The 57,671-nt window shown below is 45.8% G+C and carries 57 protein-coding genes (2 of these 57 cut by a window edge); 36 read left to right on the top strand and 21 right to left on the bottom strand.

All coding sequences use genetic code 11. The features are described from left to right. Together CSH93_RS06390 and CSH93_RS06395 are read right to left on the bottom strand one after the other, a co-directional pair. Positions 1-296: the 5' portion of a hypothetical protein gene (locus tag CSH93_RS06390; protein ID WP_100642414.1), read on the bottom strand. It extends 778 nt beyond the left edge of the window; the window shows 296 of its 1,074 coding nt (coding positions 1-296); it begins with the start codon at positions 294-296; its stop codon lies off the left edge, out of view. Next, complete coding sequence (locus CSH93_RS06395; protein WP_124748946.1) at positions 286-1,428, bottom strand: hypothetical protein; 1,143 nt, start codon at positions 1,426-1,428, stop codon at positions 286-288. Before CSH93_RS06395 ends, CSH93_RS06390 begins: the two co-directional genes overlap by 11 nt. 153 nt (positions 1,429-1,581) lie before the next feature. Here CSH93_RS06395 and CSH93_RS06400 point away from each other — a divergent pair, with 153 nt between their 5' ends. The 11 genes from CSH93_RS06400 to CSH93_RS06450 all read left to right on the top strand — a co-directional run bounded on the left by CSH93_RS06400 (position 1,582) and on the right by CSH93_RS06450 (position 16,347). Beyond that, positions 1,582-2,886 carry a C1 family peptidase gene (locus CSH93_RS06400; protein ID WP_164078309.1) on the top strand — a complete coding sequence of 435 codons (1,305 nt, stop codon included), beginning with the start codon at positions 1,582-1,584 and terminating at the stop codon, positions 2,884-2,886. Beyond that, positions 2,876-3,649: a hypothetical protein gene (locus CSH93_RS06405; RefSeq protein WP_100642417.1), complete on the top strand. Its 774-nt coding sequence runs from the start codon at positions 2,876-2,878 to the stop codon at positions 3,647-3,649. The genes CSH93_RS06400 and CSH93_RS06405 overlap by 11 nt, the downstream gene beginning before the upstream one ends. Before the next feature lie 15 nt (positions 3,650-3,664). After that, positions 3,665-5,842, top strand: coding sequence for an adenylate/guanylate cyclase domain-containing protein (locus tag CSH93_RS06410; RefSeq protein WP_100642418.1), 2,178 nt, complete (start codon positions 3,665-3,667; stop codon positions 5,840-5,842). Between the two features lie 323 nt (positions 5,843-6,165). Continuing rightward, positions 6,166-7,380: a TolC family protein gene (locus CSH93_RS06415; RefSeq protein ID WP_100642419.1), complete on the top strand. Its 1,215-nt coding sequence runs from the start codon at positions 6,166-6,168 to the stop codon at positions 7,378-7,380. Beyond that, positions 7,377-8,393, top strand: coding sequence for an efflux RND transporter periplasmic adaptor subunit (locus CSH93_RS06420; RefSeq protein ID WP_100642420.1), 1,017 nt, complete (start codon positions 7,377-7,379; stop codon positions 8,391-8,393). The genes CSH93_RS06415 and CSH93_RS06420 overlap by 4 nt, the downstream gene beginning before the upstream one ends. A 1-nt stretch (position 8,394) precedes the next feature. Then, entirely contained in the window at positions 8,395-11,463 is a 3,069-nt protein-coding gene (locus CSH93_RS06425) for an efflux RND transporter permease subunit (RefSeq protein ID WP_100642421.1), read from the top strand. Then, positions 11,456-11,761: a DUF3240 family protein gene (locus CSH93_RS06430; RefSeq protein ID WP_100642422.1), complete on the top strand. Its 306-nt coding sequence runs from the start codon at positions 11,456-11,458 to the stop codon at positions 11,759-11,761. The genes CSH93_RS06425 and CSH93_RS06430 overlap by 8 nt, the downstream gene beginning before the upstream one ends. A gap of 299 nt (positions 11,762-12,060) precedes the next feature. Continuing rightward, positions 12,061-13,218 carry a cytochrome c oxidase subunit II gene (gene coxB / locus CSH93_RS06435; RefSeq protein ID WP_100642423.1) on the top strand — a complete coding sequence of 386 codons (1,158 nt, stop codon included), beginning with the start codon at positions 12,061-12,063 and terminating at the stop codon, positions 13,216-13,218. Positions 13,219-13,227: 9 nt separating this feature from the next. After that, the gene (gene ctaD, locus CSH93_RS06440; protein ID WP_100642424.1) at positions 13,228-14,835 is read left to right on the top strand and encodes a cytochrome c oxidase subunit I; all 1,608 of its coding nucleotides are present in this window, start codon (positions 13,228-13,230) and stop codon (positions 14,833-14,835) included. 6 nt (positions 14,836-14,841) lie between these two features. Then, positions 14,842-15,441, top strand: coding sequence for a cytochrome c oxidase assembly protein (locus CSH93_RS06445; protein WP_100642425.1), 600 nt, complete (start codon positions 14,842-14,844; stop codon positions 15,439-15,441). 12 nt (positions 15,442-15,453) lie between these two features. Beyond that, on the top strand, positions 15,454-16,347 hold the full coding sequence (locus tag CSH93_RS06450; RefSeq protein ID WP_100642426.1) for a cytochrome c oxidase subunit 3: 894 nt from the start codon (positions 15,454-15,456) through the stop codon (positions 16,345-16,347). Between the two features lie 62 nt (positions 16,348-16,409). Here CSH93_RS06450 and CSH93_RS06455 read toward each other — a convergent pair whose 3' ends face one another. Further along, positions 16,410-16,619 carry a DUF2909 domain-containing protein gene (locus tag CSH93_RS06455; protein WP_100642427.1) on the bottom strand — a complete coding sequence of 70 codons (210 nt, stop codon included), beginning with the start codon at positions 16,617-16,619 and terminating at the stop codon, positions 16,410-16,412. A gap of 19 nt (positions 16,620-16,638) precedes the next feature. On the opposite strand from CSH93_RS06455, the gene CSH93_RS06460 reads away from it, so the two are divergent. The 7 genes from CSH93_RS06460 to CSH93_RS06490 all read left to right on the top strand — a co-directional run bounded on the left by CSH93_RS06460 (position 16,639) and on the right by CSH93_RS06490 (position 22,319). After that, positions 16,639-17,352, top strand: coding sequence for an SURF1 family protein (locus CSH93_RS06460; RefSeq protein ID WP_100642428.1), 714 nt, complete (start codon positions 16,639-16,641; stop codon positions 17,350-17,352). Continuing rightward, entirely contained in the window at positions 17,336-17,899 is a 564-nt protein-coding gene (locus tag CSH93_RS06465) for a hypothetical protein (RefSeq protein WP_100642429.1), read from the top strand. The genes CSH93_RS06460 and CSH93_RS06465 overlap by 17 nt, the downstream gene beginning before the upstream one ends. 11 nt (positions 17,900-17,910) lie before the next feature. Beyond that, the gene (locus tag CSH93_RS06470) at positions 17,911-18,888 is read left to right on the top strand and encodes a COX15/CtaA family protein (RefSeq protein ID WP_100642430.1); all 978 of its coding nucleotides are present in this window, start codon (positions 17,911-17,913) and stop codon (positions 18,886-18,888) included. Between the two features lie 18 nt (positions 18,889-18,906). Then, entirely contained in the window at positions 18,907-19,833 is a 927-nt protein-coding gene (gene cyoE, locus CSH93_RS06475; RefSeq protein ID WP_100642431.1) for a heme o synthase, read from the top strand. Continuing rightward, on the top strand, positions 19,830-20,510 hold the full coding sequence (locus tag CSH93_RS06480) for an SCO family protein (RefSeq protein ID WP_100642432.1): 681 nt from the start codon (positions 19,830-19,832) through the stop codon (positions 20,508-20,510). Before cyoE ends, CSH93_RS06480 begins: the two co-directional genes overlap by 4 nt. Before the next feature lies 1 nt (position 20,511). Then, positions 20,512-21,120 carry a GNAT family N-acetyltransferase gene (locus CSH93_RS06485; protein WP_100642433.1) on the top strand — a complete coding sequence of 203 codons (609 nt, stop codon included), beginning with the start codon at positions 20,512-20,514 and terminating at the stop codon, positions 21,118-21,120. Between the two features lie 65 nt (positions 21,121-21,185). After that, positions 21,186-22,319 carry a TonB family protein gene (locus tag CSH93_RS06490; RefSeq protein WP_100642434.1) on the top strand — a complete coding sequence of 378 codons (1,134 nt, stop codon included), beginning with the start codon at positions 21,186-21,188 and terminating at the stop codon, positions 22,317-22,319. On the opposite strand, the gene CSH93_RS06495 is transcribed toward CSH93_RS06490, so the two are convergent. Beyond that, a complete protein-coding gene (locus CSH93_RS06495; RefSeq protein WP_100642435.1) occupies positions 22,316-23,389 on the bottom strand; it encodes a polysaccharide deacetylase family protein in 1,074 nt (357 codons plus the stop codon). The two genes, CSH93_RS06490 and CSH93_RS06495, sit on opposite strands and share 4 nt — an antisense overlap. Positions 23,390-23,537: 148 nt before the next feature. Between CSH93_RS06495 and CSH93_RS06500 the strand changes: the two genes are divergently transcribed. Continuing rightward, positions 23,538-24,815 (top strand): MATE family efflux transporter, encoded by a 1,278-nt coding sequence (locus tag CSH93_RS06500; RefSeq protein WP_100642795.1) that lies wholly within the window; start codon positions 23,538-23,540, stop codon positions 24,813-24,815. Here CSH93_RS06500 and CSH93_RS17825 read toward each other — a convergent pair. Together CSH93_RS17825 and nfuA are read right to left on the bottom strand one after the other, a co-directional pair. Next, a complete protein-coding gene (locus tag CSH93_RS17825) occupies positions 24,760-25,059 on the bottom strand; it encodes a hypothetical protein (RefSeq protein ID WP_124748947.1) in 300 nt (99 codons plus the stop codon). The two genes, CSH93_RS06500 and CSH93_RS17825, sit on opposite strands and share 56 nt — an antisense overlap. Before the next feature lie 15 nt (positions 25,060-25,074). Next, on the bottom strand, positions 25,075-25,653 hold the full coding sequence (gene nfuA, locus CSH93_RS06505; RefSeq protein WP_100642436.1) for a Fe-S biogenesis protein NfuA: 579 nt from the start codon (positions 25,651-25,653) through the stop codon (positions 25,075-25,077). Positions 25,654-25,824: 171 nt separating this feature from the next. Here nfuA and CSH93_RS06510 point away from each other — a divergent pair, with 171 nt between their 5' ends. Next, positions 25,825-28,422, top strand: a complete 2,598-nt coding sequence (locus CSH93_RS06510; protein WP_100642437.1) for a M14 metallopeptidase family protein — start codon at positions 25,825-25,827, stop codon at positions 28,420-28,422. Here CSH93_RS06510 and CSH93_RS06515 read toward each other — a convergent pair. Continuing rightward, positions 28,405-29,112 carry a ComF family protein gene (locus CSH93_RS06515; protein ID WP_100642438.1) on the bottom strand — a complete coding sequence of 236 codons (708 nt, stop codon included), beginning with the start codon at positions 29,110-29,112 and terminating at the stop codon, positions 28,405-28,407. The genes CSH93_RS06510 and CSH93_RS06515 overlap by 18 nt on opposite strands. A 17-nt stretch (positions 29,113-29,129) precedes the next feature. On the opposite strand from CSH93_RS06515, the gene bioH reads away from it, so the two are divergent. The 5 genes from bioH (at position 29,130) to CSH93_RS06540 (ending at position 32,263) form a co-directional block, all read left to right on the top strand. Continuing rightward, entirely contained in the window at positions 29,130-29,951 is an 822-nt protein-coding gene (gene bioH, locus CSH93_RS06520) for a pimeloyl-ACP methyl ester esterase BioH (protein ID WP_240615515.1), read from the top strand. 109 nt (positions 29,952-30,060) lie between these two features. Further along, complete coding sequence (locus CSH93_RS06525) at positions 30,061-30,396, top strand: hypothetical protein (RefSeq protein ID WP_100642439.1); 336 nt, start codon at positions 30,061-30,063, stop codon at positions 30,394-30,396. A gap of 11 nt (positions 30,397-30,407) precedes the next feature. Continuing rightward, on the top strand, positions 30,408-31,355 hold the full coding sequence (locus CSH93_RS06530; protein WP_100642440.1) for a putative metalloprotease CJM1_0395 family protein: 948 nt from the start codon (positions 30,408-30,410) through the stop codon (positions 31,353-31,355). Between the two features lie 74 nt (positions 31,356-31,429). Then, positions 31,430-31,729 carry a hypothetical protein gene (locus CSH93_RS06535; protein ID WP_100642441.1) on the top strand — a complete coding sequence of 100 codons (300 nt, stop codon included), beginning with the start codon at positions 31,430-31,432 and terminating at the stop codon, positions 31,727-31,729. A gap of 6 nt (positions 31,730-31,735) precedes the next feature. After that, a complete protein-coding gene (locus CSH93_RS06540; RefSeq protein WP_164078310.1) occupies positions 31,736-32,263 on the top strand; it encodes an RNA methyltransferase in 528 nt (175 codons plus the stop codon). On the opposite strand, the gene CSH93_RS06545 is transcribed toward CSH93_RS06540, so the two are convergent. Further along, on the bottom strand, positions 32,260-32,466 hold the full coding sequence (locus CSH93_RS06545) for a YheV family putative zinc ribbon protein (RefSeq protein WP_100642442.1): 207 nt from the start codon (positions 32,464-32,466) through the stop codon (positions 32,260-32,262). The two genes, CSH93_RS06540 and CSH93_RS06545, sit on opposite strands and share 4 nt — an antisense overlap. A gap of 128 nt (positions 32,467-32,594) precedes the next feature. On the opposite strand from CSH93_RS06545, the gene CSH93_RS06550 reads away from it, so the two are divergent. The 5 genes from CSH93_RS06550 (at position 32,595) to CSH93_RS06570 (ending at position 38,263) form a co-directional block, all read left to right on the top strand. Next, complete coding sequence (locus CSH93_RS06550) at positions 32,595-34,523, top strand: ATP-binding cassette domain-containing protein (RefSeq protein WP_100642443.1); 1,929 nt, start codon at positions 32,595-32,597, stop codon at positions 34,521-34,523. Then, positions 34,524-35,042, top strand: coding sequence for a TIGR02444 family protein (locus CSH93_RS06555; protein ID WP_100642444.1), 519 nt, complete (start codon positions 34,524-34,526; stop codon positions 35,040-35,042). Continuing rightward, positions 35,035-36,069, top strand: coding sequence for a hydrolase (locus tag CSH93_RS06560; protein ID WP_100642445.1), 1,035 nt, complete (start codon positions 35,035-35,037; stop codon positions 36,067-36,069). The genes CSH93_RS06555 and CSH93_RS06560 overlap by 8 nt, the downstream gene beginning before the upstream one ends. After that, positions 36,066-36,272: a YheU family protein gene (locus CSH93_RS06565; protein ID WP_100642446.1), complete on the top strand. Its 207-nt coding sequence runs from the start codon at positions 36,066-36,068 to the stop codon at positions 36,270-36,272. Before CSH93_RS06560 ends, CSH93_RS06565 begins: the two co-directional genes overlap by 4 nt. 107 nt (positions 36,273-36,379) lie before the next feature. Further along, positions 36,380-38,263, top strand: coding sequence for a tetratricopeptide repeat-containing diguanylate cyclase (locus CSH93_RS06570; RefSeq protein WP_100642447.1), 1,884 nt, complete (start codon positions 36,380-36,382; stop codon positions 38,261-38,263). A gap of 31 nt (positions 38,264-38,294) precedes the next feature. Here CSH93_RS06570 and CSH93_RS06575 read toward each other — a convergent pair whose 3' ends face one another. The 4 genes from CSH93_RS06575 to CSH93_RS06590 all read right to left on the bottom strand — a co-directional run bounded on the left by CSH93_RS06575 (position 38,295) and on the right by CSH93_RS06590 (position 44,307). Then, positions 38,295-38,921: a lysoplasmalogenase gene (locus CSH93_RS06575; RefSeq protein WP_164078311.1), complete on the bottom strand. Its 627-nt coding sequence runs from the start codon at positions 38,919-38,921 to the stop codon at positions 38,295-38,297. 19 nt (positions 38,922-38,940) lie between these two features. Continuing rightward, positions 38,941-40,749, bottom strand: a complete 1,809-nt coding sequence (locus tag CSH93_RS06580) for a DUF885 domain-containing protein (protein ID WP_100642449.1) — start codon at positions 40,747-40,749, stop codon at positions 38,941-38,943. Positions 40,750-40,837: 88 nt separating this feature from the next. Beyond that, the gene (locus CSH93_RS06585; protein WP_100642450.1) at positions 40,838-42,004 is read right to left on the bottom strand and encodes a hydroxymethylglutaryl-CoA reductase; all 1,167 of its coding nucleotides are present in this window, start codon (positions 42,002-42,004) and stop codon (positions 40,838-40,840) included. A gap of 98 nt (positions 42,005-42,102) precedes the next feature. Beyond that, a complete protein-coding gene (locus CSH93_RS06590; RefSeq protein ID WP_164078312.1) occupies positions 42,103-44,307 on the bottom strand; it encodes an ATP-binding protein in 2,205 nt (734 codons plus the stop codon). A 185-nt stretch (positions 44,308-44,492) separates the two neighbouring features. On the opposite strand from CSH93_RS06590, the gene CSH93_RS06595 reads away from it, so the two are divergent. Beyond that, a complete protein-coding gene (locus CSH93_RS06595) occupies positions 44,493-45,488 on the top strand; it encodes a WD40 repeat domain-containing protein (RefSeq protein ID WP_100642452.1) in 996 nt (331 codons plus the stop codon). On the opposite strand, the gene CSH93_RS06600 is transcribed toward CSH93_RS06595, so the two are convergent. From CSH93_RS06600 to nudE, 4 genes are all read right to left on the bottom strand, one after another. Continuing rightward, positions 45,489-46,307, bottom strand: a complete 819-nt coding sequence (locus CSH93_RS06600; protein WP_124748949.1) for a substrate-binding periplasmic protein — start codon at positions 46,305-46,307, stop codon at positions 45,489-45,491. A gap of 151 nt (positions 46,308-46,458) precedes the next feature. Next, entirely contained in the window at positions 46,459-47,028 is a 570-nt protein-coding gene (locus CSH93_RS06605; protein WP_100642454.1) for a YceI family protein, read from the bottom strand. Between the two features lie 18 nt (positions 47,029-47,046). Further along, positions 47,047-47,868: a 3'(2'),5'-bisphosphate nucleotidase CysQ gene (gene cysQ / locus CSH93_RS06610; RefSeq protein ID WP_100642455.1), complete on the bottom strand. Its 822-nt coding sequence runs from the start codon at positions 47,866-47,868 to the stop codon at positions 47,047-47,049. Between the two features lie 2 nt (positions 47,869-47,870). Then, positions 47,871-48,434, bottom strand: coding sequence for an ADP compounds hydrolase NudE (gene nudE / locus CSH93_RS06615; protein ID WP_100642456.1), 564 nt, complete (start codon positions 48,432-48,434; stop codon positions 47,871-47,873). 114 nt (positions 48,435-48,548) lie between these two features. On the opposite strand from nudE, the gene yrfG reads away from it, so the two are divergent. Then, the gene (yrfG, locus tag CSH93_RS06620; RefSeq protein ID WP_100642798.1) at positions 48,549-49,235 is read left to right on the top strand and encodes a GMP/IMP nucleotidase; all 687 of its coding nucleotides are present in this window, start codon (positions 48,549-48,551) and stop codon (positions 49,233-49,235) included. Positions 49,236-49,264: 29 nt separating this feature from the next. Next, complete coding sequence (yjjX, locus tag CSH93_RS06625) at positions 49,265-49,789, top strand: inosine/xanthosine triphosphatase (protein ID WP_100642457.1); 525 nt, start codon at positions 49,265-49,267, stop codon at positions 49,787-49,789. A gap of 123 nt (positions 49,790-49,912) precedes the next feature. On the opposite strand, the gene CSH93_RS06630 is transcribed toward yjjX, so the two are convergent. Then, complete coding sequence (locus tag CSH93_RS06630) at positions 49,913-50,494, bottom strand: hypothetical protein (RefSeq protein WP_100642458.1); 582 nt, start codon at positions 50,492-50,494, stop codon at positions 49,913-49,915. Positions 50,495-50,812: 318 nt separating this feature from the next. Between CSH93_RS06630 and CSH93_RS06635 the strand changes: the two genes are divergently transcribed. The 3 genes from CSH93_RS06635 to CSH93_RS06645 all read left to right on the top strand — a co-directional run bounded on the left by CSH93_RS06635 (position 50,813) and on the right by CSH93_RS06645 (position 55,178). Beyond that, the gene (locus CSH93_RS06635; RefSeq protein WP_164078313.1) at positions 50,813-52,198 is read left to right on the top strand and encodes a sensor histidine kinase; all 1,386 of its coding nucleotides are present in this window, start codon (positions 50,813-50,815) and stop codon (positions 52,196-52,198) included. Next, the gene (locus tag CSH93_RS06640) at positions 52,191-53,540 is read left to right on the top strand and encodes a sigma-54-dependent transcriptional regulator (RefSeq protein ID WP_100642460.1); all 1,350 of its coding nucleotides are present in this window, start codon (positions 52,191-52,193) and stop codon (positions 53,538-53,540) included. Before CSH93_RS06635 ends, CSH93_RS06640 begins: the two co-directional genes overlap by 8 nt. 69 nt (positions 53,541-53,609) lie before the next feature. Then, positions 53,610-55,178: a ShlB/FhaC/HecB family hemolysin secretion/activation protein gene (locus CSH93_RS06645; RefSeq protein WP_100642461.1), complete on the top strand. Its 1,569-nt coding sequence runs from the start codon at positions 53,610-53,612 to the stop codon at positions 55,176-55,178. Here the strand turns inward: CSH93_RS06645 and CSH93_RS06650 are convergent. From CSH93_RS06650 to gspL, 4 genes are all read right to left on the bottom strand, one after another. After that, a complete protein-coding gene (locus tag CSH93_RS06650; protein WP_100642462.1) occupies positions 55,175-55,657 on the bottom strand; it encodes a hypothetical protein in 483 nt (160 codons plus the stop codon). The genes CSH93_RS06645 and CSH93_RS06650 overlap by 4 nt on opposite strands. Before the next feature lie 61 nt (positions 55,658-55,718). Continuing rightward, complete coding sequence (locus CSH93_RS06655; RefSeq protein WP_100642463.1) at positions 55,719-56,471, bottom strand: type II secretion system protein N; 753 nt, start codon at positions 56,469-56,471, stop codon at positions 55,719-55,721. Then, the gene (gene gspM / locus CSH93_RS06660; RefSeq protein WP_100642464.1) at positions 56,468-56,947 is read right to left on the bottom strand and encodes a type II secretion system protein GspM; all 480 of its coding nucleotides are present in this window, start codon (positions 56,945-56,947) and stop codon (positions 56,468-56,470) included. Before gspM ends, CSH93_RS06655 begins: the two co-directional genes overlap by 4 nt. Positions 56,948-56,950: 3 nt before the next feature. Then, positions 56,951-57,671 carry the 3' portion of a type II secretion system protein GspL gene (gene gspL / locus CSH93_RS06665; RefSeq protein ID WP_100642465.1) on the bottom strand. 473 nt of this gene lie beyond the right edge of the window, so only the last 721 of its 1,194 coding nucleotides appear in the window; its start codon lies off the right edge, out of view; it ends in the stop codon at positions 56,951-56,953.

Consider the following 57,671-nt stretch of genomic DNA (forward strand, 5'->3'; position numbering starts at 1 on the left):
TCTTGATTATCATCGGTAATGACAAAATCCAAGATATAAGCCTCAATATCGGCATCAATTTGAGCTTTTACCTGCTGATAGTTTTTATAATGCGCCGGCTGCTGTTGTGAGATGTAGCTTTCGATGACGTTAATCATCGCGGTCCGCTGCGCTTCACGTCTCTCGTCTTTATCTAAGCTCCATCCGCTATAAGTTACTCGGCCAGATGCTGTGTATTCAATCGCAAAGGCGGTACTTATACTTGTCATCATCATGATAAGTAATAGGCAACACCGAAGAATAGGGTTACGACTCACGGAATATCTCCTTTTTCTGGTTGAAATCGCGGTAGCTCGATTTGCTAGATGAATGTTGTTTATGCCAAGAGGACGTAGGCTCAGACAGTTGCTCTATCAATTCGCTGAGTAACATTTCCAGAGCATCTTCATAGGCAGCCCATTCATCAATTTTCTGATGATTTTTAGATATCAATTTACCGACTGCGTAGTGGTATTTGCCGTCGATATAACTTTTTTTATTCGCACTATGTTGGAATACAAACCCTAAGCGAGCGGCGTATAGCCATTGTTTATTATAGGGTGATTTTTTAAAATCGAGCACCGAGATGCTGAAATCGTAGTCGGGCGCAGGGACGTCTAACGTGTAGATATCGCCGTTTGCGAACCTGCCGGCCATTTTATTACCAATGGCGTAGCCGCGTGTAAAAGGCAACACCGGTAAGTCATAGTGTTTAGACAAACGTGCCGTAAAATATTGTCCTAAAAATTGTGCCGTTCGAGTCTCACTTATGGTTTCGGGTAGATAGCTTCGGGCATTATCACTGAACTCTACATTGCTCACTTGAAAGCGCAGTTTTTGCACTGCTGTTGGTGAAACCGTCTGAATCATACTTGCTGCGCGCTGGATCAAGCCGGAATTTTGTTCATCTCCTAAATACAAACGCTTAAATATCGCTTGAGCAATCTCATCTGCCCTCTGAGAAACGGGAACTACATGGTTTATTGCCATTTCAATGGGAAAGTTGGTGACCAAACTCATTTTCTGAAAATCCATAAACAGAATTTGAGCGCCTACTTCAAAGATTAGCTTACGTTTGTCACCGATAATTTCTTCGCTGATCCGTTCTTGTTCAATGGCAAGACTAAGCACTAAAGATTGCGAACGACGTAAATTGGCCAACCCAGTATTGAGTTTAAAGTGGCGTGGCGTAGCTTCTGTCAATGCAACAAGAAACGATTGATCCAGCGTTGCTGAAGTTTGCTGCCCCTGATTTAAGGCAATCGCATGCGGAAATTGCGCATCCATTTCAGCATAATCACCCAAATACGACACGCCAGCGAAGAATACTTCGGTCGAACGCAATGAAGGTGAGTCGGCGGCCTGAACAAATGAGCTAGCCAGTATCAATAAGGAGACAAATCCTCTCATGAGCACTGAGCAATGATATTGACGGCAAATGTGGTTCACCCGGATGAAGAGCATAATCCATTGCTAGTGTGATTGGATATCGTGAATAAACTATAGTACATTTTATGTACCGTTGAAAGGCCACAAATTGCGCCGTATAGCATAGAAGATCCCATGAAAACTCATAACTCTACAGGTCTTTGCTGGATTTCATTTAGTGCGCTTTCAATCGTTTTGATGGGCGGTCCAGTGCTGGCCAATGAAGTCTCAAGCCAGCCTCCGCAAGCACAGACGCAACACTCTGAGTATTCGTTACATGTGATGCGCAAACTGTTGTCTGATATGGGTATGTCACTGCCTGACGAGTATTACCCGCCGAGTCCTTCACCCTCTCCTAATCCACAACCTAAGCCTGAGCCTGAACCAGAACCCAATCCAGAACCAGCGCCAGATAACAAGGGAGATGATGACTTCTTTGATGAAGATGGTTTTTTTGATTCTGACATGAGCTTTGAAGATGCCAAAAAAGCGATGGAAGATGAATTCAATGATACACGTTCGGCATGGGAGCAGGAGTATCAAGAAACGGTCGCACGTTGGCAAAAAGCAAAAGAAGAATTTCAAAAAAACAAAGAGACCTATAAACAAGGGACCATTGATATTCGCGCAGCGGCACAGCAAAAACCAAAGTTAGGCAATGCATTGCAATCTAGCAGGCCGATATCGCTTGATAACATGAAGCCAGGCGATTTCTATCTCATTCCTAGAGCGTTAGATGTTCCCATTCAAAATCAGGCCGGTCGAGGTACCTGCGCTGCATTTACCGGGGTGCGAGCAATGGAAACTGTTCTGTTGCAGAGTGATATTAAGGTTAATTTGTCAGAGCAGCATTTTTATTGGTTGAGTAAAGAAGACTGCCAACAAACTCCCTGCACCGATGAGCAAAGTGGCTCCTGGTTCACCAATGGTTTAGAAAATAGTAAGCGCAATAAAGTCGGGGTTTTAACCGAAGTACACTGCCCCTATGACATCTCGACGAACCCTAAAAACGAAACACACACGCCGCTCGCTTGTCGTTTTGTTCCCGGGATCCGTGCAGGAAAAATTTATGATGGTTTAAGCAAACCGCAAGTCTTAGAAGCAATTCAGTCAAACTACCCGGTCATGGCTGGCATGAGACTTACCGATAACTTTTATGAAGACTCACTCGTTACAGTGTCCAATATTGGGCGCTATTCAGGTAACACCGACAGCCATGCTGGCGGGCACGCACTCCTTTTAGTTGGTTTAATTCGCCTTCCCGCCGAATTGAACGAAGGACGTTTTTGCGCGGTTACTGCCAATAGCTGGGGTGATGGTTGGGGTGTGGGTGGCTTTGGTTGTTTGACCGAAAAGTGGCTCGACCGCAATAAAATAGGTTATGACGCCATCGCCTCTGCAGTATTAACTGACAGGTTTAAGGTCAGCTATGGCTTATAACGCGATGTTACGACAGCCAATTACTTTTTTGCACGGACGAACAACTACGCTAACGCTCGCTCTCGTTTTACTATGCTACTGCGCTAGCGTTAGTGCGACAGTAGAGTTTACGGTTTTAAGCCAGCGCAGTAAGGGCATTACGGAGAGCGTGGAAACGCTTAAGCAGGGAGAAGGATTATCGTTATCGCCGAATGGATTACTCTGGGCGAGAAGTAACGGTGAAGAGAGCGAATACTATGATTTTATTTGCCAGAACCGAAGTTCAGATCCGGTAACCATATCGTTCGAATTGGCTTCACGCCCTTGGTTTGAAGTTAAAGCTTCCCAGTCATGTACAGAATGGCAAGACACTGTACTTGCGTGTCCGTCTCTTCAAGCGCCGCAGTTTGTCTGTCGATTAATCGTGAAGGACCCTTCTGAAGTTCAATATGAAGCCTGGAAAAAACAGCAAACCGCAGTCAACCTTCGTTCTTCAAATGGATTGGACTGGCGTGCAACTGCTCAGCAAGTGTTTAAAGATTATTCCGCATCGATCGACTTATGCAAGGCAATACATGGCAAACAACATGTTAAAGGTGCAGTCGCTTTTACTGTAAATAAAGGCGGCAATACTCAAAATGTTACTATCGTAAAAGAAGGTGAACATGCGACGCCTGATGGTGAGATGCCATATGCCAAATGCGTTCAGTCATCCATTCAATCTTGGAAGTTTCCTATGATTCGATTTGGGTATGAACCGTTAACCTATACATTCAACCAATAGTGAATTGACCTGACAATGGTTTCACTAAAGCATGAGCTACCCATCCGGTCTTGGAAAGTATGGCTAAGTGCAATAGTGATTGCGGTTGTTATTGGGAATATTGCTGACCATCTTCTCGATACACGGCTTGATGATATTTTTCACGATGCCGCATTAGTCCATCATAAAAGAACGCACTGGCAGGATACCGCGATTGTCGCTTTAGACAGCCAAATACCTGGCTACGTCGGGCGCAGACAGGCACTAGGCTTATTTGCGTTGGCAACAAAACGACTGTTCGAGCTTGGCGCGACCACAGTATTTTTGGATGCACGGCTGTATGAGCCAACTAATAACCTTTATTTTGCAAACTGTGTATCAACCTATCGCGACGCTGGCTTTCCTCATCAAATACAATGGGATGACTCACCGAATCGAGCGGTTTTCGCAGATTTGACGACAGCCCAGTTTGAACGCTTTTACATTGCCAACCCAAGTTTTTTGCAACAAAGCAGTTTGGAAGTGGCGCTCCTTTTACAAGCCTACTTCGGCGAACAGTTAATCCCTGCAGATTTTATTGAACTATCGACAAACCAAAAGCTACAGGAACGTCTATTTGCTGAAGTGACTATAGAGCCCAAAGATAATTTGCTCCTGCCCGGATTGAACCGATGGATGAATATTAATCCTGATTCAGTGGTATATAAACTCAGTGAGAAGCACCTTCAATTTCTGGGCGAAGAGGCCAAAACTGCCACGTTGGATGTTGAACGTTGTGGACAAACAGCCTGCAAACGTACGCGTTTTTCAGAACCCATTCGGACAACCGCCATCGGCGGCGATATTCCAATATTGCCGTTAAGTCAGTTAGCGGGCTGCGTCACAGACGAACGATTGAATGATATCCGTCCGTTTGTAGAAGATCGCATCGTCATCCTTCAGCTGAGCCAGCCAGAGGAAGCCTCGGATTTACTGCTTACCCCTATGTCCAACGCAATTGGCTCACCGCGAGAGTTACTGCATGGTCCGCAATTTATTGGCGATAGCCTTGAAACGCATCTAAATGGTGATCATCCATCGCGCCCCAATTTTATACTTAGAAATATTGTGTTTTTATTAACGGCGATTTGCACGGTTGCCAGCGCAGCTATGTTAAAAGCATCTGTTGCGCTGATAGTGCCATTAATTTGTACATTGATTGTCATTGCCTTGTGCTTTGTTTTTACTCCCATGCACCTATGGCCCGTTGTTGCTACTACAATAACCAGCATGACCGGTTGTTTTGCGTTATTGCTGGCCCATATTACTCAAGGAACACAACAAAGTAAGTTGGTGGCGCGCTACCTACCACCGCCGGTTCGCGGCCTACTTGCCGATGCTTCGATAAAAAAAGATTTTACCAATCAACGCCACCAAGCCGCAGTATTAATGAGCGACTTGCGCCAATACACCACAATCACAACGGAATTAGAAAAGCCTGAATTTGTCTTTGATCTGATTAATCGCTATTTCGAAGACACAACGCTCATGTTGCAAAACCAATATCACGGTTGGTTGGAGGCTTACGTTGGCGATATGGTGGTGTACTACTGGCCAGACACCGCTGGTTATGAGTTTGAAGAGCAAAAGAGGCACTGTCTTTTGGGCGCTATTGAACTAGCCGCGAAACAGAAGGCGTTTTTTGACGCGCTAGAAACGCTTGATATCAATGCCGCCATTCCAAAATCAAAATTGCAAAAAATATCAGCGTTTATAGGCGCTGGAATTGGCGTGACTACCGGCGAGATAGTCATGGGTAATCTAGGGCCACACAGTGGTGTTCAGAAGTTCAGCTGTTTGGGCGACCCGCTCAATTTAGCCAGTCGAATTGAAGCGTTAACTCGTCACTTTAACACTGAAATTATTATTACTGAGGAGTTACAGAGCGTTGCACACGAGCTTGGACTTAAAACTCGCAAGTTAGTTACCGCTGAAGTAAAAGGTAGGCCTCTGCCGGTGACGCTCTTTGCTATGGGAGAAGCCTCAGATGAACGTTTTTCTGAACAAGCCATAGACAATTGGCAGGGCTGGATCGCCGACATCGAACGAGGAAAAGAACCTGACGTTGAACTGCTTGCAGCATTTGAGAAAATCGATAAGGTGACGGTGACCGAGTGGATCAAACAAGGCCTTCTTGAAGTTCAACGCGGCGTTTTTGTGTTGACCTCGAAGTAACCAAGTTTACTGAATCGATTGCATGGCCACGGGCCGTTGTCTACTTGGTGAATCAAAGTCGACGGCTGAATTCGTTGATACTGCATAATTGTTTCAGAATGGCGTCAGTTGTGTACCCATAGGTGGTCATGTTTCGAGCCTCCGCACTACCCATTCAAAAAGATAAACCGCGCTTCGCCTAAAAAAGCTAAAAGATATTGCTAAATTTTAGCCGCCTAAAAATAGCACTAAAACAACGAGTTAAGTTCCCTTTAGACATATGTCTAATGTTGTATAGAGAGCTAAAGGGCACACTGGCGTTTTATAACTGCCGACATATTCACATGCAAAATCAAACCTCTTGTCGATTTGTTGTTGTGCGTAAACTATCGATGCTGCTGGGCCTTAGCTTACTTATAAATGGGCAAGTATTAGCGAGTGATCAGGTCACCATGTCTGAATTACAGATGTTAGCGCAGGAGCGCTTAACTGAGCTGTATGGTGATGATGCACCGACCTCTTATCCATCTTCAAGCGTTCGAAAATGGTTGGCATCGCCTTTGACGTTAGACTTTACTGCCTTACGTTCGGACCAGTCTGAGGGTAGTGATGAACTTGAGTTAGCTTTACGTGCTGAAATTAACAATCCAACTGCAATGCAGTTGAATGCGGATGTATCAGAGATAACCCAAAGTCTACAAGCCGCGATGGAGCAAAAATCCCAACTATTTTATGCGGGGTTAGTGCGCCGCTTGGTGTGGGAACGGCTTGCGGCAGAGAGTGAAGTTGCGGCACTCAACCAAAAATTAGCCTGGATTGAACGTTTTGGGGATGATCTTACGCGGCGCGTCAACGCTGAAGAGGCTTCAAGGTTTACGTTGTTGCAATGGCAGCAACAACGCCTACAAATTCGCAGCGATTTGCTGACCGCTCAGGCAAATGTTCAAGCCATTACCAAGCAATATAAAGATATTTTAGGCACCGAAACACTACCTACCAATCCGATAGAGGCTGTGGTCGAACCGGCCCGTTTACCTTTACCACCAGAGTTGCACATCGCTACATTGCAGTACCAGCTCGGGCAAAAAGCCTTTGATCTGTCAAAAGCGTCCGCCGCACCGTGGCAAGTGGGCTTTATTGTAAAGCAGCTTAAGACCTCAGGCTTTGATGAAAAGCAAATAGGTCTGACTGTTGGGGTTCCTTTATCTATTGGCGGCAGCGTTGATGTTGTGACCAGCGCGGAGTGGGAGTTGGCGCGACAGTCATTACAAAACAATTGGATCGAACAACGTCTTGCATACCAACAACAGCATGATGCGGCAAATGCTGAAATGGCAATACTGAAGCAACAACTGGCGCTGCTAGAAGAGCAGGTAGCGCTGGGTGAAGACGTTATATCGCGTTTAGATCAACTACAGAAAACCAGTGAGCTTGAACAAAGCGCCTGGTTGCAGGAGCGTTTGCGCCAAATGGATCTGCGCCAAGCGCTTGATAGATTGGCGTTATCGGCCCATCAACAGCAAGCAAAAATCAACCAAATCTTAGGAATTCAATTATGAGAACACTCTTTATCGGTATGTTGTGGTTGGTTAGCTTTGTCGGCGTAGCACAAACGTCAATCAATGAGTCGGCTCTGGGAAATTTCGAACTGACCTATACGCAGGTGGAATCGTTAGACGAGTATCCCATCACGGCAATATCGGGCCAAATACGAGTGCGCGAAGGGGACATTTATTCTCTCACCGCACCCATCAATCCTCAGCAGCGCATATATCTAGTAGGCGATGGGGGCGCGGTGACAGCGGGCCAGCGCATTGCACATTTGATCGGAAGTGAGGTTCATCATTTTAGGGAGCGTCTCGATGCCCAGCGTTTGATCGTGTCGCAAGCCGAACAGCGCTATAACAAGAATCAGGCACTGTTTAAACAGCAAGCCATAAGTCAGGAACGCTGGCAGCAGATCATGGCCTATTACTTTGAGCAGAAGCTCATGCTCGGCCACCTCGAACACTTTGCTGAGTGGGTGGAGTTCACCGATTCCTATGAAGAAATGTATTTACTTTCACCTATTGCAGGATTGCTGCGTCATACCCCTATTAGCAATGCTGAAGACGGGGTCGTGCTAGCTAAATTGGTACCTCTAGCTCAGGCTCGCGCCAATGCGAATGTGCCAATTAGTGCTGCTAGTAAGGTGAGTGCATTACGTTTTGGCAATTGTGTTGTTGATGTGGACAGTTTCAGCGCAAATGCCTCAGGTGTTACTGCAGATATATGGTCTCAGCCGTTGAATGATGATTGCGGTTTTACCCTTGGGCAAAGTGTTGAACTAACGCCGGTCGTCGAACAACCTATTATGCGTATCCCTAAGGCGTCTATCTATATGTTCGAAGGCAATACGTATGTTGCCAAACTCGAGGGTACAATCTTAACGCCGGTAGCCGTATCGGTGCGTGCACGCAGTGATGCAACCAACATGTATATCGAAGCCCAGCCTTTACTGGTAAACGCTCGCGTGTTGTCCAGTTCAGTCAGTGCATTGCAGGGCATATTGATGGGTATGGGAGGCGAATAACGTGATTTCACGATTGATCCAGTTGGCCCTTACCCAGCGCCTGTTTGTTCTAATTGTCTTTTTGATTGGGCTTGTGGCGGGGTTTACTGCATGGCAGCGCCTGCCAATTGATGCATTCCCTGATATTTCACCGACACAGGTCAATATCATTATCCAAGCATCGGGAATGACGGCAGAAGAAATTGAAGCCCAAATAACCCAGCCGATTGAAACTGAATTGCTGGGCATACCCAATCAAAGTATTTTACGCTCAACCACAAAGTACGCGATAGCATCCATTACGCTGGATTTTGAAGATGGCACAGATATTTATTGGGCAAGACAACAAGTTGCTGAACGCTTAAATAGCCTTTGGGCGACATTGCCCAGTGTTGCCACTGGTGGTGTGGCCCCCATGAGTACGCCGCTGAGCGAAATGTTCATGTTTACGGTGGACAATCCACAACTGTCCCTTTCAGAGCGCAAACATATTATTGATTGGCAGATCCGGCCAGCGTTGCGCACGGTTGCCGGGGTTGCTGATGTGAATGTGTTGGGAGGGTTCACGCGCACCATTCAATTTACCCCCAATCTTGCTGCAATGGCTCGAATTGAAGTAACACTAGGTCAGATAGCAGAAGCGCTTCAGGCACGAAACATCAATGGTAGTGTTGGGCGTATTGATGTTGGTAATGACTCACTTATTGTGCGCACGCAGGGCAGGGTCAATGGCATTGAAGAACTTGCTGAGGTTGTTGTTGCGTTTGACCAAGGTATACCAATTACGTTGACGCAATTAGGTGACCTCTCCTACGGCAGTCTAACCCGCTATGGCGGCGTAACCCACAATGGTGAAGAGGCTACTCAAGGCTTGGTCGTTGCGTTGAAAAATACCAATACCGCGGAGGTCATTGAGGGTGTACTAGCAAAGCTTGAAGACATAAAACCAGGCCTACCGAGTGGTACAGAAGTAAACGTGTTTTATAACCGTAAGACATTGATCGACACAGCGGTTGGCACGATTACCTCAGCATTGGGGCAAGCGGTAGTGATTGTTATTGTGCTATTGGCGCTATTCCTCGGGCGATTAGGGGCTTCCTTTGTCGTTGCATGCGTGATCCCCGTTGCCGTATTGCTGACATTTTTATTGATGGAATGGGTTGGGCTAACCGCTAACTTAATGAGTCTAGGTGGCATCGTGATTGCCATTGGTATGTTGGTTGATGCGTCCGTTGTGGTGGTCGAAAACATTGTTACACGCTTATCGACACCGAGCACGTTGCCTCGCTTACACATTATATTTCGCGCAACAAAAATGGTCGCTGCACCGGTCATCGCCGGTACATTGATTGTCTTGGTTGTATTCTCTCCGCTACTGACGCTAACCGGGTTGGAAGGTAAGCTGTTTAGTCCTGTGGCGTTAACCATTGTATTTGCAATGTCAGCGGCGCTGGTGACGGCGTTTACCCTTATTCCGGTTTTGGCGTCGTTAATTATTCGCCAGAGTAATACGCGCTCTCCCGTTTTGTTGCAAAAACTACAAGCAGCGTATCAGCATAGCTTAGCAATAGTACTCAAAGCACCGAAAAGTCTCATTACGGTATGTGCAGTATCACTCGTTTTGACCATGCTGGTGTTTACCCAGCTGGGAAAGACGTTTATGCCCACGTTGGACGAAGGTGACATTATTGTGCAATTGGAAAAGTCGCCGACGATTGCTCTGGCGGCTTCTTTAGAGTTGGATAAGCAAATCGAGAAAGCCATACTCGAGAATGTGCCAGAAGTACTGCAAGTAGTCGCCCGAACCGGCTCTGATGAGTTGGGGCTTGATCCTATGAGCCTGAATGAAACCGATGTGTTTATGCAGCTCGCTCCGCGAGACACCTGGCGATTTGACAGCAAAGAAGCGCTCAGTGACGCAATTCGAGAAGTGTTGGCTGGATTCCCAGGCATCAACATTGGCTTTACGCAGCCTATCCAAATGCGTGTGTCTGAAATGCTGACTGGGAGCACTGGAACTGTGAGTGTTCAGGTGTTTGGTGACGACATTGCAACATTGTCATCCTTAGCCCATGACATTGCAGACATTGTTAGAAACACTGAAGGCGCCGTTGATGTGCAAATGACATTGATTGAAGGCGGCGACTATTTGCGTATCGTTCCTAAGGCACACTTGGTTGAAGCGCTCAATTTAAGTGTCGGTGAGTTATCGCGTTATCTTAAAAGTCAGGTTACCGGTATTGAGGTCAGTAATATTATCAACGGCAGAGTGATAACGCCCATCATGTTCTCGAATCAACAAGCCGGCGTGTCTACTATCAATGCGGTACAGGGGTTGCGCGCAGCGCCTGTGATGCTGCCAAATGGTGAAGTGGTAAACTTAGGTGCCGTTGCTGATATCGATAGAGTGGAAGGGCCTTCGATCATTGAGCGTGAGAACGCCGCACGATTCGCGGTTGTTGCCATGAATGTAGAAGGTACGGACTTAGTTTCGTTTGTGGACTCTTTGCAATCGAATGTGGCTGCCCAATTGACGCTACCGGCAAATTATTCATTGAGCTTTGGCGGTGAGTTTGAGAATCAAATTCGCGCCAGTAACAACTTAATGATGGTTATTCCTGTAGTCATTGCATTGATTGTTATTATCTTATTTGCGCTGTTTGGAGACCTAAAAATTGCTGCGCTGATCATGGCGAATGTTCCATTCGCGCTGATGGGCGGTGTACTCGCACTATGGATAACGAATCAATATGTGTCAGTGCCCGCGTCAATCGGCTTTATAGCGTTACTGGGTGTAGCCGTGTTGAATGGCGTTGTGATGGTGGATCACTTCAAGCAACTTAGCGCCCTCAAAGGGACACTGGTCTCTCGTATTGCGTCGGGCGCTGGGGATCGTTTGCGCCCCATTTTGATGACAGCAACGACCGCTATTTTTGGCTTGTTGCCATTGGCATTTGCCAGCGGCCCGGGGGCGGAAATTCAAAAGCCTTTAGCCATAGTGGTCATCGGTGGGCTTATAACATCTACGCTAATTACGCTGTATTTGTTACCCGTATTCTATTATTTGGTGGAGCGTCGTCATCATGTCTGATCATTCTTTATTGAGCGTGTTTGTTGAACAAGCCCTCCGAGACAGTGCAACGGATGCATTAATGGGCATGCCGAAATGTTCTGGTTTTAGTATATCGAGCATTGATGGCTTTAGCTGTGACCATGCTAAATACGATTTGCGTGAGCAAGTAGCAGGCTACCGCAAAATGGTGCGCATCGATGTGATGCATCATGTTGATGACTTACAAAGCATTTTAGCTGCACTAGCTGAGATCCACAGTGAGCATCCATTGCGTTATTGGGTGACACCAATCATCCAGACGGGCTTTATTGACTAATTCTCCCACCTTTTTCTGTTTACTTTTATTTTTTTACACCATCGCCAATATTTATATTGGCGATAATCTATCTCTTCCGTCAAATAGTTTAAAAAACAATCAATTGTTAAAAAAAAATTAAGAAAACACTAGACTAAGACTACCTATCCGAGTAATTCTTATACACTTCTTAACATAAGAATAACAAAAGTCGCCAAGACAATTTACAAGAAGGTGTGGGAGCTATCGGTAAAACGGTATCCAAACACCTCGTTTTCGCGCTTAAAAATCGAACAAAAGAACTTCCACGGAGGTGTTGAGTGAGATCGCTCTTATACAAGGCTGCCGCCACGCTTGGGTTATTATCGGCTGGGACTGTTGCATTAGCAGAAACCGCCACTAAGGGGGATCCCTACCAATTGAATTTGACCAAGGGGGTCACAGACATCAGTAATCAGGTGTACGACCTGCATATGTTGATGTTTTTGATCTGTGTGGCTATTGCGGTAGTCGTATTTGGGGTCATGTTCATTTCAATGTATTTACACCGTAAATCACGCGGTGTTAAACCCGCTAACTTCCATGAAAGTGTGAAAGTTGAAATCGCCTGGACAGTAGTGCCTTTCCTGATTTTGATTGGCATGGCGATCCCTGCGGCTAAAACGTTGATTGCGATGGAAGATACTTCTGAGCCTGACATGACAGTGTTAGTCACTGGCTCTCAGTGGAAGTGGCATTATAAGTATATGGACAATGAGGTTGAGTATTTCTCATTGTTAGCGACGCCACAGAATCAAATCACCAATCGCTATTCAAAGGGCGAAAATTATTTGCTTGAAGTGGATCGTCCGCTCGTCATCCCAACAGGCCAGAAAGTGCGCTTCCTGATCACCTCTGATGATGTTATCCACTCTTGGTGGGTACCAGATTTTGCCGTGAAAAAGGATGCTAACCCAGGGTTTATTAACGAAGCTTGGACCATGGTGAATGAGCCTGGTGTCTATCGCGGCCAGTGTGCAGAGTTATGTGGTAAAGACCACGGTTTCATGCCTGTGGTCGTTATCGCAAAAGAGCCTGCTGACTATCAAGCTTGGATAACAGAACAAGAAGAAACACAACGCAAAGCGCGTGAAGAAGAGCAACGTTTACTGGCTATGAGCATGTCTATGGAAGAGCTTATGGCGGAAGGTGAGCGTGTTTACATGGCTGCGTGTGCAGCGTGCCACATGCCGAATGGTGAGGGTTTGCCTGGTGTATTCCCTGCACTTAAAGGTAGCCCAATGGCACTTAACGACATTCCTGGTCACATCGACATTGTACTTAACGGTAAAACCGGTACAGCGATGCAGGCATTTGGTAAGCAGTTAACATTATCCGAAATTGCGGCCGTTGTTACTTATGAGCGTAATGCTTGGGGTAATAACACTGGCGATATGGTGCAGGCAAAAGATGTTAACGCTGTTGCAACTGGACAATAGGAGAGAGTGATGAGTACCGCAACTGAAAATCTAGATCACGACGCCACTCACGCTCATGATGACCATCATCATGCGCCCCCGTCAGGCATAAGACGGTGGCTATACACGACGAACCATAAAGATATCGGCACGTTATATTTGTGGTTTGCCTTTATCATGTTTCTTGTCGGCGGTGCCATGGCAATGGTTATCCGCGCGGAGCTATTCCAGCCAGGTTTGCAGATAGTTGATCCGAACTTTTTCAACCAAATGACCACGGTGCACGGTTTGATCATGGTATTTGGTGCCGTTATGCCTGCTTTTACCGGGTTAGCGAACTGGTTAGTGCCGATGATGATTGGTGCGCCAGATATGGCTCTGCCTAGAATGAACAACTGGAGCTTTTGGATCCTACCGTTCGCATTTTTGATCTTACTGTCTTCATTGTTTGTTGAAGGTGGTGGTCCGGCATTCGGTTGGACGTTCTATGCTCCGCTATCAACTACCTACAGTAGTGATAGTACTGCCCTGTTCGTATTCTCAGTTCACATTATGGGTATCAGCTCAATTATGGGCGCTATCAACGTGATCGTGACCATCTTCAACATGCGTGCGCCAGGTATGACTTGGATGAAGATGCCATTGTTCGTGTGGGCGTGGCTAATCACTGCATTCTTGTTAATTGCGGTTATGCCAGTGTTGGCCGGTGCAGTCACCATGGTGCTCACAGACAAGTTCTTCGGCACTAGCTTCTTTGATGCCGCTGGTGGTGGTGATCCGGTGCTATTCCAGCATATATTCTGGTTCTTCGGGCACCCTGAAGTGTACATCATGATTTTGCCGGCATTCGGTATTATCTCGCAAATCATCCCAACCTTTTCACGTAAGAAGCTGTTTGGTTACGCATCCATGGTGTACGCAACTGCGTCCATCGCATTGTTGTCGTTTATCGTATGGGCTCACCATATGTTTACTACAGGGATGCCGGTGGCGGCGGAGATGTTCTTCATGTTCGCAACCATGCTGATTTCTGTACCTACTGGGGTAAAAGTATTTAACTGGGTTGCGACCATGTGGCGCGGTTCAATGACCTTTGAAATTCCGATGTTGTTCGCAATTGCGTTCGTAGTGCTGTTTACCATCGGTGGTTTCTCGGGCTTGATGTTGGCGATTACGCCAGTGGATTTCCAATACCATGATACATACTTCGTAGTAGCTCACTTCCATTACGTCTTGGTAACGGGCGCAGTGTTTTCGATTATGGCAGCTGTTTACTATTGGTTGCCTAAGTGGACAGGCCGCATGTTCGACATCACATTGGCGAAGTGGCATTTCTGGTGTTCACTGATTTCAGTAAATGTACTGTTCTTCCCTATGCACTTTGTTGGCTTAGCGGGCATGCCACGTCGTATACCTGACTACGCGTTGCAATTTGCCGATTTCAATAAGTGGATCAGTATCGGTGGTTTCGCGTTTGGTTTATCGCAGCTAATTTTCCTAGCGTTGTTAATAAAAGCTTGTCGCAAGCAAGGCGAAAAAGTATCTGACCAAGTATGGGAAGGTGCAGAAGGCTTAGAATGGGAAATCCCGTCACCAGCGCCTTATCATACGTTTGAAACGCCTCCTGTAGTGAAGTAAGGGGCAATCGTGAGTCGAGCAGCGGCAAACAAGGCGAATAGTCGACTAGTGGTAAAACTAGTCGGCATCGTTATTGGTATGTTTGGATTTGGTTTTGCGTTAGTGCCGCTGTATGAGGTGTTTTGTGACATCACTGGCATAAACGGCAAAACAGAAGATCAGGCAGCGACTTACGAAGCCGTAACGGTAGACACCTCGCGTTGGGTAACCGTTGAATTTCTTACTCGCACAAACAGTGGGATGCCGTGGGAATTTGAAGCACGTACCAAACGGATACGTGTGAATCCGGGCGAATTGCACACCGTTGAATTTTATGTGCGTAACCCAGCCCGTCGCGACATTATTGCACAGGCGATACCGTCAGTATCGCCCGGCACAGCCGCATTATATATAAATAAAACCGAGTGTTTCTGTTTCAATCACCAGCCGCTTGCCTCTGGTGAAGAAGCGTTAATGCCGATGAAGTTTTATGTGGATCCGCAGTTACCGGAAGACATTTCGTTTTTCACACTGCAATACACATTGTATGACGTTACCGAGGCAGCAACTAAGGCCGGTGAAACGGTCGCTAAGAACAATAATGATATAGCCGCGATTGACAGCTAGAAGGAGAAAACCATGTCTCAGCAAGATACGCCGACGCAATATGAAAAGTACTATGTGCCTGAACAGAGCATTTGGCCCATAGTGGGCGCGGTCGCGTTATTCTTAATTGCCGTTGGTGCAGGGAATTACGTTATCGAGGTCACAAAAGGTAAACCGGGGATCGGCGGCTACGTATTGTCTGCGGGTCTGATAACGTTGGTTGTCATGTTATTTGGTTGGTTCAAGAACCAAATCGACGAGTCCATGGGCGGTTTATATTCAGCTCAGCTTGGACGCTCTTACCGTCAGGGCATGATGTGGTTTATTTTCTCTGAGGTTATGTTCTTCGCCGCGTTCTTTGGTGCGTTGTTCTATGCCCGTACGATTGCGGTGCCATGGCTAGGCGGCGCATCTAACAACGTTATGACAAATGAAGTATTGTGGCCAACGTTCGAAGCGATGTGGCCACTAGTGAATACGCCGGGTGGAACAGAAACTACCGCTATGCCGTGGCAAGGCCTTGCGACCTACAATACGATTATCTTATTGATATCGTCAGTAACATTGCATTTTGCTCATGTGGGCTTGGAACAAAACAAGCGTGGACAGCTGAACTTGATGTTACTTGTCACTATCCTGCTCGGTGTTACCTTTTTAGGTCTGCAAGCATATGAATATATTCATGCTTACAATGATTTGGGTCTGAAGTTAGACAGCGGCATATACGGTAACACGTTCTTCTTGCTGACAGGTTTCCACGGTATGCACGTAACGCTTGGTACGATAATTTTGATTGTATTGTACTTGCGCGTACTCAAAGGGCACTTTACGCCCAAAGAGCACTTTGCATTCCAGGCAGGTAGCTGGTACTGGCACTTTGTTGACGTGGTTTGGGTAATGCTATTTATTTTCGTTTACATATTGTAAGCGTAGATTAGTAACAGTGAACCGAACAGAGCCGCTTTTGCCGGCTCTGTTAATTTTGGGGGTTAGTAAGGTCTTGGGTTTGGTGTAATCAGGCCTGTTGCCAAAGCCAATAAAATGATCACAACAATGATGACAGACGTCATCACACGCCGACCGATATATTTACTCATTGGTTCACCGTCAGGGTCATGATTCATCATGACTTTCATGGCCAGAAATAAGTTATAAATCATGTAGAGTAATAGGCCGCAAAGTATTATTTTAATTATCATGTGAATTCCAGGTTGAAGAATGAGTACTGGTAAAAAACGCTTTCCTTGGATAGCTACTGTAGTGACATTTATTGCAGTTGTCATCCTTGCCAGATTGGGATTCTGGCAATTGGAACGTATGCATGAAAAGCAGCAACGCTTGACTCAATTAGAGCAGCGCACGGATCGCAGCACGTTGAATTTACACAGCGCTTTCGTGCAAGGCGATGCCGTGGCCGATGTGCCAGTCAGTTTTGCAGCCACAATTGATACTGCGCGTCTACTATACCTTGATAATCGGGTAGTCGATGGCATGGTGGGTTATGAAGTATTCGCCATTGCCGATACCGCTATTGGTCAAGTACTGCTCAATTTTGGTTGGATAAAAGGCGGAGCCACTCGTGCTGAATTGCCTGCAGTTGAACTACCCACAAGCTTAACGGAGTTCAACGGTAATATCGTTGAGCCCAACTTAAATCCGATTATTCGTGAGACTGCCCAAGCGTATGCGGATTTTCCGCTGGTGGTGCAGCAAATCGATATGGCCCTTTTGAGTGGCATGTTAAATACCGAGTTACACCCATTTTATATCGCTTTAGACAATCAAACGCCTCAGTTTGTACGTAATTGGCAGCCTGTGGTGATGTCTCCAGAAAAACATTTAGGTTATGCGTTGCAATGGTTTGGACTAGCCATTGCCGCTGTGGTTATATTTTTTATCGCATTATTTAAAAGGAATGCTAGCAGTGACTAAATCAAACAAAGTAACGGTTTTTTTACTTGTTGTTGTTTTCGTTTTACCCGTGATCTTGGCCAAACTCGCGCTTGATAATGATTGGTTTAATCGAGGTGCTACTAATCGTGGTGAGCTACTGAAAACGCCCATTGATATGAGCGAAATGCTAACAGAGAGCGAGCCAAGCTGGCGGATCCTATATGTGCTCCCTTCTGAGTGCAGTGTGGAATGTGAAAATGCGCTTTATAGTATAGAGCAGGTTTGGGTAGCTTTAGGGCGAGAATCTGACCGTGCACAAGCCACGGTCGTTGTGACAGAAGTGAGCGATGCAGCAAAAGTAGCAGCACTAAAAGAACAAAAACACGTCACTCTGTTAACGGTAAATCAGCAAAATGTTAATAAGGTGTTTAAAGATTTGTCCGCAAGTGGTATTTTCCTAGTAGACACTTTGAATAACGCGATGTTGCGTTATCCATTGCAACAAGAAAAACAAGAAGCTGTCATGCACAGCCGAGATATTTTGGCCGATTTACGCAAAATGCTGAAATTATCCCGGATTGGTTAGGGGAAAATGGAATGAAAAAGCTGGTACTAGCGAGCATACTGCTTGCGTTAGTGGTCATTGTATTGGGTGCTTATACCCGACTGACTGATGCCGGCTTAGGTTGCCCTGATTGGCCCGGATGTTATGGGCATTTCACTGTGCCTCAGAGCGATATGCATGTCGAAGCTGCGAATGCTGCCTATCCTGATAGACCGGTAGAAGCTGAAAAAGCTTGGAATGAAATGGTACACCGCTATTTCGCTGCCACTCTTGGCTTTTTCATCGTCATAATTGCAGCCATCGCTTTCATCAAACGTAATTTTAATCGACCCCTAAAGCTACCCATTTTCCTTGTATTGCTGGTGATATTCCAAGGAATGCTGGGCATGTGGACGGTAACGCTAAACTTGTTACCCGCAGTCGTGATGGGGCATTTACTCGGCGGCTTTACGGTTCTTTCGTGCTTATTCCTGCTGCTCTTACGCTTAACCCCTTATCGCATTCCAGGCGGTGATCCTCACCTTAAACCGTTGGCTAAATTTGCCGCGTTAGGCGTATTTATTTTGGTGTGTCAGATTGCGCTCGGTGGATGGACGTCAGCAAACTATGCGGCATTAGCCTGTACTGAGTTCCCGCTATGTGAAGGTGATTGGACTCAACGTTTAGATTTTGTCGGCGCCTACACTATTCCACCGGCTGACAATTACGAATTTGGTGCTCACGATTATGGTGAGCGTATGACAATGCACATCATGCATCGTATTGGTGCTGTGGTGACTTTCTTGTATTTATGTTGGCTCGCGGTAGCGTTATATAAGCGCGCGTCTTCAAGCATGATCAAAAGCTTAGTGGTTTTGATGGTGTGTGTGCTTGGTGCACAAGTGTTGCTTGGCGTTAGCAACATCGTATTCAGTTTGCCATTGACAGTCGCTGTTGCGCACAACGCAGTAGCGGCGTGTTTATTGTTAGTCATGGTGATGCTCACCTACACGCTTTATCGCAAGATATAGGTTTCTCAGGAGATTTTTGTGGCTCGTTCTATCTCAATTGAAAATGCTTCCAAAAAGTCAGCAACTCAGCATCAGCAAGCGAGTTGGCGTGACTATTATGAATTAACTAAACCGCGTGTGGTTATGCTGTTATTGCTAACGGCACTGGTCGGTATGTGTTTGGCGAGTGATACATGGATTGCATGGCAAACCTTGATTGCAGGCTTGGTGGGTATTGGATTTTTATCTTCCGCTGCGGCGGTTGTGAATCACGTAGTTGATCATCGTATTGATAGTCAAATGGCGCGTACGTTCAATCGACCTGTCGCGCGCGGGAAAGTGTCAATCGCACGCGCATTAACTTTCTCCTTGGTTTTGACCATTATCGGCATGGCGACACTTTTTGTATGGGTTAATGCATTAACCGCGTGGTTAACTTTTGCTAGCTTATTAGGTTATGCCGTGGTGTATACCATGTTCTTAAAGCGCGCAACGCCACAAAATATTGTGATTGGTGGTCTTGCAGGTGCTGCGCCTCCGTTATTGGGCTGGACAGCCGTTACCGGTGAAATCCACGCACATGCATTATTGTTAGTGCTGATTATTTTTACCTGGACACCGCCTCATTTCTGGGCGCTGGCCATTCATAGAGAAAAAGACTACGCCAAGGCTGAAATACCCATGTTACCAGTGACTCATGGGATTTCGTTCACCAAAACGTCTGTTTTGTTGTACACCGTTTTACTCTGTTTAGTTTGTTTGTTGCCGTTCTTGGTTGGTATGACGGGTCTGATATACCTTGTGGGCTCTAGTCTTTTAAACGCTGGTTTTATGTATTACGCGTGGAAATTGAAGTTTGCCAGTGATAGCCAAACCGCGATGCAAACATTCAAGTTTTCAATCATCCATCTTATGATATTGTTCGTTGTACTATTGGTTGATCACTACATTCCATTGTCTCTATGAATCAAAAAACTATAACGGGCGTCATCGCATTGTTGGCGCTCATTGGTGGCATTTATGCTGCAATTGTTATTGCGCCACCGGGATCTGATACCGCTTCTTCAGCCTCGAATGAGCTTGCAACCCAGTACTTGCAACAATATCCACAGCCAAGAGAGTTAGTGGACTTTTCACTGACCAATCATCTGGGTGAACCGGCTACTAAAGCTATGTTTTTGAACAAATGGACTTTGCTATTTGTAGGCTATACCTATTGCCCAGATATTTGTCCCACCACATTAGCAGCGGTTAATAGCGCCTACCCCAAGTTGATTGAAAGTGCTAGCGAGCCGTTGCAGGTCGTGTTTTTATCGGTTGACCCAAACAGGGATACGATTGAACGTTTAAACCAATATATGACCTTTTTTAATGACCAGTTTATAGGTATGACAGGCGAACATGCTCAACTTTTCCCGTTGGTTCGCAGCATGGGTATGATGTATTCCATGACCGAAAGCACCGATAACCCTAACTACCTTGTTGATCACAGTGCATCGATTGTCGTGATCAATCCGAAAGCCCAAGTGATAGGTCGCTTTAAGCCTCAGCATAAGCCTGGTGAACTTGCGATCAGCGATACCGCGCAGATCCTTGCGGATTTGCCCATTATCATGCAAAGCGGGCAGAAACCGGTTCACTAAAATGGCGCCAATAACATGTGCTAAATCATCTGATGCACCGGCATTGGCTGAGCTTGTTTTTGCCGCAGCTCCTTTAATGTTGAGCGAGCTGTTTGGTGATGGCGATGAGACCTTAGCGCGTGACTTTTTGGCATTTTGCTTCAATGAACCGGCTGGACAATTTGGTTACGCGAATCATTTCGTGATCCGTGACGCAATGTCTGTTGTTGCCTGTGCTTGCGTGTGGCATAACCAATTACCCACTGACTTTGATCAGGCAACGTTGGCACAAATAGTGGCGTATTTTGGCCTTGCAAAAGCCAAAGACATTCTCAAACGCAATGAAGTGTATAGCGCTGAAATCAAGCACCCCAAGGTGCATCAGATTGCATTGGGCCATGTCAGTGTAGCGCCAAGAGCACAGCGGCAAGGATTGGCATCAATGCTCATTCAACACGCCGAAACGTTAGGTGCTAAGATGAGTAAAGATGAACTGGTGATAGATGTAGAGCAACATAATCAGGCCGCTATCCAGTGTTACCTAAACGCGGGTTTTACCATTGTTGGAAACTCTCTATCAGGGCGCTATCAACGTTATCAAAAGGTACTCTCAGGTAAACTTGACACATAATTTACCTGTGGTTATTTTTTCGTATAGCTCGATTTGAAACATCTATCTATTTAAAAGGAATTAATATGCTGTCTTTACGCGCATTGAAGCGTTCAATATTGCCAATCATTTTGTCGCCGATTCTGTTTGGTTCGACCTTTTCATTCGCATCTGAAGACTTCTCAAGTGTTTACAACGCTTATTTAGAGGCGTTCAAACAAGAAGACTATACAACAGCGCTATCCTTGTCACAGCAAGCCCTTGAGTTGGGCGGTAAGCAGTTTAAAGAAAACACAGACAATTACCTTAATTTGCGTTTTAACTATGCCAACATGTTACAACAGACCAAGCAGCACAAAGAGGCATATGCAGAATATCAGGCAGTAGAAGAGGCGTTTGCGAAACGCGACGGTGAGGATGCCGCTTCGGTATTTCCGGTGCGTATTGAACGTTATTATGTGGCAACCATTCTTGCGCGAGACGATAGTGATTTTGCCAAAGCGAAGCGCAACATAATCAAAGACCTGATACGCCAGGTTGAAGAATTGTCAGCACAACAACCTGATAAATCAGCATTTTATCACTATGGGTTAGTGTCCATCTTGCAACGTTCTAATACTGCATTTTCAACCTTGCGAAAAACGATTGGATTCGCAGAGCAAGCGGTCGAGATCATGGAGCAGAGTTTTGGGGCTACCGATCAACGCTTAGTGGAAAGTCAATTTTATTTAGCCAAGCTGTATAAAAATGCAAAGCGACTTGATGCTGCGGCTCAGCAGTACGAAGCCATTGTGGAAGTACTCGACGATAATCTCAATTACAGCCATCCATGGGCACTGACAGCGCACGCTAATCTGGTGGACATTTTTGAACGTAAGGGGGAGTCGGATAAAGCCACCGCACACTGTGTGGCAATCGGCAGAATGACGCCTTGGGATGAGAATATTCTTGAGCCTAAGCCCATTTTCCGAACGAATCCTAAGTACCCGGTGAATTACGCGCGAGCAGGCCGAGAAGGGTTTGCCAAGATTGAATTTGATATTGATGAATACGGCTTCGTGATCAATCCGCGCATCATGGAAGTTCAGGGTGGCAACAGTTTTGGCGACGCTAGCGTGGAAGCACTAAAACAATGGCGTTATGCACCCAAGTTTATTAACGGTGAAGCTCAGGTGGCCAATAATCGATACGTACAAATGGACTTTTATATACGTCGCTAATCAGGGTAGAGACCGTTTTTATCGGCTACAAAGAATGGTTGCGAGTACCAGTAAAAGCGTCCAGCGAGTCCGCTTGGCGCGGTGCAATTGACACGACTTCTGCCGGCACCAAGGGGAGTCGGTAGCGTAAATGAGATTGATTTCTCGTGACGGTTCACTTCAATCGGACTGTTATTGTAAAAACACGTAATGCTTGCCGGTTTAATCGCTTGATTCGCGGGTTTAAGCATTACTTGTGGCGAAGCGCCCAGTGACTGCATGGGATCTATTGCGTCCTCTATGAGCGCAAGAGGCAAACTGCTCATCTTCGTTTTTAAGGTGTTCAAGTTGGCGTAGATGCCAGCTGCTGGAAAGCGCGGTATAGCCCCGAAATCTGAGCGAGCACCTACTGCTCCAGATTGTTGACCAAAACCAATATAGCCTTTTGCTTGTAATGCGTCTTTCAGCGCAAGGTTATATTCACCAAATGGGTATGCCACATACCGTAGCGAATAACCCAATTGCTCGGCGAGCATTTCCTCTGCTTGTTCAATATCTGCGACGGTGCGCGTTAACCATTGCTTTTCATCTTCTGCTTCATTTCGGGTGAGCAAATGGTTATGGCGCAAACTATGATTGGCAAATAGCACACCGTCGTCCGACATTTGCTGCATTTCCTGCCAAGTTAAATGACCAGCCTGTTCACCGACTACGCCTGGGTTTACAAATATTGTATACGGCATTTTATATTGCATAAGCAAAGGGTGCGCGTTTTCAAGAATGTTGCGATAACCGTCATCAAAGGTGATGACAACACTCTTGTCAGGTAACGGTTGTTGTTGGCGAATGGCAGTCATCGCGTCAACCAATGAGATAACTTGATGATGCTGATTGAGGTAGTTTAAATGTTGTGCAAATTGTTGTGGTGATATGCTGGTCGACGGCGGCGTCTGCGTAGATACGTGATGATACAGTAGAATAACCGCACGCGAGTTGTCGATAGGTGATGTCGTAGCATAAACCCACGTACTGCATGACAGCATCAGGGTTAAACAACAAACAAATATCGCAGGAAAGGACGGTTTTCTCATGGTTTTCCTCAGTAGCGTTACACAGTGATAAAGGAATTACTGCTTGATTAAGGTATTCTATCCTTTGTCGTAAACTGCTGGAACCGTTTCTCTTTTGACCGAACGCACTTTTCAGTCACATAAGCGTTTATTAACACTCGCTATCCCAATGATCATTGCCAATATCACTACGCCGTTGTTAGGGCTGGTTGATACTGCTGTGTTAGGACATCTGCCGACTGTTGAAGCATTAGCAGGGGCATCAATTGGTGCACTAGTGATCACGCAAATATATTGGGTGTGTGGATTCCTTCGTATGTCAGTGACCGGCTTAAGTGCACAAATGTTGGGGCGTTGGCACAAGGATGCAACTCAGCCCGATACGTATGCAAAGCCGTTAGCCCAAGCGGGAGCAATGGCGTTACTATTAGCGCTTGTGGCAGGTTTGCTTATTCCCTGGGTTATCGGGGTGACACAAGCCATCGCGCAAACCGATACCCTAACCAATCAGTTTATTGCGGAATACTTGTCTGTACGCGTCTTCGGCGCGCCGGCCGCCTTGTTGAATTTGGTGCTAGTGGGTTGGCTAATTGGGCAGCAGCGGACCTCAGCGGTACTGATGATCCAAGTGGCAGGTAACCTTATCAACATTGTGTTGAATCTCGTCTACGTATTTATGCTTGATTTAAACGTGATAGGGGTTGCGGCTGCGACGGTTACTTCAGAGTACGTTATGGCGTTTTGGGGCGCATATTTGGCAGTAAAACCTCTTAACGTATTCAAACCTAAATGGCATTGGTTTTCGCGCACCGAGTGTTTGCAGGTATTGTCGCTGAATACAGCTATGTTCATTCGCAACTTAATGCTGCAACTCTGCTTGGCATTTATCACTTTCCAAGGCGCTCGCTTAGGCGCTCAAACGGCGGCCGTGAATGCCATTTTAATGCAATTTTTTGTACTTATTTCGTTGGGGCTGGATGGCATAGCGTATGCCGTTGAGGCGCTTGTGGGAGAAGCGAAGGGACAGCGTCAGGTAATTGAAGTGAATCAACATACACAACGAGGGCTCTTTTGGTCGAGTCTATTTGCCGTGGCTTACAGCGGATTTTTCTGGATCGCAGGGGAGCTGATTTTGAGCTTGTTAACAAACAAATCTGAATTGGTCTTAGCAGCAAGTCCGTACTTACCACTGATTATCGTTCTACCGCTTGTCGCGCACTGGTGTTTTCTGTTTGACGGTGTATTTGTTGGATTGAGCCAAGCACAGGCCATGCGAAATACCATGATGTTTAGCGCATTGGGGGTATTCTTTCCAGCATGGTGGTTACTACAGAGCATGAACAACTGGGCATTATGGCTGGCATTTCTGCTGTTTCTCGCAGCGCGAGGGGCTAGTCTTGGTGGGGCTTATCTTTATGCTCAGCAAAAGGGTCGTTTGCTCGATTAATCTCGCGCTGTTCGATGACGCGCGCAAAGCGATTGGCAAACATTCCCCAATAGCCCCACATCGCAAACACAAATCCAATGAACAGTATGACTAGGGCTACAGCATTAAGTGTGAAGTAGTCTCCGGCAACGCTTAGCAGTAAAAGCAGTCCAAAAACAAATAACGCGAGCCCCAGCCTGAAGCGTGCCCAACTGCGAGTGGGATTTTGTCCAGCAGTATAGAGCACGCGCTTTAAGGATGGCATGATGGATACAACAGATTAGTAGTAAGAATGTTCACCTGCTTGGTGTTCGGTGGCATCTTTAACGCCTGTAAGTTCGCCCGAAAACTGCGCTAACATTTGTTTTTCGATGCCATCTTTTAGCGTGACATCAACCATTGAACATCCGTTACAACCACCTCCGAATTGAAGTACAGCGATACCCGCTTCAGTGACTTCCATCAGTGATACTTTGCCACCATGACTCGCTAGATTTGGGTTGATTTCTGTTTCAATCATATAGTTAATACGTTCAACCAGAGGCGCATCATCATCCAACTTTCGCGCTTTTGCATTTGGCGCTTTTAAGGTGAGCTGTGAACCCATTTGGTCAGTGACAAAGTCAATTTCTGCTTCTTCTAAAAAAGGTGCACTTTCTTCATCCACCACGGCATCAAAGCCATTGAAGTTTAGTCTGATATCATTGTCTTCTACAGCATCTGGCGGGCAATAGGAAACACCACACTCGGCGGTTGAAGTGCCAGGATTAACGACAAAAACCCGTATGTTAGTGCCTTCGGCCTGTTTAGAAAGCAGCTTAACGAAGTGCTCTTGGGCTTGTTCAGAAATTGTGATCATAATTACAACCTTTAAATCGCATTTCGCAATTGTATCAACAAAATTACCCTAGTAAAACACTCAAGTATTAGGGTTTTTAGCAATATTTATACTTATTTAGTGAAATACGTTATCGTGAAGAACATTGGCTCAGCGAGCGCGTGGGCATAAACAACTATTGTAAGGGGAAATATGAGCAAGCTTTTAATCAATCAGCAGTACTGCAATGCTTTTATTCGTCGTTCTTTAGGGCTATTTTCGATTGTGATGTCAATCGTTCTGGCCGGTGCAGCTTACGCAGGGAAGCCTGCGCATGACTACTTACCTAAAGGCATCAATTTCGATCCTTCTATTCCGTTACCTTCAAGCGTCTTAGGTGCTGAAGTGGGTGAGTGGCATGTACGCCATGATCAACTCGTCGCCTACATGCACGCATTGGCGAAGGCGTCAGATCGCGTGTCTATTCAGGAAACAGGGCGTACGCATGAAAATCGCCCGCTGTTGTTGCTGACCATCTCAGCTCCTGAAAACCAAGTACGTATTGGAGATATCCAAAAAACGCATGTGCAAACATTGTTAGCCGGTGAAAAACCGTCTGCTGATGCTCCATTGGTGCTGTATATGGGCTATAGCGTTCACGGCAATGAGCCATCAGGTGCGAATGCGTCTATGTTGATCGCCTATTATTTGGCTGCAGCACAAAGTGAAGAAGTACAAGCACTATTGCAGTCGAATGTTGTTCTGCTTGATCCTTCGTTGAATCCAGATGGTTTGTCTCGCTTTGCTCAGTGGGCCAATATGCACCGCGGTAAAGCGCTAAATGCTGATCGTGACCACCGTGAACACCAAGAAGGTTGGCCGTCAGGTCGCACAAATCATTATTGGTTCGATTTAAACCGTGACTGGTTGTTGCTGACGCATCCAGAATCACGCGCTCGTATAGCGCAATATCACGCATGGCGCCCGCATATTTTGACGGATTTCCATGAAATGGGCCCAGACAGCACCTATTTCTTTCAACCTGGAATTCCAAGCCGCAAAAATCCCATGACCCCACAATCAAACGTGACCTTAACGGAAGCGCTTGCCGAATTTCATGCGGCCGCGTTAGACGAGAACAAAGTGCTGTACTTCACTGAAGAGGGTTTCGATGATTTCTATTATGGCAAAGGCTCAACTTACCCAGATGCCCATGGCAGTATTGGCATTTTGTTTGAACAAGCAAGTAGTCGTGGTCATTTGCAGGAAACTATCAATGGTGAGTTAGCGTTTGAGCAGACTATTCAGAATCAGGTAACAACAACGCTATCGACCTTTGCCGGTGCGATGGCAAACAAGCAAGCGATCTTGCAATACCAGCAACAATTCCATGCTGATACGCAAGCGTTGGCAAAACAAGATAAGAAAAGCGGTTATTTAATTGAGAACAATAATGACAGTAAACGTATGCAAGTACTTACTGACTTGTTGGCGCGTCATCAAATATCATTTGCATACTTGTCTGAAAGCTATAGCATCGAAGGTGCTACCTATCCTGCAGGCAGCGTTTTTGTGCCGACTGAACAGGCACAATACAGACTGCTAACGTCTATGTTTTCGACGCAGACAAGCTTTGCAGATAACACTTTTTATGACGTGTCGAGTTGGAATCTACCCTATGCATTTGATCTGGATTTCACCGCTGTGGATTCGGGACAACGCAGGCGTTTAAAACTTACCGATAGCCCTCAAGTCGCCCCTGTTAAAGCGGTTTCACCAGACGCGTATGCCTATGCGATTGAATGGCACCATTACAATGCACCAGCGATATTGTCTTCCTTGTTACAAAACGGGGTTTCTGTCCGTGTGGCTGGAGATGGTTTTACTGCGCTAACCGATGGTGAACAGAAGGCATTTGCTGCTGGCACGATAGTGATTCCACAGGCACTCAAACAACCAGATGAACTTATTCAGTTACTTGAGCAAGTTGTTGAAACATACTCTGTACCAGTATTTGCCATTCGCTCTGGCTTAACGCCCAACGGAATCGATTTGGGATCTCGACAGCTCATACCGGTTGACACTCCGTCGATTGCTATTGTTGGTGGCAGGGGAACCTCTCAATACGAGGTAGGTGAAATTTGGCATTACATTGATACGCGTATGCAAATGCCAGCCTCGATTATTGAGCTGTGGCGTATGGGTCAGGTAGACCTAAGTCAATATAGCCATATCGTTCTGGCAAATGGCAACTACAATGATATGCCTAGCAAAGCCGTTGAGGCTATCGCGCGCTGGGTCAAATCGGGTGGCATTTTGATTGGCCAAAAAGGCGGCATGGAATTTTTGATAGAACAAAATTGGCTAAATGCAGACATGATGCCAGCCACTGAAGTCGATAAACTGTTTTCAACTAAGAATCTGCGCTATGGCGACCGTGATGCATTGAGTGCCAAGAAGCTAATTGCAGGGACGGTGTTTCTTACTGATGCAGATTTAACGCATCCTCTGGCATTCGGCCTTGATGACGCGATGTTGCCGATGTTCAAAACGAATAACGCAGTAATAAAGGCGGCGAATGCGCCGTTTACCGTACCATTTAGTTATACAGAGCAACCGTTGGCATCTGGATATGCAGATACCAAACTTGCAGAGCTAATTGCACAAACACCAGCGGCTGTGGCGCACAGAGTAGGGCAAGGGCGTGTGATTGGTTTTGCTGACAATCTTAATTTCCGTGGTTATTGGTATGGCACCAGTAAAGTGTTCGCGAACGCAATTTACATGGCTGAGTTAATCAACGCGCGGTAATGTCAACGCGATTGACCAAGCCTCAATGACAACATTGGGGTTGTTCAATCGCACTGCATTGATCATCGCTTGCATGGTACTGCCGGTTGTTATGACATCGTCCAATATCGCGATATGTGAAATATGCTGAGGCAATGGAGAACAATGGAAACCAGTATTGAGGTTGTTCATTCGTTGCTGACGATTCAGTGAGCTTTGTGGCGCAGAGTTGTGGAGCTTACTTAAATGCTTATCTAATACTGGAATGGATAGCCGGTTAGATAAACTGACAGCAAGCTCTCTTGTTTGATTGAATTGCCTATCAAGATAGCGCGCATAGTGCAGGGGAGCAGGGATCAATGCCTGCGGTAGGTCATTTTCGCGGCCTCGTAAACTACGTTTGAATACCCTGGCGAGTGGCTCAACGAACTGGAGTTGGCGCTTAAATTTTAGTTTTGCTATCCAAATGTTCAAGGGATACTCATAAGGCCCAGCCACCTGAAGCCTTGCCAGATCAAAGGGTTTCAAGGCTTGCATTACTCGAGGCCAGCGGCGCAGATCATAGTGAAACTGTTCCGGTGTAAAAAGGTCGAGGTTGGCTAAACATTGGTCACACGGCTGTTTTATCGTCATATGCTTGCACGCGATACACGGCGGCGAGAAAACATGTGATAATCCCCAGCGAATTGAATCCACCCAATGTTTTCGCATAATCGTTTGAGGTCTCCGTGAAGTATTCCACGCAAACAGTTTCACATGTTGAGTCGCCGTTAATCAGCTGTACTCATAGGCTAGACAGCGATAATGCTTTACCGACTCTAGTACTGCTACATGGGTGGGGGCTTAATAGCGGTGTATGGCAGGAAGCTATATGTGATTTGGTGACAGATTTTGATGTCGTGACGGTCGATCTACCTGGTTTTGGCATAAACGCAGAGACTCTGCCTGAAGACTACTCGTTAGAGAATATAGCCAATATGCTTGCCCCTTGTGTGCCGCAAGACAGTATTTTACTCGGGTGGTCGATGGGGGGGCTCATCGCACAGCACATTGCCATCGAGAATAAGGTAAAACTGAAAGGGCTTATTTCGCTGGCTTCTACGCCCTGTTTTGCCGAAAGGGATGATTGGCACGGTATCAAGCGTCCTGTTTTAGCCGCGTTTGAAAAGCAATTAGAGTTTGATTTTGGCAAGACACTGGCGCGTTTCTTGGCTATCCAAGCGTTGGGCAGCCCTAGCGCTAAAAGTGACATCAAAGCGATACAACACAGCATTAATGAGTACCCTCAGCCATCGCATGTTGCTCTGATGGACGGGCTCAATCTTCTGTCTACAGTGGACCTGCGCGACCGCATTAGCCAAATCGGCTGTCCAACCCTGCGCTTGTATGGTCGACTAGACTCTTTGGTACCTATTGATGGGGTTGAGCGGATCCAAGCGTTACAACCTCATAGCATCAGTCAAATTTTTCCGCACGCTGCCCACGCACCATTCATATCTCACCGATCTATGTGGGTAACGGCGCTCAAAGATTTTTGCCAAACATTATAGCCAGCAGTTATATCAACACACGCCTTGATAGCTAAATAGACTCGCCAAAGGGTTCAAAAATTGAACAATTTGAGTGATAATGAAATAGAGGTAGTGTGAGGGTAATTGTATGCCAATCGATACAGGCTATAATTTAAATTCGGCCATTTTGTCTGGCCAGTTCGGTATTCAACGCGGGTTTGAAGGTGTCACTCAAGCGTCATTGAATATTGCACAAAGAACAGCTCAACAGGATGTGGCCGACAATGGGCCAGCAGGTGTATTGGTAAATGCTGCTGAGCAGCAATTGACTAATCTGCGTAATTCATTGCCACAAACCGGCGGCAATGATTTAACCAGTGATCTTCTGTCATTGCAGATAAACGCGCGCAATGCTCAAGCGTCAGCCTCGGTCGTTGATCGTGCTGATGAAACCTTGGGTCGGATCATCGATATTTTCGCCTGAGTCGTTTATAGATGAACATAGTCACGCCAATCCCTACAGGTATTGTATTTACCAATACCAACTTAAGTACCGAGTCCGCTCGGCGGGAAAACCTTGCGCGTGAAACCATCCCACAAACCAGTGCAAACGAAAACTCCGAAGCCAAATCTGGTTTAGGTTCAGAATCTGATCGGTTAAAAAATCCAGGACAAACCCCAGCGCCTGTTGTATACGAACGCCCGCAACCGAATCCAAATGCAAGCTCTCAAGCGCCAACGGGTGAAGGGGCATTTGATAATGCGAATGATCAAAGTGCCGGCAAGGAAAACGCCGAAGATCGTCAACGTGAAGAGCAAGAGCTACAAGAACAACGAGAAGTTCAGCAGCTGAAACAGCGTGATCGAGAAGTGCGTTCGCATGAACAAGCACATTCAAGCGTTGGCGGACAGTATGCGGGCTCGCCAAGCTACGAGTACGAAACCGGTCCAGATGGTAAGCGCTATGCTGTGGGTGGCGAGGTCTCGATTGATGTTGGTGAAGAAAGCTCTCCAGAGGCCACGCTTAGAAAAATGCAGCAAGTTAAAGCCGCAGCTTTAGCGCCAGCAGAGCCTTCTCCTCAAGATCTTAGGGTTGCTAACGAAGCAACACAAAAAGCTTTTGAAGCGCGCAATGACATTAATCAGCAACGCGCTAGTGAGGCGCAACAAGCGGTTTCATCGCAACAAAGCCCTGAAGGCAATGCTTCAAACGTGCCTGAGCTTGCTGATATTGTTGACGGCATTGATGTATCTATCCCACAACGAACGCTTGATAATCAAGGGTTAGGCGTGAGTGCTGCGGTCGATAGAGAATCGCTGACTAGCCAACAACGCGAGTCGTTGCAGCAAGATGAAAGAACATTGAAGCGTGTGAGTGTTATTCAGTCCCGGTATTTGTCTATCGTGACGCCGGCGGAAGGTGGCTTTTCCGCCATTGCTTAGGTTTGCGCTTGCATCCTGTCAGTAGCAGCACGTAAACTTCCTTTTCAACATCAAATACCGTTTGGAAATCCTGCATGGAAGTGCACAGTCACTTTTATCATCTCGATATATTGATCACTGCTGTCGCCTTGTTTTTTGTGACAAAGCTGTCTTTCGTTTCTGTTTCGATCAAGCCGCTATTAGGTATTGTCATTATCATTACGGCGTTGACCATTATTCCTGTTTTCGGTTTTTGGATCGCTATAGCGACATTTTGTTTTATGATGACGCGCGCCACGAACGCTGAGCTTATGGATTGCATTTGGTTTATTTTATTTGCCAAACTTATTTCGTTTGGCGCAGGGTTTATCTTTGGATTGATATCGGTGGGATAGCAAGGCATGCACAATATACAAAATAGCCGGGTAAGTTTAGGTCTGATTAATCCGAAATCCGCTACTAATGTGGGGGTGATTTTGCGTGCATGCGGATGCTATGGCGCAACCTCAGTGTTTTACACTGGAGAGCGTTTTCGTCACGCCAAAGCGTTTCATACGGATACTAAAAACACTCATCAGCACGTTCCTACGATTGGCGTCGACGACATTATGGCGATGAAGCCTAATGGGGCCAAATCAGTGGTTATTGAGCTGGTGGAAGGGGCAGCGCCGCTACCGGCTTTTACGCATCCAGATAATGCTTACTATGTTTTTGGTCCAGAAGATGGCTCGGTAACACAAGAAGTGATCGATCAGGCAGACTACGTAGTGTACATTCCAACACGTTCGAGTATGAATCTTGCTGCTACTGCGAATGTGGTATTGTATGACCGCATGGCAAAACGTGACTACGATGCGGGTGATGCTTTTATTCGCGCCGCGCGTGACACCAACAATAATAGCCGGGTACGACAGTTCGATGTCGATTAGTCCGGCTTGAATACGCCGATAACATCTCCGTTACCTTTGGCAGCTTGTTTCACCTCACTCCCGGTTTGCGATTGTTGAAAGCCGCATGCTACGCATTCCATTTTTTCGACATTGTTTTCGAAATAGAGCATCAAAGTATCAATTGCCTCGCATTTAGGACATTTCGCTCCAGCAATGAATCGTTTTCGTTTTCTTTGTGACATAGTTAACCAACCAGTATTAAAGGCACGCCATTGTACTCATACTGCACAACATTAAATAGCGATCGATTTAACTATTATACGGGGATTTTTGGTATCATCCGCGGCGATTTTTAAATAAGCAGTCACTGATGATAAAGCTAACCGAAATAACCCTAATGCGAGGCAGTAAGATACTGCTGGACGACGCGTCAATCGAGATCCCAGTCGGCCAAAAAGTGGCTGTTATTGGTGCTAATGGTTGTGGTAAATCCAGTTTATTTGCTGCTTTGCGGGGTGACATAACGCCAGAAGCGGGTGAACTATACGTACAAAAGAATTGGCGTGTTGTGTCAGTGGCACAGGAAGTCACGGCAACCGACCGCGCCGCACTCGACTATGTAATTGATGGTGATAAAAATTTGCGCCAGTTACAGCAAGAGTTGCGTCATGTGGAATCTTTGGATCAACACGCGCATGGCGAGAAAGTCGCCGAATTGCATGCAGCATTAGAACATGCGGGTGCGTACAGTATAGAAGCGCGGGCGTCGACCATATTGGCAGGACTGGGGTTCAGTCAGAACCAATTAAGTTCGCCAGTTAGTGCTTTTTCGGGTGGTTGGCAAATGCGTTTAAACTTGGCGCAAGCGCTACTCTGTCCGTCAGATCTGTTGCTATTAGACGAACCCACCAACCATTTAGATCTGGATGCTGTAATTTGGCTCGAGAAATGGATCCAAAGCTATCAAGGAACGCTGCTTCTGATTTCGCATGACAAAGCCTTTATTGATAGCTGTGCAGACCGCATTTTAAGCGTCGAACAGCAAAAGCTTGTGGCCTATACCGGCAACTACAGCGCCTATGAAAAACAGAAGGCTGAACGAGCGCGGTTGCACTCACTAGAATATTCCAAGCAGCAAGATAAAATCGCGCATCTCCAGTCATTTATCACGCGATTTAAGGCGAAGGCTTCAAAGGCCAAGCAAGCACAAAGCAGAATTAAGCAACTCGAGAAAATGGAGCTTTTGCTACCAGCCCATTCGCACTCACCGTTTTCCTTTGCATTTGGCACACCCGATAAGCTACCTAATCCGCTGATCAGTATGGAGAAGGTCAAAGTTGGTTACGATACTAAAGTGGTGTTGAGTGAGGTAAAGCTCAATTTAGTACCCGGCAGTCGAATCGGATTACTTGGGCGCAACGGGGCGGGTAAGTCGACCTTAATCAAATTGCTTGCCCAAGAGCTGACGGCAATGAGCGGTCACTATGACATTTCGGCGGGCTTACATGTGGGTTATTTTGCCCAGCATCAGCTAGAGTACCTCGACCTTGAAGCATCGGCGTTAACCCATATTCAACGACTTGATCCTAAAGCGACTGAGCAATCTATTAGAGATTATCTCGGAGGATTCAATTTTCATGGCGATTCAGCATTAGCGCCGGTGGCACCTTTCTCGGGCGGTGAAAAGGCTCGCCTAGTATTGGCGATGATTGTATATCAGAAGCCAAACCTACTATTGCTCGATGAACCGACAAACCACTTAGATTTGGACATGCGTGAAGCGCTGAACATGGCATTGCAAGGGTATGAAGGTGCGATGATTTTGGTTTCGCATGATCGCTTCTTACTGGAAAGTGTGTGTGAAGAGTATTATTTAGTCGACAACGGACAGGTTGCCTTATTTGATGGCGATCTTGAGGACTATCGTAGGTGGTTGGCCGATTCAGATAAACAAAAAAACACAACAACGCCTGAGCAAAGCAATGGCAAAGTCGTTAAGTCAGTGGATAAAAAAGAACAGAAGCGCCTGGAAGCTGAATTTAGACAACGCACCGCGCCATTGCGCAAACGAATCCAGTCAGCCGAGCGTGAGATAGCGTCATTACAGCAGAAGCTGGATGAGTTGCAACACAGTTTATCCGACCCTGAGATGTATGAAGAATCTAAGAAAGACAAGTTAAAGCAAGTACTATCGCAAGAAAGCGAGTGTAAAGCTGCACTTGCCGACGCAGAAGAAACGTGGATGATGGATTTGGATGAATTAGAGCAACTCGAGCTGGCATTCAAACAAGAGGCGTAAATGACGCGCGACGTAATTTCAACACAAGAGGCGTGGAATTTTGCACTGGCACTCTATGCCGAAGGAAGCGTCGCAACGCATTTGTTGTCGCTTCAAGATGCCTATGATTGTAATGTCAATGTGCTGTTATTACTGCAGTACTTAGCGCATAAAAAGCTTAATATTGATGCCCAGTGTTTAAACCAATTAAGCCTTGCAATAGCCGATTCTCAAGAAGAGTTGAAAGCACATCGAGTTATGCGACGAGAAGCAAAGGCAGATTCGCCAAGGGTATATCAGCAGCTAAAAGATCAAGAAATTGAATTGGAGCGTATTCAGCATTCGTTGCTGTTAGACCGTATTAATAAGTGGACAACAGAACGCCTGCTCAATGGGGTTACTAGCGAGACGCATAGTGGCAACGAGACCAATATGCTCGAAATATATTTAACAGGTTATTCAGTGCCGAAAAAAGTGATTGAGCAAACTATCACAACACTTCAACAGGCGTACATTTCAATGAGAGGTTCGATTGAGTAAAGCAGAGTCTGAACGCAAAGCACATGGACGCATTATTAAGAGCGACTTTAAACCTGCTTCATGGGCCAAGAACCGCCATATACAGACAATTTGGCCGCGCTTTCTTCAAAAGCGTAAGAAAATTGCTATCCGAAATGAGCGCGTAAAAACGCCGGATAATGACTTTATCGATTTGGCATGGTCGCCCAAACCTGACGTATGCAAGGGGCTAGTGGTTATCTTTCACGGTTTGGAAGGCAGCATTCGGTCGCATTATGCGAATGATGTGGTTGCGGCATTATTTAAGCAAAATTGGCAAAGCGTTTTGATGCATTTTCGCGGTTGCAGCGGTGAAGCGAATCATACAACACGTACCTATCATTCGGGCGATACTCGCGATGCGTCTTTCATTCTTGACCGGCTTCGCCAACAATTCCCTGATCAGTTTTTTGCCGGTGTGGGCTTTTCGCTAGGCGGTAATATGTTGCTCAAGCTGTTGGGTGAAAATCCATTGCAACGTTGGTTACAAACCGCAGCTGCTATATCGGCACCGCTAAAACTAGCGGAGTGTGCACAAAGCATCAATCAAGGGTTTTCGCGTGTATATCAACGTTACTTGTTGAACAGCATGAAGCGCACCTTAACAACAAAAATGCAACGTCTAGATTACAGCAATGATCTGCTACTCAGCGAAGCGCAGATTAAAGCGATTGATTCATTTAGAGACTTTGATGAGAAAGTCACGGCACCGATACATGGCTTCGAAGATGCTGTGGACTATTACGAGAAGTGTAGCGGTTATAATTTCTTGCAAGCTATACACACGCCAACCTTAATTATGCACGCTAAGGATGATCCGTTTATGAATGAAAATGTCATCCCTGAAGAGCATGAACTGGCGCGTTCGGTGACGCTGGAGTTAAGTGAACGAGGTGGCCATGTGGGGTTTATGCAGGGCCCTCCTTGGGCGCCGAGTATTTGGTTTCATCAACGTTTAGCCACTTTTCTGGATGAGCAATTAGGTCGTTGGCAGGCACAACAGCCGTGATTATTCCCATTGATGAGCTCGAACCCGATACCTTGCGCAATATCGTTGAGAGTGTTGTGTTGCGTGAAGGCACCGACTACGGCGAAGAAGAAGTCGATTTCAATACCAAGGTAGAGCAGGTGCTTGAACAACTGAAAGTTGGTGATGCTATGCTGCAATACTCTGAATTGCATGAGAGCGTCGATATTATTAAGAAAGGCTGACTTTCGTTCACGACTTTGCTACTTTCAATGCTAGGTGACATTGTTTTTCGTCAATACCTGTCAGCAGTTTCGCGGCTTGATATAGGGTATCTTGTAGGAGCAGTGGTTTGGCATTTAAGAGCACATTGCAACGATTTTATCGGTCGATAACCTTTATCGCTCTGGCGCTTTGGGTAGCTCCTGTGCATGCCATAGTGCCTTCAGAAGCATTGCTTGCCTCTTATGAAAGCCAAATTTATACCAATCCTCAAAAAGCTTACCAAACTCTCAACGAAGCATTGACGTCGCAAAATATGACGCAAAGTCAGCGTGTTTGGTTGCTATTGCGTAAGGCACAAAGCGAAGATGTATTGACGCTATATGATGATGTCGCAAGCACTCTCAGTGCGCTTTCTCCTTTGCTAAATATAATGTCACCCGAGCAAAAGGCGTGGTTTGACTATCTCACCGGCGTTCATGCGCACAAGAGTGGCGAAATTCAACGCGGAGTTGAAATATTACAGGGAACAGTAGACTCATTGGCTTCATCGCCAGACAGCACGATTTACGCGTTAGCCGTTAGAGAGCTCGGCTATGCATTGTCATTGTCGGGCGACTACTTTAAAGCAAATTCCGTCCTACACGGGGCCTATCAAGAATTAATTTCTTTTCAGAATCCCTTCTACAATGGCTTGCTCGAAGAAAGCCTGGGCGATACCTATAACTATTCAGGGGATTTCGAAAATGCCGTCAACTATTACCAGGGTGCTTTGGGCTATTTTGAATCGTTGGACTATAAACCATTTATTGCCAGCACGTTGCTCGGTTTAGCCATCGTTCACAGGCGTTTGCAGCACTGGGATGAGGCACTGTCGACGTTTGACCGTTATGAGCAAGTTCTAGCGTTTACGGGGGAGTACAGCGAGCATTACTATCTTCACTATGGCAGAGCAATGACGCTGGCCGAAATGGGGGCCTGTGAACAAGCGATGGTTGCTATTGATGATGCATTGGCACTCTCTGGGATCATTGACTACGACGCTGAACTGTATAAAAAGCGGGCTCTGTGCAACCTACAAAGTAATAATATTGACGAAGCTAAGCAGGATTTGAGCGCCGCAAGATCTATGCTTGATAGCTTGCCGGGGCTCAAAGGTACTCAGTGGTATTTGGAGCTTGAGTACATCCAAAGTTTGATCGCCTCAAAGCAAGGTGATTTCGTCAATGCTTTTGAACTGCTCAATGGCTATTACAGGGAAAGTATTGCGCTGCAAGATAAGAACCGTTCAGATTTGATCACGCAATTGCGCGTGTCGCTGGAAGCTGAGCGCAAAGACAAAGAAATAGAGTTTCTTAAACAACGTGATCAGCTACGCGATGTTGAAGCAGCCCAGCAATCATTGCGTGTGCAGCAGCAACGTTTGCTTATCGTCAGTATTGTGGTGGTATCTATATTGCTGCTCGTCTTTGCATTAATGCAACTGCGCAATTCAAAGAAGCTATTGGCGTTGTCGATTCGCGACGATCTAACGGGTTTGCACAATAGACGCTATTTATTCGACTACTTTGAGAATTGGACAAACAGTAGCCACGCCAATGACAGCGAGTTGGCGGTCCTTTATTTTGATATCGATGATTTTAAGCATATTAATGATACTTGGGGTCATAAAGCGGGCGACAAAGTCATCATTAATATCGCACGAATAGCGGAATCTGTTTTGCGTGCAGATGATATTTTATGCCGCCTAGGTGGTGATGAATTTTTAATTGTATTGCCGCGCGCTTCGTTAATCGATACAAAAGATGTGGCGGGTCGTTTAATGGAAGAAATTGGTCATCATTCGTTAACCATTCGACAAGGTGTGGAAGTAAGCCTGACTATCAGTATTGGTATTGCTCATTTTGCTGCTGATGGAACGCAACCTTTGGACATTGAGAAAATGTTGGACTCAGCAGATAAAGGGTTATACCAGTCCAAGCGCGAAGGTAAAAATCGCTATACCATCACATAATGTGCCGCCGTTTTCCGCAGCCTCGCGCATATCAGGGGTTGGCTGGTTGAGGCTTTACAAAGGGCCATATTAATCCCCATTGAGCAGCATAATAGGTTGTCATGATGGCGATGTCGGCAATTGCTATTGGTGCAACAAAACGGTTATACCCAATGATGGAATCAGAAAACATAAACAACAGGGCGCCTCCCATTAACCATGGTTGACGGGTTTTTAATGCGGTCACTACCATTGCTGCAATGACACAGGCATAGACGCTGACAGGCGATGTCATCGTACCGGCGTGAGGTAGTAAAACGTACAAAAATAGCCCCATATAGCCTAAAACAAACCAAATGCTAAATGGCCACTTTGTATTTTTAGCGTAGCGATAAAAGGCAACGCAGTAACCTAAATGGGCGAGCAAAAAGCTGCCAAGTCCGACGATAAATGCTTGTTCGAAGGTCAAGGCTAAACTTATATCGCCAGCAACAGAGGCGATGCTTGCTAGCAACAATGGATAGCGAAATGTTACCGGTGCATAAAGTAATACAGCCACGACCAATAGGCTGACAGGTAGCGCTTTATGCAACACGGTGACGGCGCTAGGCCAAAAACACAAAAGTGTTAAATAACCTAACGCTGTGACAATGTAGCCACCCAGTAACCAATGTCTCATGGTCAAAGGCATAGGGCGGCTATTTTTCCATTAATGACTTTATGTGCTTCACCGGCGCACTGCCGAAGCTTAGGAAGGTTTCATGAAATTGCTTAAGGTCAAATTGATCACCCAAGGCCGCTTTCTGAGCCTCTCTTAAGTCATATATCTCTCGATAACCACTGTAATAGCTGGTGAGCTGAACTTGACTCAATGTCGCTCTGCGCCACTTACCTTCGGCTTCCGCTAGCTCTTGGAAAGCACCATTCATAAGCAAATCTAACCCTTCTTCTTTGCTCATGCCTTTAACTTGAATAGCGTAATCAAGAATGGTGTTGCAAATCACACGCAGATTCCATTTGTAGTACATAAGCCACATTTCAGGCTCGAAGTCTCCATACCCTTCTTCTAGCATCATGCGTTCGGTGTACACTGCCCAACCTTCGATCATGGCACCATTGCCAAACACGCTCTTGATCAATGAGGGTGAATTGTTGGAGTAAACCAATTGTGTGTAGTGGCCTGGAATGGCTTCATGGATGTTTAATATTTGCAGTATCCAATGATTGTATTCGCGCAAATATGATTCGGCTTGTTCATCTGTCATTCCATCCAATGGCGTTACATTGTAGTAGGTGTTTTCTTTCTTCTCGTATGGACCAGGTGCACTAATAGAAGCACCTGCGAAGCCACGCATGTATTCAGGCGTCTCGCGCACTACCAGTGGCTTCTCCTTATCCAATTCAATTAAATCATGCTCTATAACAAATTGTTCAAGCATAGGGATTTGCGCTCGGATTTCCTCTACAAAATTATCGCGCTCAACGTGCCTTACCGATAGGTGCTTGATCAACGTCGATATCGCGTCTGCATCGCTTTCCGGGCGAGGCGTATCAGGGAAATATTTAGGCCAAAGTTCATCAGTAATTTTGACCATTTCGGCGGTTACGCTGGCCTTGTCTTGTAGCGCTTTTTCATACATTTGCTTCGCGCTATAGCCAGACTGAATATCAAAAGCGAACTTCTGTTCATACAAGGCTTCACCAATGCGGAATGAGCGAGCCGAGTCGTTTTCAGTCAGCGAAGATTCCAACTCTTCTAAAAATGTTACGTAATCTGTAACTGCATCAAGTGCAGCGGTTAGGCGTTGCGCGAATAAAGCTTTATCTTCAGCGCTTAATGACGTTTCTTCAAGTTGAGTAAGTAAGTCTTCACTTAGTACGCTGAATACGCCTTTGTTTTGGGATATCCCCAATTGCGTATGTTCCAGTGTCGGTGTGTCAATGTTGGCTTTTGCTGCTGCGTAGTAATCCGGGACATATTGTAGGCGATTAAGAACTTGCGTAAATTTTTCATCAGCCGACTTAAAACGGCTATTTAAAATATTCGCAAACCCGTAGGCAACATTGTAGCCAGAAGGGTCCCATTGATAAGACTTAAACTCGTCAAGTTCCCACAAGGCTTGTTTTAGCGTGTTTTCAATAAGGTGATAGTCTATTTTGTTCGCATCGCTTAGCGCTTCCAGCGAAAACGCTGACAATGCGTCAAGCTGCGCATTGATAAACGCTCTGTCTGATTCACGACCAGCGGCATCAGGCACACTGATGATATCATCATACTTGCCATAACCTGCCCACGCTGAATATTCCGGATATTGTTGCCAAAAAGCTTCAATAAAAGTTTGGCTGAAGCCAGCAAATGCTTCATTTTGATCGGCAACAGCATTGGCTGCGCTGCTCGTTTGCTCAGATGCTTGTGTTGTTGAAGCCGGTGATGAATCAGTGTTGGGTTGGCACGCCGCTAGGCTGAAAGCCGAAGCGACGAAAAGGGCAAGAGTGGATAACTTCATGTGTCTGGTTCCTGGTTTTTTTTCCTATCCTACCAGACATTTGAGCGAAGTCTTTACTCTAGACCTTTAGACGACAAATTAAATTCGATTAGCGGTTTCGTCCTAACTTTTCATGGCTTGAGACCCACTCATCGGCGACCACCGCTGACGCCAAAGATAACTCCCCGCACAGCACGGTTGCAGCGACTATCTCTGCAAACTTATTCACTTGTCCTTTACCCGAGCAGCCTAATACATTGAGGCATTCTTGCTGGGTTGGGAGTCCTGTTCCACCACCATAGGTGGCGACCACCAAGGATGGAATAGTGACGGAGAAGTAGTAATCACCATTGGGCAGAATTTCTGAATAAGTATACCCAGCAGAAGACTCCGCTACATTAGCCACATCCTGCCCACAGGCGATGAATAACGCGGTAATACCATTGGCAAAGTGTGCTCCGTTACTGACACTCGCCGACATGATGGCACCCATATTCGAATATTGTCGTTGCTTGAATAACGCTTCAGGAGGGCAGTGCATAATATCGGTCATCAGTTGCTTGTCTAATGTGACCTCTGCAACCACACGTTTACCACGCGTGTGTAACGAATTTAAGTGCGAATGCTTTTTGTCAGTGTCCATATTGGCAGCAAGGACAAAATGCTCAAGCCCTTCGGGTTTCTGCGCGACAATCCATTCACAAGCTGCACGTGTGGCTTTGCTCACCATGTTCTGACCGGCAGCGTCACCGCACTGAAAATTAAAACGCAACCAGCGTAATTTCGACACAGCATATTGTTCAATATTGGTGAGTGTACCTACGCTAGTGGTGCTCTCGGCAGCAGATTTAATCTGCTCGAAATTGGCCTCAACCCATTTTGAAAATTGACGTGATTCGCGGGCACTATCAAATGAAAACATTGGTGCTCTTTGCATGGCATCTTCCAATACAGTGGTTTTGATGCCGCCACATTCACGCGTGAGTCGCATGCCTCGCGAGTAACTGGCTACCAACGTGCCTTCAGTCGTTGCCATTGGTACATAAAACTCGCCTTGTGCGAGCTCGCCATTCATAAGCATAGGGCCAGCAAAGCCGATAGGGACTTGAGCGACGCCAGTGAAGTTCTCAATATTGCCAGAAAGTGCTGCTGGTGGGATAGAATAATGGCCAACATTGGTCAATGATGAGTCGGTTTGTTGGCTGATAAAATCACGCCGTTCAGTTGCCATTTCAACAGTGTAATCATTGTGTTTGTCGCGTGGGATCTTTGCCATTGTTTTACCCCTTTATTGTGAGTTATGCACACTATCCTAAAGGCGGTGTAACCGAATTAACAATGAACAGTTTTGATAACAATATATAAGCGTACCCGCTAGTGTGATGCTCTAGCTACGGCGAAAACGCGCAGTGTTTCGTACAGTGCATTAATGTCTATCGGTTTACCAATGTGAGACACAAACCCCAAAGCGATATAGTGTTGAATATCATCAGCCATGACATTCGCGGTTAATGCAATGACAGGGATTTGAGGGTGGCTTTTGTTAATTACTTTGAATGCTTCAATACCGTCCATCTCTGGCATTTGTATGTCCATCAAGACCAGGTCGTAAGTATTATCTTGGACCGCATCTACCGCCTTAATACCATTTTCAACATAGTCTACATTCGCGTTACATGGTGAGAGCATCGACGCGATTATTTCTCGATTGATGTCGTTATCTTCTGCAACCAATATAGATACACCGTTTAATGAAGGGGCTTGAGATGACCCCTTTTTCTTTTGCGTATATTCAATTTGAGATTGCTTCAATGGCAGTATGACTTTGACATGGGTTCCAGAGCCTTCTTCACTTTCTATTTCTATTCGGCCATTCATTAATCTGATCAAACTGGCGGTAATCGACATACCGAGTCCTGTACCGCCATATTTACGCGTTGTCGATGAATCGGCTTGATTAAACCGCTCAAAAATTCGGTTACGCGCTTCCTCACTCATGCCAATGCCCGTATCGATGACATTAAATTTGAGCGCTTGCCGATGATCATATTCAACGGTTGAAATCTGAACTTTTACTGAGCCAGAAGAGGTAAACTTAACCGCATTACTGACCAAGTTAAGCAAAATCTGTTTCACCCTGACCGGGTCGCCAATCCAACCGTCATTAAAGTGTTCATCCAAAACGACATCTAATGTCAGCGACTTTCGTAATGCATCTTTGTTAACGTCATTCACAACGGAATCAACAACATCTTGAATTGAGAAAGGTGCGCTTTCTAAGGTTAATTTGTTTGCTTCTATCTTGGAGTAATCGAGAATGTCATTAATGATCGTTAAGAGACTGGTCGCGGAATACAAAGCACGCGAGACAAGTGTTTGAGCGTTCTCAGTCAAGTCGGCTCGTTCCAATATCTGCAAAACGCCAAGAACCCCATTCATGGGGGTTCGAATTTCATGGCTCATATTAGCTAAAAATTTACTTTTGGCATGATTCGCTGCATTGGCTTGTTCAACCGCAACTTTGAGTTTTTCCGCATTCACTTTTGCGCGAAACAGCATCCACAATACGAGCAACAATATGACGACGGTGAACAGAACGGTAATTTCGAGTACAACCTGAAACGAAATCATATTCGGGGTTTCGTTGACCAATTCCATGTTGCTGGACAAATCGCTCAAGGAGACACCCCACTTCTCGAGTTGTTGGGCATTGACTTGAGCGCTGATGACGGGGTTTTTATCTAGCGCTATAGGTGCGTGAATAGCGAGTGCGATAGCGGCTTTACCAAGCTTTTCGGGCACAACAACAGCCCCTCCCAAGTAGCGATCGACATTGTGTCCAAAAATGGTAAAGATGGGGTAATCCGTTTGTTCAACAAGCCAGTTATGCGCCGTTTCCCAATTGCGTTCAACATATTTATAATTGATGTAAATAATTGGCGTACCTTTGGGAAGACGTTGCAACGCGTCTAAACTTTCACTTTCGTAAAGCATAGGGTTGATATAAACCAGCTCGACGTTATCCGGTACTCTCGTTCGAAATTGGCCTACAAAGCGCTTATCAAGGGTGTTTTCGCGCGAACCATGTATGAACGCGATTCTTTTTGTATCGGGAAACAGGCTCATGATTTGCTCGAAAGAAGCCTGAGGTGAATAGTCTGAAGGGATTAAGGTGCCAGTCTTGGGTTGCCAGTCAATGTGAAGAAAAAATCGTTCAGCGCTTGAGAACAATTGCGGGTTGGTATCGATAAACACACTGGCGTGACGACCGAGTGAAATTACTCTGCTGAACACCATGTTTTCATCGGGAAATAAGCTTTTAATCTGAAAGTTGAAGCTTTGTAAGATGATTTGCTTAGTGCTTTCAGAAATAGTGTCAACTGAGTCGGCGTAAAACGGCGGCACAGTGAGCACCACAATCTCTTCATGTTCAGCTGCACCATTCATAAGCGTACGCATTAAACGCGCTTCAAATTCGGATTCGTTAAACGAGTTCACCAATATCAAGCTATATTCTTTGGTGAGCTGTTCATCAGGGTAGGTAGGGTTTCCCGATACGGTCGGCGATAGCTGCAGCATAAGTATAAACAGGAACAACCGTATCATTAAAAAGTACGCGCTCAACATTTCGCTATAAGTGCTTCTAGTGTAGCGGCTTGCCTTGAAAAATAGCAATTATTCTCGACCGAATAATCGCGCAGTCTCTGGTATACAACGCATAAACAATATACGGTGGGTGCATATTCGAACCGGATCCAAAGCTATTGAACTATCGAACGGCCTTACTGCTTGTCATTTCCTCATTGCTGACAACTGCCTGCCAACCCGAACAACAAGCGTTTCAGTCGACAGAACGTTGGCGCATAACCAGTGAACCTGTCGTGGACGCCAAGCTTTCTCAACAAGGTGATTATGCTGCTTTGTTACTGGCCAGTAATAGTCTTGAGCTTTGGCACAATGCATCTAAACAGAAGGTCGCTCGTTGGGAAACGGAGCAAATCAATGCGAATACTTTTTTGCTGGAATTGTCGGCGTCGGCAGAATACCTATTGACCGCTAATAAAAAGCAGATCCAAGTCTGGCATGTTGAGTCTAACACCGCGCTTGGCGGTTTAGATTTTTCTCAGCATCTAGGTGATGCACAAATTACACAAATCCGCTTTTCTCAAGCACCTCAAAGGTTCATCGTTGGGAGTAGTCGTGGTGAAGTTATCTTTGCGGATATCGAAAGCAACACTTACCGCACAAATCAGAGTCACACTGGAGAAGTGACCAAGTTGTTAGTGTCCGTAAATCGTCAACGTCTATTTTCAGGGGCAAATGATGGGCGTGTTGTGGTGTGGGATATGGTGAACTATCAACCAATAACGATTAAAGCGCTACCGCACCGTATCACCAGTTTGGCTACGGATGGGAATGGCCGTGTGTTCATTTCTGATGCATTGAAAGATCATATTGTGTGGGATAGTCAACGAGACAGTGACATTGGTGAATTAAGCTTTTTTAAGAATTTCACTTGGTTCCGGGAGAGTTTGTTTTACCCCGAACGTTCATGGTTGATTACGTCCTCGCCTAAAACGGATGTGTATTTATGGGATAGTCAACAACTAGTAGAGCTTCACAGTTGGGCAATAGAATCACATGGGTTAGGTAGCGCGATGGAAGATATGAAACCCATGCCTCAATCGTATTTGCGTACATTGAGCTCTGATGGTGTGTTGCAAGATTGGGATTTATCATCCATAGAAGCAAGCTTGTAATTAATGACTTGTCTCTGTTGGCAGCGAGTATGCAGGAATGGCATAAGGAGCGCCTTTCATTAACTTTTCGTAAGTTCCGTTGACTACAAGCTCAAGAATGATATTCGAAAAAATACTGGTTAAGATCGCGCCGTCACTAGAATGTTGGATAGCAAATGAACCGCCCCAAAAGTCGATCATTGCGCCATGATGCAGGTGTTCAAGTAAACCTAATTGTTGCAATGAGGGCAGCCATCCCGACTGAATTATACCGGCATCAACTCTGCCAGCGATGATCATGCGGGCAACTTGTTCGTTGTTATTCACCAGCGTTTTGATTATTTTTTCACTGCTTTCATAGGCTTCTGGTAGGCCGTAACCTCTGGCGCTCACGACAGACTTACCTGCTAAATCATCAATGCTATTTAACGCCGGTTGCTCTTTCCTAGTAAAGATCAAATGCCCTGTAGAAATAATCGGCATTGAGTATAGAGGGAATTCAGTGTAGCCAACCTTCTCAATATCTTTTTTATCCTGCGCCATAATAAACGGCCACATTATCGAGATTTCTTTGAGTCCGAACATGTGGATACAGCGTGACGCTGGAGCGAACATAAGCTCAAACGAATGCCCCGTTTTGTCGCTCACGCGTTTAATGACTTCTTCATAGAAATCCATTAATGGTTGCGGCCCCGACTTATCTGCGGTCATGCCGCCTGGAACCTCCACAGTGCAAACTTTATACGCTTTAGCCTCTACTGCTTGGCTGATGAATAAAGAGAATATGAGAGTCGCTGCGATAGCTAAAACAGGTTTGATAACAATACTACCTAATCCCAATCCAAAACTTAGTAAGACATTAGAACCGAATGTACCAAGATGCAATATCAATCAACCAGATCGTCTGAAATGTAAAATTTTTCACCGTGCCTAATGTAGGTGAGAGGGCATATAGACAGAGAGGAGCAAGTCCTCTCTGGTCTGGTGCGATTTATTTTGTCGCTACAAAGGTAACTGAAAACGTGACCGGGACGGTGTAACTGATAGATTTCAAACCGGCTACACTACGCAACGCATCAATACCGCCGGTTAAGTCAAACTGATTAGCACTTAGCAGCGTAGGTTTTAGTGTGTGTGCAACGAACGTGTTGTCATCAAGCCGACTGACGGAAATGCTAAATGTGACTTCAGCATCAGCCCCTGAAATGTGCATGGTTCCTGCCTGCTCAAGCATCACCTGCTCACCAACGCCAAGTTGCATAATGGTAGCCGGCAAAGTTGTGTTGAAAGATGCTAGTTTGTGGGCTGCCACATTAAAAAGCATTTCCTGCATGCGGGTATTGCGAATAGGGATAAGTGTGTTGACGGAGGTTAAATCAATTTCGACTGATAATTTTCCATCGTTACCCAATGAACCCGTGAGAGTATCAAACGTGTGGATCTCACTAATATGTTCATTCTTAGTCGAGATAAAATTGAGTTGGCTTTTGCTATTGTCAAGGTGCCATGAAGCCAGTGTTGATGAGCTCACTAGCATCAGCGCTAGCATGAGAAGGCGCATATAAACTCCAGTTTAAGGTTAATAATATTCAACGATACTGTGCCAATCGACACGCTGGTCGCCAAGCACAACAAAATCAGGGTTCTCAAGGGAGTTACGTTGGTTGTAGCTTAACGGCTCAAAATTCGCTGCTACAATTTTGCCGCCGGCTTCGTTGATAATGCATTGCGAAGCACCGGTGTCCCATTCGCCGGTAACACCTAATCGCATAAACACGTCAGCTTTGCCTTCAGCAATAAAGCAGGCTTTAAGCGAACAACTGCCCAGCGGTAATGTTTGATAAACTCGTTTCGCGCTCATGCGAGAAAAGACTTTTTCACGAGACTGACGGCGGCTTATAGCAATAATAACCACGCTATCATGAGGATCGTCTAGTTTACGAACCTTAATAGGCTCAATACCTTCAGGACTATCTTTGAACGCACCGCCACCTTTTGTCGCATAATAAAGCGATTGTCCCGGTGGCCAGAAAATAACGCCAATCACTGGCTCATTGTTTTCGATTAAGGCGATATTAACGGCAAAATCACCACTACGCGCAATAAACTCTTGTGTACCATCGATGGGATCGATAAGCCAATAACGTGACCAATGCTGGCGTTGATCGAGGTGTTCAATCTTTGATTCTTCCGACATTATGGGAATATCGGGAGTTCGTTCGGTCAATAGTTTGGTGATTATTTCATTGGCGTGATAGTCAGCGCTGGTGACGGGGGAATCATCAGCTTTTTCATAGCTTTCATAGTCTCCAGAGTCGTATATTTTCAGTACAGCTGCACCGGCCTCACAAGCAGCTTGCTTGGCAAGTTCGAGCAGAAATTCCGTACTGTAGTCAGCCATCGTTATTGATCCTTTAACCAGCGTTGTAATAAGAATAGCGCAGCAATGCCCCTTGCTTCAATAAAGTCTTCTCTAGCGAGTAACGCGTCTACATCATCCAGAGACCATTCAATCACTTCTAGCGGTTCCGGTTCATCACCTTCGAGCCTTTTGGGGTAGAGATCCTGAGCGACTACGATATTCATTCTGGAATTAAAAAACGTAGGTGCCATGCCGACACTGTGAATATCATGCAGCGTTCGTGCGGCCACGCCGACTTCTTCTTGTAATTCGCGGTTTGCTGCTTGCAAAGGTGTTTCGCCTGGATCGATCAGGCCTTTTGGAAAGCCCAGTTGGTAGGAGTGAGTGCCAGCCGCATACTCTCGCACCAGATAGAAACGATTATCGTCGATCATTGGGATAATCATCACAGCCCCCCGACCTTGACCGGCCATTCGTTCGAACTGACGAGTCGCACCGTTGGAAAACTCCAGATCGATTCGCTCCACCTTAAAAAATTGGCTTTGCGCAACCAATTCACGATGGTGGATAACGGGCAAAGGTTTTTTGGGATCTATTTTACTCATCTGTTGAACCAGCTAAACTTGATAAAAACACATTACTGCCGCAATAGTTAAAACGTTTACAGGCAGTTGATCGAAGTACTATTACACAGCTTACTGTAAATGAAGGAAAATCGCTTGCCAAATCTCGACTGGGAAAACATTAACACCGTTTTATTGGACATGGATGGAACACTCCTTGACCTGCACTTTGACAATTATTTTTGGATAGAGCATTTACCTAAGAAAATTGCAGAAAAAAGTGGGCAACCCATCGAAACGTGTCGGGCTGACATGTTGGCCCATTATGAGCGTATTAATGGAAAAATTGAGTGGTACTGTTTGGATTATTGGGCTGATTATCTGAACATGGATATTGTTGCGGCGAAACGTGAAGTTGAGCACTTAATTAGTATGCGCGACGATACCATCCCGTTTTTAGATGCATTGAAAGAAAGTGGTCGGGAGGTCATTCTCGTCACCAATGCTCATCCGGATAGTTTGTCGCTAAAAGTTGAGCATACACAATTGGATACGCATATTGATCAATTGATTTCGACACATCAATTTGGGGTTACTAAAGAATCTCAATTGTTGTGGCAGCGCTTACAACAATACTTGGGGTTCGCACCAGAGAAAACCTTGTTTGTAGACGACAGTTTACCGATCCTGACGGCTGCGCAGACATTTGGTATCAATCATTTGCTAGCGGTAGAAAACCCTGACAGCAAATTGCCGACGCGAACGATTACCGAGTTTGAATCAGTAAGCGACTACCGCGCACTGTTGGAAGATATTGCACGTTATCCGGTTTCGCATTCGTAGTTTATCGTTGAGATATCGAGAGAGGGCACATGATCACACTTTTTGTTGGTTCCGAAAATCCAGTAAAAGTTGGCGCGGCACACAGAGCTTTCAGTCAATGGTTCGATGGCGAGCATGTCACTGTTGAGGGGATGAGCGTGCCCTCTGGTGTGGCCGATCAACCCATGAGTGAATCTGAAACGCGGTTGGGTGCGGTAAACCGAGTGCGCAAATGTGTATCTGAACTCGGTGCTCATGACACTCATTTTGATTGGGTAGTGGCCTATGAAGGCGGTGTCGATATGTTTGAGGATGGTCCGGCAACGTTCGCATATGTAGCTATCAGTAATGGTAAGAAACTCGCTGTTGGCCGCAGTGGCAACCTGCCTCTTCCGCGAGCTGTGTATGCTGATTTGCTCAAAGGAAAAGAGCTAGGTCCGGTTATCGACAAACATTTCAATACACACAATATAAAACAAAAAGGTGGTGCGATTAGTGTACTGACAAAAGGTTTGGCGACACGTCAAAGTGTTTATGAAACGGCCACGATTATGGCGATGAGTGTTTATCTTTGAACACAGCCTGTAGCATTAACCCAGCCCGTATTCACATTATTTAACACACCTAATATAACGACATAAGATGAGGCGCAACTATCACCGTTGCGCCTTCATGAGTGTTAACACTCGCTTTCGACCTTACCGCTTCGCGTCGACGGCCGCTTGAATTTTGTCTAATTCTTCTTGTGAGAACTCTCCACGTTCGATGAGTCGAACGACTGCATCAGTATGCCCTGTAAGTACGCCTGTACCATCGCCGTTGATGATGATTTGATGCTTACGCTTTACACCTTCTTCATTGCCGTATTCGATTTCAAATTCACTATCGCCGAATGCAAAAGCGTGAACTTGTTCACCAACACCTTCGTTGATAACAATCACTTTTTCATGATTCCCTTTCATCCCTGTGAAGTCGAAACCATCTACAAACATATGGCGCGTACCTTCAACCGCTTGGCGCACGGTTTCAGCAGTATCACTGTCTAGCATTGCGAGTTTATCTTCGAGTAAATTCTCGTCGGCTAATTCCTCTGCGGTTAATACGATGACGTTTTCGTTGCCTGCATCATCAACCACAATGCGAACATTTTCATCTTTCACAGCGTGAACTTGAATGGTTTTATGTTCTTTTGTTTCTGCGCTGGCAAATGTAGCGATCGCAAGTGAACTTAAAGCCAGTGATCCCCAAAGTGCAATTGTAAATACCGTTTTATTCAACATTGTAAAACTCCTTAGTGAGCATTTATCGATGGGAATTCACCCCAGTGGCGTCCCTGAGAAAGGTATATCAATTGCCATACCAAAATCGTTAATATCAAATTAAACAACAAGTTAGCTTTTAATCAAGCGATATGTTGAGCCTGTATGTGTCGAATTTATCCTGATATCAGGATACGGTTTCCCCATATGAGGAAATTGTCCTACACTTGTGTTTTCGGGCCCTTGAAATTTTTAAGTTAATCAGCCGCTTATATATTTGAAAGGCTGGCTTAATATTTGAATATTGTCTACGTATTGTTGTGCGAAAAAAGGTGAATGATGTCACTTCAACGTTATTTGTTTCTATTGATTGCCGGTATTGTACTGTTGGTAGCAGCAGTTCAAATGACCTTTATTCACCTGATCCGTGAGCAGGTGTCTGAGGAGGTATCTACACGTAGTCAAGCAGTCACCGATTTTGCCTTGAGTTTTGTTACCCAAACAGGACCTTTAACTGACAATGTCACATCTCAACCCAGGGAGGTTGATGGCACAGTGGAAATTAGGATTGAAAAGGCCCCTAACGTACCTGTTGATTTGGGTGATGGTATTCAGTTTGTGACGGGTGATTCGACAAAAATCGTTCACGTTTCGCAATTACCTGATGCATTGCCGGTCACAGGGTTTAACCTCAAGCGCGTGGGCAACGCCTATGGTGTCAGCGTTCAAAGTGCGGATAATACTCAGTCCATTCAACACATCATGCAATTTGATGACAGCGAGTCTAGAGTAAATATTTACTTCACCGGGTTAATGGCTGTAACCCTTGTATTAGCGTTAATGGGATTGGCGTTGGGCTATTGGTTAGCACGCCACATCAGTCGTCCTTTGCATCAATTGGCAAATGGATTTGATCGCGTAGCGCAGGGCGAGTTAGGTAGTCAGGTTAAGGAAGCCGGCGTCGGTGAGGTTAAGTACACCATTCGTCATTTCAATACAATGAGCGACCGTTTACGTGATAGTCATAAAATGGAGCAGCAATTACAGCAACGCAATCACCTTGCGGAATTGGGTGAAGTAGCAAGGGGGTTGGCGCACTCATTACGTAATCCGTTAAACACTATTGGTTTGACGGTAGAGCAAATGCAACAAAGCGACCTTACTGAGAAAGAAAAAAATGAGCTAGCACTGCAAGCTAAAGACAAAATTCAAGTTATGGACAACTACATTCGCCATTTGCTCAGCTTGTCTGACGCCAATATACATCGACATCGGCCCATAAGCGTATTGAATGTGGTGCAAGATGTTATTTTGGATGTTTCATTTGGCACTCAATTTACCATCCACTATGACGTAGAAGAAGGGGCTGAAATTATCGGCGCTGAGATGGAGTTGCGCAGTATGCTACATGTCATGTTAAGTAACGCTGTAGAAGCCAGTCCACCGGGCGGTTCGATCGAAGTGACAGTAGCCAAAATCGACAACGGAGTGAGTATTGAAGTGTTGGATGAAGGGGCGGGGTGTACAGATGAGATCCTTCAAGGAGAGTTTAAGCCTCACACAAGTACAAAAGCTGAAGGTGCCGGCATGGGGTTATTTATTACACAGCGCCTTGCAGAGCTGCACTACAGGGGCAAGCTTCGCTTACAGAACGTGTCACAAGGCGGCTGCAAGGCATCTCTTACTTTACATAATGCCAGTTCAGAGGAAAGTGTGAATGAGTAATGTAGCGCGCGTTCTGGTTGTTGAAGATGATCCTCAACAACGCAAACTGATTGCTCAGATTCTCGAGGCCGCCGGTTATCAAGTACTTACGGGCGATTCAGTGGAAGCCGGCATTGTTCTATTGAAAGAAAATGACGTCGATGCGGTGTTTTCAGATTGGAAGTTAGGTGCGTTGAGTGGCCTGTCACTATTGGAATGGGTACGCAGAGAACAATCTTCTCTCGGCTTTGCTGTGGCAACAGCCTATGGCACCATCGCACACGCAGTGGAAGCTATTAACCTAGGTGCAGATGACTATCTAGCCAAACCTTTTCAGCGTCAGGAACTGTTGCTTTGTGTCGATAAAATTGTTCGTAGTGCGCGGTTACGTAAACAAAATCAACAACTAAGTCATTCTCTGTCTGAGCAACAACAGTTGGTTGATTTGGTCGGAAGTGCTCCTTGTATGCAACGCGTTTATGAGCGTATTCAGCGGGTTTCGAATACTAACGCAACGGCCTTAATAAGAGGTGAAAGCGGTACAGGAAAAGAGTTAGCTGCCCGCGCTCTGCATAAACTGTCTAGTCGCAGCAATGCACCTTTTGTAGCGGTAAATTGTGGAGCTATCCCTGAGTCACTTGCGGAATCTGAACTGTTTGGTGCGGTGAAAGGCGCATACACCGGAGCTGATCGCGATAAGGTTGGTAAGCTCGCGGCCGCAAACGGCGGAACACTGTTTCTCGATGAAATTGGTGAGTTGCCTATTACGTTACAAACTCGTTTATTGCGGTTTTTGCAAGAGGGCACCATTATTCCATTGGGTGCAAATGAAGAGTTGCAACTCGATGTGAGGGTAATTGCTGCTACACACCGAAACCTTGAAGAGATGGTGGCAGAAAATACCTTCAGAGAAGATCTTTACTATCGACTCAATATAGTGCCTATAGATATGCCTGCGCTTCGCGAGCGCACCGAAGATGTCCCCCGATTAATTCAATTCTTCATTGCCAAAGCGAGTAAGCAGCATGGTGTCGAAGTGCCTGACATCAGTAAATCATTGCTCAAACAGCTTATAGACTATCCGTGGCCCGGCAATGTGCGTGAATTGTCGAATCGGATTGAGCGGTTTGTGGTGCTAGGGGATGAAAATGAGCTGCTACCCAAGGGAGAGGTTGGTACACAAAATTCACCCGCGCAGTTTACGCTGCCGGAGCAAGGCATGGATTGGGAAAGCTTTGAGCGTGATTGTTTGCAGCAGGCACTCACTCGGTGTAATGGTAATCGAACGCAGGCTGCACGCTTAATGAGTATGAGTTACAAAACGTTTATTTACCGTTTGGAGAAGTTTGGTTTAGCGTCATAAATATCTTCAGATTACCTTAAGGTTGCAGGGCCATACTTATCATCTGTGTCTCTTTGTATGCGGTGATATATGAGGCGTTTATTCTGCTACAGTGCCTTGTGCATTGGTCTGACTAGCATTGCAGGGTCGCTCTTGGCTTGCGAAGTACCGCAAGAAATGAAAATTGAGGTCAATCCAATATTCGATGAATCCAATCCAGATACGAATTGGATCCATCGAATTGCCAACAAGTTGCACATAAACACTAAGCAAGCCACCTTAGAAAATGATTTAAGTTTTCTCTCGCCCTGTGAAACAGACCCCAAAGTATTGTATGAAGCTGAGCGCTATTTGCGCAGTCTCCGCTATTTACGTGATGCCACGGTTAGGTTGGAAAATAGCGAAGAATCTTCACGTATCCATATTCAAACATGGGACACTTGGTCGCTGTTACCGACTTTAGATTTTGGCCGTAAAGGTGGGCAGAACCAATTTGAAATCGGCCTAAAAGACAGTAACTTGTTCGGGCTCGGTATTGACTCAGAAGTATCCTATTTCTCAAATCCACAACGTCAGGGATACAAACTAGACAGCAAGTTTCCGGTATATCTGGGCAAAAACATGAATGCGCATTTGCGCCTGATTGATAGCCCGGATGGTGACCAACAATCTCTGTATTTGCGCAAGCCAATGATCACCTTGAAGAGTGAGTTCGGTGGGACGGTAGGGTTTAATCAAGAAGATCGAATCGATACGATTTTTCACAATGAGCATGATGAATATCAGTTTCGTCATGACATTACGCAAGTACAGGCAGAGTTAGGTTTCAAATTATATGACACCGAGAATGAGGTTTTTAGATTACTGGCTGGTGTGGTAACAGATGAGCATAGTTTTAGTGAAAATGATTCCGTTTATTTACCCGCGGATAGAAAGTTTATGTATCCATGGGTCGGCGGTGAATGGCTGCAAGATGAGTTCGTCACCCTGAAGAATTTACATTTGATTGAGCAAAATGAAGATATCAATCTTGGTTGGCACGTTAGCGGTGGTATGGGGGTTAACATGGATGATGAAACTCACGCAAATGCCCTTATTTGGCACTACAACGTTACCAAAGGCTTTGTATTAAACGACAAAACCTTGTTTTTGACGGAGCTAAAAGGGAAAGGCTTTTCTGGTGGGGACAATGGCGAAGGTTCGTCGATAACGACGCTAAATTCAGAGTTGCTGTATCGTTATAATCCGCGCTGGGCATTGTTTGGCGATCTAAAGTTGCAATACGGCCACAATCCACTTCTCGACCTGCCTCTTGCATTAGGTGGTGATACCAATTTGCGAGGTTTCCCATTGCAATATCAGCACGGTAACCGTTCGGTCTTACTCAATACAGAGCTACGCTATTACCCACAAATAAATCTCTTTCAGTTATTTGAACTCGGTGGGGCGGTGTTTTACGACATAGGTAAAGCGTCGGGTGATGCACCGATCAGCAATACCGATGATGGTTGGTTGCAAAGTGTCGGCATTGGTGCTCGCTTGTATCTCGCTCATTCCAGTGAGCGTCAGGTAATTCATATTGATTTAGCTCACCCTATCTCAGATCAGAGTGATGTGAGCAATTTGGAATTGCGTATTGAAGTAAAGAAATCGTTCTAGTGTCTAGTGTAACGTTTGAGCGCAAGTGTGCGGGCACCCCAGTAGAGCAAATAACTGACGACTACCAATATGGCGCAATGTGAAATAGGGAAGTTTTTTACATAGTGAGCTGGCCACGATATCGCTTGGCCAAAGTTTTGAAATTGTTCGACGAATATTTGCACTAAGAGGTTGATGAATTTGCTTACGCTGGCGTCTTTTAAGATCTCATCGGCACCGTTCCAGTCGCTGATAAATTCCCGCAACTGGTTAAACTCTATATAGAGTAGGTGAACGAACGCAACTATACCGTAATAGCCACCGCCAAAATCTAACCATTTTTTAGTCAACGGATCTGAACGTTCCCGCATGTTATCGGGCATATCATCGCTATCAACGGGGAGCAGTATTCCGCGCCAAAACGCTATGTAATGGAGCAAGAAACTACCAATAAACACCCAACTGCCGGTGATCAAGATTTCGGTTAACAGTTTTTGCATGTCGCAATCCCTTTGCCGATGTAGCGTTAAGACACTGAGTTCAACCTTTAAAGCATCTCAGTTAGAGTTTAAACGCGATATACCCTTGACTGTCCGCTTGCCCAAAAAACTTGGCTGCGTCATGCACTTCCTGAGGCAATGAAGCATCAGGCTTGAATTTGCCTTCAACACTAATATCCCGCATCGATGCTACGCGTGCATTGAGGTTTAGCCCAAAAACATTCGGTTCAGCTACCGCTACCGTAATGGCTCGATTGTCACAACCGAGTTGAGCACTAAATACGCCCAGAGGTATAGTACCCTGTGTCCCTTGGACACTGGCGTTTAACCATTCGCCGGTGCCATCCAATACCTGACATGTTTGTTCAAAATCGAGCTCTGATAATGTGACTCTGAAACGGCCCCCCGCTTCAACCGGCAGCGGTAAGCTAACATTGGCGAGCACTTGGTCAGTGGGTAAGTACAGCACAAAATCGTCAGAAGTAAACGTCATCGGTTGTGTCAAAGAGATACTGACATCACCACTGAATGAAATGTCATTGGCTTGGCGTTGGCTGCCTGCATCAAGCGTCAATGAAGCTTGCCCCCACAACAATGGTAGCGCAGACAGTTTCCACGTGACGTTGTTAATCGCTAAGCCATTTACGCTTACGCGCCTAGCGCTGCCCTTCCACAGCGTACCACTGACATCAGAAATAGCCACGTTGTTTGGCAACGCTACTCGATATATCACCTGCTTTGCGGGCAGGTATACAATCAGAAAAATAATAAAGAATACAAACCCAATCAGTGTTAGGCCAAGTTTAGATTTCATGATTTCCCTAATTGTAAACGGCGGAGCTTGATCTGACCCGGAGAGTCAGCTTCTGTTAGATCGACTTGAAGGATTGTAATTCCCATATTTTCTAGTGCATTGAGCCAGTCGACAAGCGAGTCAAAGGCCGCTTCGTCTACCCATACCTGAAGCTCATCACCTTGTGGCTGCATACGAGAAATTACAATATTGAAGCGGCTGGTGGTTTGGTTTACTGCTTGTGGTAAAGAGCCCGTAAAGCCTTGTGCGCCGCCGCTTGAACGACGCAATTGAATTGCCCGTTGGCTACTGGCCTTTACCCAGGTTAATAATTCCTGCTGGTTTTCAACCTGTGCTTTGGTTTGCGCGATTGAGGTTTGCAAAGGAGACCATACCAGCAAGTAAAATAGGCCTACGACGCTGACAATGGCGGCCAATAACAGTACCCATTGCTCGCGTTCGGTTAATGCTTTGTAGCGTTGGATCAGTGATTGCACGTTCTACCCCTTGATAATCACAGAGCCAATCACTTGATTGTCTCGGTTGTTAATAGCACCTTGCTCAACGGTAAAACCAGCGGCTTGTGCTTGGGCACGGAAACGCTCCAAAGATTCAAAGTTAGGCGCTACCGCTTGCATTCGCAGCTCACTGCGTTCGCCATCAAAGCGCAGAGACTGCGGTTTTACTTGGGTTTGTGAAAATGCGCTACTGAGTTGTTCAAGCATGGCTAGCATAGACACGCCAGTTCCACCTTGCTCTAGCTTAACAAGTTCACTGCTTACTTTTCGTTTTACGTCTCGATATATGCCAATGTTGGGAAAACCGCGTTTTATTTCACTATCAATTTGTGCAGTTAACTCCGTCGCTTGTTGTTTGAGTTGAGTTAACGTAATGGCTTTGTCCGCTAACGACAGCGCGAATGCGACGACTGCAAGAATGGCGGCTAGACGCCATTGATGCCAAGTAGCATTAGACTGCTTTTTAACTTTGTATTCATTTTGCAATAGGTTGAACTTGGCGCTCTGACTGCCTTTTACCAGCACATGCATGGGCATATCGAGAGTTTGCGGATGCCATTCAACGTTAGGTGTAGCACCAACGGTGACGCCGCTGTAGTCAAAGATCTGAAGCGGGTCTTCTTGTTGCTTAGCGAAGTGCATTATGGCAGGTAGCAACCACTCTTGCTCCCCTTGCATGCCGCTCCACTCGTCTTGACGAATA

Source organism: Neoalteromonas facilis, assembly GCF_002807665.1.
Lineage (GTDB): Bacteria > Pseudomonadota > Gammaproteobacteria > Enterobacterales > Alteromonadaceae > Alteromonas_E > Alteromonas_E facilis.

Coding starts and splice junctions, on each gene's coding strand:
- CSH93_RS06395 (WP_124748946.1), bottom strand. CDS start 1,428: ATGAGAGGATTTGTCTCCTTATTGATACTGGCTAGCTCATTTGTTCAG.
- CSH93_RS06400 (WP_164078309.1), top strand. CDS start 1,582: ATGAAAACTCATAACTCTACAGGTCTTTGCTGGATTTCATTTAGTGCG.
- CSH93_RS06405 (WP_100642417.1), top strand. CDS start 2,876: ATGGCTTATAACGCGATGTTACGACAGCCAATTACTTTTTTGCACGGA.
- CSH93_RS06410 (WP_100642418.1), top strand. CDS start 3,665: ATGGTTTCACTAAAGCATGAGCTACCCATCCGGTCTTGGAAAGTATGG.
- CSH93_RS06415 (WP_100642419.1), top strand. CDS start 6,166: ATGCAAAATCAAACCTCTTGTCGATTTGTTGTTGTGCGTAAACTATCG.
- CSH93_RS06420 (WP_100642420.1), top strand. CDS start 7,377: ATGAGAACACTCTTTATCGGTATGTTGTGGTTGGTTAGCTTTGTCGGC.
- CSH93_RS06430 (WP_100642422.1), top strand. CDS start 11,456: ATGTCTGATCATTCTTTATTGAGCGTGTTTGTTGAACAAGCCCTCCGA.
- ctaD (WP_100642424.1), top strand. CDS start 13,228: ATGAGTACCGCAACTGAAAATCTAGATCACGACGCCACTCACGCTCAT.
- CSH93_RS06450 (WP_100642426.1), top strand. CDS start 15,454: ATGTCTCAGCAAGATACGCCGACGCAATATGAAAAGTACTATGTGCCT.
- CSH93_RS06455 (WP_100642427.1), bottom strand. CDS start 16,619: ATGATAATTAAAATAATACTTTGCGGCCTATTACTCTACATGATTTAT.
- CSH93_RS06460 (WP_100642428.1), top strand. CDS start 16,639: ATGAGTACTGGTAAAAAACGCTTTCCTTGGATAGCTACTGTAGTGACA.
- CSH93_RS06465 (WP_100642429.1), top strand. CDS start 17,336: ATGCTAGCAGTGACTAAATCAAACAAAGTAACGGTTTTTTTACTTGTT.
- CSH93_RS06470 (WP_100642430.1), top strand. CDS start 17,911: ATGAAAAAGCTGGTACTAGCGAGCATACTGCTTGCGTTAGTGGTCATT.
- CSH93_RS06480 (WP_100642432.1), top strand. CDS start 19,830: ATGAATCAAAAAACTATAACGGGCGTCATCGCATTGTTGGCGCTCATT.
- CSH93_RS06485 (WP_100642433.1), top strand. CDS start 20,512: ATGGCGCCAATAACATGTGCTAAATCATCTGATGCACCGGCATTGGCT.
- CSH93_RS06490 (WP_100642434.1), top strand. CDS start 21,186: ATGCTGTCTTTACGCGCATTGAAGCGTTCAATATTGCCAATCATTTTG.
- CSH93_RS06495 (WP_100642435.1), bottom strand. CDS start 23,389: ATGAGAAAACCGTCCTTTCCTGCGATATTTGTTTGTTGTTTAACCCTG.
- CSH93_RS06500 (WP_100642795.1), top strand. CDS start 23,538: ATGATCATTGCCAATATCACTACGCCGTTGTTAGGGCTGGTTGATACT.
- CSH93_RS17825 (WP_124748947.1), bottom strand. CDS start 25,059: ATGCCATCCTTAAAGCGCGTGCTCTATACTGCTGGACAAAATCCCACT.
- nfuA (WP_100642436.1), bottom strand. CDS start 25,653: ATGATCACAATTTCTGAACAAGCCCAAGAGCACTTCGTTAAGCTGCTT.
- CSH93_RS06510 (WP_100642437.1), top strand. CDS start 25,825: ATGAGCAAGCTTTTAATCAATCAGCAGTACTGCAATGCTTTTATTCGT.
- CSH93_RS06515 (WP_100642438.1), bottom strand. CDS start 29,112: ATGCGAAAACATTGGGTGGATTCAATTCGCTGGGGATTATCACATGTT.
- CSH93_RS06525 (WP_100642439.1), top strand. CDS start 30,061: ATGCCAATCGATACAGGCTATAATTTAAATTCGGCCATTTTGTCTGGC.
- CSH93_RS06530 (WP_100642440.1), top strand. CDS start 30,408: ATGAACATAGTCACGCCAATCCCTACAGGTATTGTATTTACCAATACC.
- CSH93_RS06535 (WP_100642441.1), top strand. CDS start 31,430: ATGGAAGTGCACAGTCACTTTTATCATCTCGATATATTGATCACTGCT.
- CSH93_RS06540 (WP_164078310.1), top strand. CDS start 31,736: ATGCACAATATACAAAATAGCCGGGTAAGTTTAGGTCTGATTAATCCG.
- CSH93_RS06545 (WP_100642442.1), bottom strand. CDS start 32,466: ATGTCACAAAGAAAACGAAAACGATTCATTGCTGGAGCGAAATGTCCT.
- CSH93_RS06550 (WP_100642443.1), top strand. CDS start 32,595: ATGATAAAGCTAACCGAAATAACCCTAATGCGAGGCAGTAAGATACTG.
- CSH93_RS06555 (WP_100642444.1), top strand. CDS start 34,524: ATGACGCGCGACGTAATTTCAACACAAGAGGCGTGGAATTTTGCACTG.
- CSH93_RS06575 (WP_164078311.1), bottom strand. CDS start 38,921: ATGAGACATTGGTTACTGGGTGGCTACATTGTCACAGCGTTAGGTTAT.
- CSH93_RS06580 (WP_100642449.1), bottom strand. CDS start 40,749: ATGAAGTTATCCACTCTTGCCCTTTTCGTCGCTTCGGCTTTCAGCCTA.
- CSH93_RS06585 (WP_100642450.1), bottom strand. CDS start 42,004: ATGGCAAAGATCCCACGCGACAAACACAATGATTACACTGTTGAAATG.
- CSH93_RS06590 (WP_164078312.1), bottom strand. CDS start 44,307: ATGCTGCAGCTATCGCCGACCGTATCGGGAAACCCTACCTACCCTGAT.
- CSH93_RS06605 (WP_100642454.1), bottom strand. CDS start 47,028: ATGCGCCTTCTCATGCTAGCGCTGATGCTAGTGAGCTCATCAACACTG.
- cysQ (WP_100642455.1), bottom strand. CDS start 47,868: ATGGCTGACTACAGTACGGAATTTCTGCTCGAACTTGCCAAGCAAGCT.
- nudE (WP_100642456.1), bottom strand. CDS start 48,434: ATGAGTAAAATAGATCCCAAAAAACCTTTGCCCGTTATCCACCATCGT.
- yjjX (WP_100642457.1), top strand. CDS start 49,265: ATGATCACACTTTTTGTTGGTTCCGAAAATCCAGTAAAAGTTGGCGCG.
- CSH93_RS06630 (WP_100642458.1), bottom strand. CDS start 50,494: ATGTTGAATAAAACGGTATTTACAATTGCACTTTGGGGATCACTGGCT.
- CSH93_RS06635 (WP_164078313.1), top strand. CDS start 50,813: ATGTCACTTCAACGTTATTTGTTTCTATTGATTGCCGGTATTGTACTG.
- CSH93_RS06640 (WP_100642460.1), top strand. CDS start 52,191: ATGAGTAATGTAGCGCGCGTTCTGGTTGTTGAAGATGATCCTCAACAA.
- CSH93_RS06645 (WP_100642461.1), top strand. CDS start 53,610: ATGAGGCGTTTATTCTGCTACAGTGCCTTGTGCATTGGTCTGACTAGC.
- CSH93_RS06650 (WP_100642462.1), bottom strand. CDS start 55,657: ATGCAAAAACTGTTAACCGAAATCTTGATCACCGGCAGTTGGGTGTTT.
- CSH93_RS06655 (WP_100642463.1), bottom strand. CDS start 56,471: ATGAAATCTAAACTTGGCCTAACACTGATTGGGTTTGTATTCTTTATT.